The 57,017-nt window shown below is 69.8% G+C and carries 54 protein-coding genes (1 of these 54 running past the window's edge); 33 read left to right on the forward strand and 21 right to left on the reverse strand.

Annotated features, from left to right (window positions below):
- A partial coding sequence (locus tag ASF38_RS14765) for an acyl-CoA thioesterase domain-containing protein (protein ID WP_162237361.1) occupies positions 1-320 on the reverse strand: 320 nt, incomplete at its 3' end.
- 162 nt (positions 321-482) lie between these two features.
- On the opposite strand from ASF38_RS14765, the gene dapA reads away from it, so the two are divergent.
- The 12 genes from dapA to ASF38_RS14825 all read left to right on the forward strand — a co-directional run bounded on the left by dapA (position 483) and on the right by ASF38_RS14825 (position 11,761).
- On the forward strand, positions 483-1,400 hold the full coding sequence (dapA, locus tag ASF38_RS14770) for a 4-hydroxy-tetrahydrodipicolinate synthase (protein ID WP_056576962.1): 918 nt from the start codon (positions 483-485) through the stop codon (positions 1,398-1,400).
- Positions 1,401-1,421: 21 nt separating this feature from the next.
- Positions 1,422-3,101 (forward strand): ribonuclease J, encoded by a 1,680-nt coding sequence (locus tag ASF38_RS14775; RefSeq protein ID WP_055967488.1) that lies wholly within the window; start codon positions 1,422-1,424, stop codon positions 3,099-3,101.
- A gap of 278 nt (positions 3,102-3,379) precedes the next feature.
- Complete coding sequence (locus ASF38_RS14780; protein ID WP_055967492.1) at positions 3,380-4,009, forward strand: sirohydrochlorin chelatase; 630 nt, start codon at positions 3,380-3,382, stop codon at positions 4,007-4,009.
- Between the two features lie 265 nt (positions 4,010-4,274).
- Positions 4,275-6,779, forward strand: a complete 2,505-nt coding sequence (locus ASF38_RS14785) for a DNA translocase FtsK (protein WP_082480783.1) — start codon at positions 4,275-4,277, stop codon at positions 6,777-6,779.
- Positions 6,780-6,787: 8 nt separating this feature from the next.
- Complete coding sequence (locus ASF38_RS14790; protein WP_156366937.1) at positions 6,788-7,267, forward strand: hypothetical protein; 480 nt, start codon at positions 6,788-6,790, stop codon at positions 7,265-7,267.
- A gap of 29 nt (positions 7,268-7,296) precedes the next feature.
- Positions 7,297-7,935, forward strand: a complete 639-nt coding sequence (pgsA, locus tag ASF38_RS14795; protein WP_055967498.1) for a CDP-diacylglycerol--glycerol-3-phosphate 3-phosphatidyltransferase — start codon at positions 7,297-7,299, stop codon at positions 7,933-7,935.
- A 10-nt stretch (positions 7,936-7,945) separates the two neighbouring features.
- Positions 7,946-8,458 (forward strand): CinA family protein, encoded by a 513-nt coding sequence (locus ASF38_RS14800; protein WP_056576967.1) that lies wholly within the window; start codon positions 7,946-7,948, stop codon positions 8,456-8,458.
- A 53-nt stretch (positions 8,459-8,511) separates the two neighbouring features.
- The gene (locus tag ASF38_RS14805; protein ID WP_055967504.1) at positions 8,512-8,808 is read left to right on the forward strand and encodes a helix-turn-helix domain-containing protein; all 297 of its coding nucleotides are present in this window, start codon (positions 8,512-8,514) and stop codon (positions 8,806-8,808) included.
- A gap of 194 nt (positions 8,809-9,002) precedes the next feature.
- Positions 9,003-9,524 carry a GNAT family N-acetyltransferase gene (locus tag ASF38_RS14810; protein ID WP_235497762.1) on the forward strand — a complete coding sequence of 174 codons (522 nt, stop codon included), beginning with the start codon at positions 9,003-9,005 and terminating at the stop codon, positions 9,522-9,524.
- Between the two features lie 81 nt (positions 9,525-9,605).
- The gene (locus tag ASF38_RS14815; protein WP_055968556.1) at positions 9,606-9,800 is read left to right on the forward strand and encodes a DUF3046 domain-containing protein; all 195 of its coding nucleotides are present in this window, start codon (positions 9,606-9,608) and stop codon (positions 9,798-9,800) included.
- Positions 9,801-10,106: 306 nt separating this feature from the next.
- Complete coding sequence (gene recA / locus ASF38_RS14820; protein ID WP_056576972.1) at positions 10,107-11,192, forward strand: recombinase RecA; 1,086 nt, start codon at positions 10,107-10,109, stop codon at positions 11,190-11,192.
- A gap of 38 nt (positions 11,193-11,230) precedes the next feature.
- Positions 11,231-11,761 (forward strand): regulatory protein RecX, encoded by a 531-nt coding sequence (locus ASF38_RS14825; protein ID WP_235492950.1) that lies wholly within the window; start codon positions 11,231-11,233, stop codon positions 11,759-11,761.
- Positions 11,762-11,800: 39 nt separating this feature from the next.
- On the opposite strand, the gene ASF38_RS14830 is transcribed toward ASF38_RS14825, so the two are convergent.
- Positions 11,801-12,358, reverse strand: a complete 558-nt coding sequence (locus ASF38_RS14830) for a PadR family transcriptional regulator (protein WP_156366938.1) — start codon at positions 12,356-12,358, stop codon at positions 11,801-11,803.
- An 82-nt stretch (positions 12,359-12,440) separates the two neighbouring features.
- Here ASF38_RS14830 and ASF38_RS14835 point away from each other — a divergent pair, with 82 nt between their 5' ends.
- The gene (locus tag ASF38_RS14835; protein ID WP_055967522.1) at positions 12,441-12,902 is read left to right on the forward strand and encodes a hotdog fold domain-containing protein; all 462 of its coding nucleotides are present in this window, start codon (positions 12,441-12,443) and stop codon (positions 12,900-12,902) included.
- Between the two features lie 6 nt (positions 12,903-12,908).
- Here ASF38_RS14835 and ASF38_RS14840 read toward each other — a convergent pair whose 3' ends face one another.
- The 5 genes from ASF38_RS14840 to ASF38_RS14860 form a co-directional block, all read right to left on the reverse strand.
- On the reverse strand, positions 12,909-13,784 hold the full coding sequence (locus ASF38_RS14840; RefSeq protein WP_056576978.1) for an amino acid ABC transporter permease: 876 nt from the start codon (positions 13,782-13,784) through the stop codon (positions 12,909-12,911).
- On the reverse strand, positions 13,781-14,425 hold the full coding sequence (locus tag ASF38_RS14845) for an amino acid ABC transporter permease (protein ID WP_055967528.1): 645 nt from the start codon (positions 14,423-14,425) through the stop codon (positions 13,781-13,783). The genes ASF38_RS14840 and ASF38_RS14845 overlap by 4 nt, the downstream gene beginning before the upstream one ends.
- 84 nt (positions 14,426-14,509) lie before the next feature.
- Complete coding sequence (locus ASF38_RS14850; protein WP_235497756.1) at positions 14,510-15,388, reverse strand: glutamate ABC transporter substrate-binding protein; 879 nt, start codon at positions 15,386-15,388, stop codon at positions 14,510-14,512.
- Between the two features lie 58 nt (positions 15,389-15,446).
- Positions 15,447-16,175 (reverse strand): amino acid ABC transporter ATP-binding protein, encoded by a 729-nt coding sequence (locus ASF38_RS14855; RefSeq protein ID WP_156366949.1) that lies wholly within the window; start codon positions 16,173-16,175, stop codon positions 15,447-15,449.
- A gap of 222 nt (positions 16,176-16,397) precedes the next feature.
- The gene (locus tag ASF38_RS14860) at positions 16,398-17,957 is read right to left on the reverse strand and encodes an LVIVD repeat-containing protein (protein WP_056576984.1); all 1,560 of its coding nucleotides are present in this window, start codon (positions 17,955-17,957) and stop codon (positions 16,398-16,400) included.
- Positions 17,958-18,079: 122 nt separating this feature from the next.
- Here ASF38_RS14860 and ASF38_RS14865 point away from each other — a divergent pair, with 122 nt between their 5' ends.
- The gene (locus ASF38_RS14865) at positions 18,080-18,775 is read left to right on the forward strand and encodes a DUF305 domain-containing protein (RefSeq protein WP_056576987.1); all 696 of its coding nucleotides are present in this window, start codon (positions 18,080-18,082) and stop codon (positions 18,773-18,775) included.
- 77 nt (positions 18,776-18,852) lie between these two features.
- Positions 18,853-19,275 carry a VOC family protein gene (locus ASF38_RS14870; RefSeq protein ID WP_056554257.1) on the forward strand — a complete coding sequence of 141 codons (423 nt, stop codon included), beginning with the start codon at positions 18,853-18,855 and terminating at the stop codon, positions 19,273-19,275.
- A gap of 75 nt (positions 19,276-19,350) precedes the next feature.
- Here ASF38_RS14870 and ASF38_RS14875 read toward each other — a convergent pair whose 3' ends face one another.
- Positions 19,351-19,662, reverse strand: coding sequence for a hypothetical protein (locus ASF38_RS14875; RefSeq protein WP_056576990.1), 312 nt, complete (start codon positions 19,660-19,662; stop codon positions 19,351-19,353).
- A 100-nt stretch (positions 19,663-19,762) separates the two neighbouring features.
- Between ASF38_RS14875 and miaB the strand changes: the two genes are divergently transcribed.
- Positions 19,763-21,271, forward strand: coding sequence for a tRNA (N6-isopentenyl adenosine(37)-C2)-methylthiotransferase MiaB (gene miaB / locus ASF38_RS14880; protein ID WP_056576992.1), 1,509 nt, complete (start codon positions 19,763-19,765; stop codon positions 21,269-21,271).
- 126 nt (positions 21,272-21,397) lie between these two features.
- Here the strand turns inward: miaB and ASF38_RS14885 are convergent, their stop codons facing one another.
- Positions 21,398-23,476: a YhgE/Pip domain-containing protein gene (locus ASF38_RS14885; RefSeq protein WP_056554265.1), complete on the reverse strand. Its 2,079-nt coding sequence runs from the start codon at positions 23,474-23,476 to the stop codon at positions 21,398-21,400.
- Positions 23,476-26,376, reverse strand: coding sequence for an MMPL family transporter (locus ASF38_RS14890; protein ID WP_056576996.1), 2,901 nt, complete (start codon positions 26,374-26,376; stop codon positions 23,476-23,478). The genes ASF38_RS14885 and ASF38_RS14890 overlap by 1 nt, the downstream gene beginning before the upstream one ends.
- Positions 26,377-26,427: 51 nt before the next feature.
- Here ASF38_RS14890 and ASF38_RS14895 point away from each other — a divergent pair, with 51 nt between their 5' ends.
- Both ASF38_RS14895 and ASF38_RS14900 read left to right on the forward strand, forming a co-directional pair.
- Complete coding sequence (locus ASF38_RS14895) at positions 26,428-27,066, forward strand: TetR/AcrR family transcriptional regulator (RefSeq protein WP_162237363.1); 639 nt, start codon at positions 26,428-26,430, stop codon at positions 27,064-27,066.
- Between the two features lie 46 nt (positions 27,067-27,112).
- Positions 27,113-27,679, forward strand: a complete 567-nt coding sequence (locus ASF38_RS14900) for an HhH-GPD-type base excision DNA repair protein (protein WP_055967569.1) — start codon at positions 27,113-27,115, stop codon at positions 27,677-27,679.
- A gap of 27 nt (positions 27,680-27,706) precedes the next feature.
- Here the strand turns inward: ASF38_RS14900 and ASF38_RS14905 are convergent, their stop codons facing one another.
- Positions 27,707-28,276, reverse strand: a complete 570-nt coding sequence (locus tag ASF38_RS14905; RefSeq protein ID WP_056577002.1) for a hypothetical protein — start codon at positions 28,274-28,276, stop codon at positions 27,707-27,709.
- A 64-nt stretch (positions 28,277-28,340) separates the two neighbouring features.
- Here ASF38_RS14905 and ASF38_RS14910 point away from each other — a divergent pair, with 64 nt between their 5' ends.
- Entirely contained in the window at positions 28,341-29,021 is a 681-nt protein-coding gene (locus ASF38_RS14910; protein WP_056577004.1) for a hypothetical protein, read from the forward strand.
- Between the two features lie 7 nt (positions 29,022-29,028).
- On the opposite strand, the gene ASF38_RS14915 is transcribed toward ASF38_RS14910, so the two are convergent.
- Complete coding sequence (locus tag ASF38_RS14915) at positions 29,029-29,277, reverse strand: antitoxin (RefSeq protein ID WP_055967578.1); 249 nt, start codon at positions 29,275-29,277, stop codon at positions 29,029-29,031.
- Between the two features lie 66 nt (positions 29,278-29,343).
- Here ASF38_RS14915 and miaA point away from each other — a divergent pair, with 66 nt between their 5' ends.
- The 6 genes from miaA (at position 29,344) to ASF38_RS14945 (ending at position 38,545) form a co-directional block, all read left to right on the forward strand.
- A complete protein-coding gene (gene miaA, locus ASF38_RS14920; protein WP_056577007.1) occupies positions 29,344-30,300 on the forward strand; it encodes a tRNA (adenosine(37)-N6)-dimethylallyltransferase MiaA in 957 nt (318 codons plus the stop codon).
- 9 nt (positions 30,301-30,309) lie between these two features.
- Positions 30,310-31,140, forward strand: a complete 831-nt coding sequence (gene dapF, locus ASF38_RS14925) for a diaminopimelate epimerase (protein ID WP_056577010.1) — start codon at positions 30,310-30,312, stop codon at positions 31,138-31,140.
- Positions 31,137-32,558 carry a GTPase HflX gene (hflX, locus tag ASF38_RS14930; protein WP_055967586.1) on the forward strand — a complete coding sequence of 474 codons (1,422 nt, stop codon included), beginning with the start codon at positions 31,137-31,139 and terminating at the stop codon, positions 32,556-32,558. The genes dapF and hflX overlap by 4 nt, the downstream gene beginning before the upstream one ends.
- A gap of 81 nt (positions 32,559-32,639) precedes the next feature.
- Positions 32,640-34,583 (forward strand): ATP-dependent DNA helicase, encoded by a 1,944-nt coding sequence (locus ASF38_RS14935; RefSeq protein WP_056577012.1) that lies wholly within the window; start codon positions 32,640-32,642, stop codon positions 34,581-34,583.
- Positions 34,584-34,704: 121 nt separating this feature from the next.
- On the forward strand, positions 34,705-36,558 hold the full coding sequence (locus ASF38_RS14940) for a carboxypeptidase-like regulatory domain-containing protein (protein ID WP_162237364.1): 1,854 nt from the start codon (positions 34,705-34,707) through the stop codon (positions 36,556-36,558).
- 73 nt (positions 36,559-36,631) lie between these two features.
- Complete coding sequence (locus ASF38_RS14945; protein WP_056577017.1) at positions 36,632-38,545, forward strand: hypothetical protein; 1,914 nt, start codon at positions 36,632-36,634, stop codon at positions 38,543-38,545.
- A 97-nt stretch (positions 38,546-38,642) separates the two neighbouring features.
- Here ASF38_RS14945 and lexA read toward each other — a convergent pair whose 3' ends face one another.
- Entirely contained in the window at positions 38,643-39,419 is a 777-nt protein-coding gene (gene lexA / locus ASF38_RS14950) for a transcriptional repressor LexA (protein ID WP_055968558.1), read from the reverse strand.
- Positions 39,420-39,798: 379 nt separating this feature from the next.
- On the opposite strand from lexA, the gene ASF38_RS14955 reads away from it, so the two are divergent.
- Together ASF38_RS14955 and ASF38_RS14960 are read left to right on the forward strand one after the other, a co-directional pair.
- The gene (locus tag ASF38_RS14955) at positions 39,799-40,188 is read left to right on the forward strand and encodes a LysM domain-containing protein (RefSeq protein ID WP_082480785.1); all 390 of its coding nucleotides are present in this window, start codon (positions 39,799-39,801) and stop codon (positions 40,186-40,188) included.
- Positions 40,189-40,213: 25 nt separating this feature from the next.
- Positions 40,214-40,960, forward strand: a complete 747-nt coding sequence (locus tag ASF38_RS14960) for a type 1 glutamine amidotransferase (RefSeq protein ID WP_056577020.1) — start codon at positions 40,214-40,216, stop codon at positions 40,958-40,960.
- 30 nt (positions 40,961-40,990) lie between these two features.
- Here ASF38_RS14960 and ASF38_RS14965 read toward each other — a convergent pair whose 3' ends face one another.
- A complete protein-coding gene (locus ASF38_RS14965; RefSeq protein ID WP_056577024.1) occupies positions 40,991-41,404 on the reverse strand; it encodes a VOC family protein in 414 nt (137 codons plus the stop codon).
- Between the two features lie 389 nt (positions 41,405-41,793).
- Here ASF38_RS14965 and nrdR point away from each other — a divergent pair, with 389 nt between their 5' ends.
- Both nrdR and ASF38_RS14975 read left to right on the forward strand, forming a co-directional pair.
- On the forward strand, positions 41,794-42,282 hold the full coding sequence (gene nrdR / locus ASF38_RS14970) for a transcriptional regulator NrdR (protein WP_055967602.1): 489 nt from the start codon (positions 41,794-41,796) through the stop codon (positions 42,280-42,282).
- 101 nt (positions 42,283-42,383) lie between these two features.
- Positions 42,384-45,308 (forward strand): vitamin B12-dependent ribonucleotide reductase, encoded by a 2,925-nt coding sequence (locus tag ASF38_RS14975; protein WP_056577027.1) that lies wholly within the window; start codon positions 42,384-42,386, stop codon positions 45,306-45,308.
- A gap of 108 nt (positions 45,309-45,416) precedes the next feature.
- Here the strand turns inward: ASF38_RS14975 and ASF38_RS14980 are convergent, their stop codons facing one another.
- Positions 45,417-48,503 carry a DUF3427 domain-containing protein gene (locus tag ASF38_RS14980; protein ID WP_056577030.1) on the reverse strand — a complete coding sequence of 1,029 codons (3,087 nt, stop codon included), beginning with the start codon at positions 48,501-48,503 and terminating at the stop codon, positions 45,417-45,419.
- A gap of 50 nt (positions 48,504-48,553) precedes the next feature.
- On the opposite strand from ASF38_RS14980, the gene ASF38_RS14985 reads away from it, so the two are divergent.
- From ASF38_RS14985 to ASF38_RS14995, 3 genes are all read left to right on the forward strand, one after another.
- Positions 48,554-48,973 (forward strand): (deoxy)nucleoside triphosphate pyrophosphohydrolase, encoded by a 420-nt coding sequence (locus ASF38_RS14985; RefSeq protein ID WP_082480810.1) that lies wholly within the window; start codon positions 48,554-48,556, stop codon positions 48,971-48,973.
- A gap of 145 nt (positions 48,974-49,118) precedes the next feature.
- Positions 49,119-49,394, forward strand: coding sequence for an excalibur calcium-binding domain-containing protein (locus tag ASF38_RS14990; protein ID WP_056577033.1), 276 nt, complete (start codon positions 49,119-49,121; stop codon positions 49,392-49,394).
- Between the two features lie 39 nt (positions 49,395-49,433).
- Positions 49,434-50,081, forward strand: a complete 648-nt coding sequence (locus ASF38_RS14995; RefSeq protein WP_056577035.1) for a dihydrofolate reductase family protein — start codon at positions 49,434-49,436, stop codon at positions 50,079-50,081.
- Between the two features lies 1 nt (position 50,082).
- Here the strand turns inward: ASF38_RS14995 and ASF38_RS15000 are convergent, their stop codons facing one another.
- The 6 genes from ASF38_RS15000 to ASF38_RS17665 form a co-directional block, all read right to left on the reverse strand.
- A complete protein-coding gene (locus tag ASF38_RS15000; RefSeq protein WP_056577038.1) occupies positions 50,083-50,622 on the reverse strand; it encodes a hypothetical protein in 540 nt (179 codons plus the stop codon).
- 58 nt (positions 50,623-50,680) lie between these two features.
- Positions 50,681-51,052, reverse strand: coding sequence for a DUF2256 and DUF3253 domain-containing protein (locus ASF38_RS15005; protein WP_056577040.1), 372 nt, complete (start codon positions 51,050-51,052; stop codon positions 50,681-50,683).
- Between the two features lie 95 nt (positions 51,053-51,147).
- Entirely contained in the window at positions 51,148-52,878 is a 1,731-nt protein-coding gene (locus ASF38_RS15010; RefSeq protein ID WP_082480786.1) for a DUF2075 domain-containing protein, read from the reverse strand.
- Positions 52,859-53,185 (reverse strand): MazG-like family protein, encoded by a 327-nt coding sequence (locus tag ASF38_RS15015; RefSeq protein ID WP_056577042.1) that lies wholly within the window; start codon positions 53,183-53,185, stop codon positions 52,859-52,861. Before ASF38_RS15015 ends, ASF38_RS15010 begins: the two co-directional genes overlap by 20 nt.
- Before the next feature lie 72 nt (positions 53,186-53,257).
- A complete protein-coding gene (locus ASF38_RS15020; protein WP_056577045.1) occupies positions 53,258-53,779 on the reverse strand; it encodes a hypothetical protein in 522 nt (173 codons plus the stop codon).
- 203 nt (positions 53,780-53,982) lie between these two features.
- Positions 53,983-54,528 carry a DUF6318 family protein gene (locus tag ASF38_RS17665; protein WP_156366941.1) on the reverse strand — a complete coding sequence of 182 codons (546 nt, stop codon included), beginning with the start codon at positions 54,526-54,528 and terminating at the stop codon, positions 53,983-53,985.
- 250 nt (positions 54,529-54,778) lie between these two features.
- On the opposite strand from ASF38_RS17665, the gene recC reads away from it, so the two are divergent.
- On the forward strand, positions 54,779-57,017 hold the 5' portion of the coding sequence (recC, locus tag ASF38_RS15025) for an exodeoxyribonuclease V subunit gamma (RefSeq protein ID WP_082480787.1). The gene runs 1,136 nt beyond the window's last position; only the first 2,239 of its 3,375 coding nucleotides appear in the window; it begins with the start codon at positions 54,779-54,781; its stop codon lies off the right edge, out of view.

Genomic DNA, 57,017 nt, shown 5'->3' on the forward strand with positions numbered 1-57,017 from the left:
TGCGCGACGGTGGCGCCGTTCTGCAGGAGCACTGCCTGGTGGACCGACACGCGTCGACCGACGCGCAACGTGGTCACCTCCACCGCGGCATCGCCCGGTGTCGGCGGCTTGAAGTAGCTCACCGAGACGGTGAGCAGGTCAGGGTGCGCAGGGGCGGTGGTGGCGGCCTCGTCGAGCGTGGCGCGGGCGAGCACGGCGAGCACGTAGCCGCCGTTGGCCGTCCCGTTGGGGGTGTTCCAGTCCGCGGTGAGGACGAGGTGGCGCAGGCCGTCGTCGCCGGGTGTCGAGGCGATGGCACGGTCGAGCTCGTACGTCGTCATGGGCTGACGGTAGCGACGCGCCTTGCCTGGCCCGCACGCGCGGTGCCGCACGTGGACGTCGCGCGACGAGGCACCTGGACGACCTGATCGACCCGGTCGCATCCTCCTGCGTGCTCAGCGGGCCGGACCGGACGCCGCAGCGTCGAGCGGTAACCTCGGTCCATGACCTCCCCGCTCGCCAGCGACGCCGCGCCGTTCGGGCGCGTCCTGACCGCCATGGTCACGCCGTTCACGCCCGACGGCGACCTCGACCTCGCTGCGGCGCAGAAGGTGGCGAAGCACCTGGTCGACCACGGCAACGACGGCCTCGTCGTCAGCGGCACCACCGGCGAGTCGCCCACCACCACGGTCGAGGAGGACGGACAGCTGCTGGCCGCCGTCGTCGAGGCCGTCGGTGACCGTGCCACCGTGGTGGCCGGTGTCGGCACGAACGACACCCGTCACTCCGTGCAGCTGGCGCAGCAGGCCCGCAAGGCCGGCGCCCACGGCCTGCTGGTCGTCACGCCCTACTACTCCAAGCCGCCGCAGTCGGGCATCGTCGCGCACGTCAACACCGTGGCCGAGGCCGGCGAGGACGTCCCGGTGATGCTCTACGACATCCCCGGACGCAGCGGAGTCATGCTGGCGACCGAGACCTACGTCGAGCTGCGCAAGAACCCGCTCGTGCTGTCGGTCAAGGACGCCGTCGGCGACTTCAACCGCGGTGCGTGGCTCATGCGCGAGACCGGCATCACGATCTACTCCGGCGACGACTCGCTGAACCTCGGCTGGCTCGCGTACGGAGCCAGCGGCATCGTCAGCGTCGTCTCCCACGCCGCGCCCCGTCGTCTCGCCGACCTGGTCGCCGCGGTCGACGCCGGCGACCTCGACGAGGCTCGCGCCATCCAGCGGCAGCTCCTGCCCATCGACCGGGCGATGATGACCGTCACCCAGGGCGTCATCACGGCCAAGGCCGTGCTGCAGATCCTGGGCGTGCTCGACAACCGCACGACCCGCGCGCCCCTGCCCGAGGCCACGGAGGACGAGGTCGCCATGCTGCGCGACGCCCTCGCCGCCTCCCACCTGATCGACCAGACCTGATCGACTGAACGGACGAACTCCTTGAGTCACATGCACACGGAGCTGGGCCCGCCCCCGGCCCTGGGCTCGAACACCCTGCGCGTCACCCCGCTCGGCGGACTCGGCGAGATCGGTCGCAACATGACCGTCTTCGAGTTCGGCGGCAAGCTGCTGATCGTCGACTGCGGCGTGCTGTTCCCCGAGGAGCACCACCCGGGCGTCGACCTGATCCTGCCCGACTTCGGCCCCATCCGGGAACGGCTCGACGACGTGGTCGCCGTCGTGCTGACCCACGGCCACGAGGACCACATCGGCGGTGTGCCGTACCTGCTGCGCGAGCGCGGGAACATCCCCGTGGTCGGCTCGAGGCTGACGTTGGCCCTCGTCGAGCCGAAGCTGCGCGAGCACCGGCTGCGCGACGTGCCGCAGCACGTGGTGGCCGAGAACGAGACGCTGCACCTGGGGCCGTTCGAGCTCGAGTTCGTGGCCGTCAACCACTCGATCCCCGACGCCCTCGCCGTCGCGGTCAAGACGCCCGCGGGCGTCGCGCTGCACACGGGCGACTTCAAGATGGACCAGCTGCCGCTCGACGGCCGCATCACCGACCTGCGCGCCTTCGCGCGGCTCGGCGAGGCCGGTGTCGACCTCTTCCTCACCGACTCCACCAACGCGGACGTGCCCGGGTTCACGGTGGCCGAGCGCAACATCACCCCGGCGATCGACGCGGTGTTCGCGTCCAGCACGCAGCGCGTCATCGTCGCCTCGTTCGCCTCGCACGTGCACCGGGTGCAGCAGGTCCTCGACGCCGCCGCCAAGCACGGCCGCAAGGTCGCCTACGTCGGACGCTCGATGGTGCGCAACATGCAGATCGCCCGCGACCTGGGGTACCTGCACGTGCCCGACGGGGTCGTCGTCGACCGGATCGATGCCGCGCCGCCGGAGAAGATGGTGCTGATGTCCACCGGTTCCCAGGGCGAGCCCATGGCCGCCCTGTCGCGCATCGCCAACCGCAGCCACCCCCAGGTCAGCCTCGAGCCGGGCGACACGGTCCTGCTGGCGTCCTCGCTCATCCCGGGCAACGAGAACGCCGTCTACCGCGTCATCGACGGGCTCACCAAGATCGGCGCGCGCGTGGTCCACAAGGGCAACGCCCTGGTGCACGTGTCCGGGCACGCGTCGGCCGGCGAGCTCCTCTACTGCTACAACATCGTCAAGCCCACCAACGTGCTGCCGGTGCACGGGGAGATCCGCCACCTGCACGCCAACGCCGCGCTGGCCACGCAGACGGGCGTGCCGAACGTGCTGCTGGCCGAGGACGGGTACGTCGTCGACCTGGTCGACGGGCACGCGTCCGTGGTCGGCGCGGTCGAGTGCGGCTACGTCTACGTCGACGGCTCCTCGGTCGGCGAGATCACCGACAGCGAGCTCAAGGACCGTCGGATCCTGCGCGACGAGGGCTTCATCTCCGTCGTCGTGGTGGTCGACTCCACGAACGGCAAGATCGTCACGGGCCCGGAGGTGCACGCGCGCGGTCTCGCCGAGGACGACTCCGTCTTCGACGAGATCACGCCCAAGATCGTCGACGCGGTGGAGCAGGCGCTGCGCGAGGGCACGCACGACACGCAGCAGCTGCAGCAGGTCGTGCGCCGTGTGCTCGGCTCGTTCGCCGGCCGGAAGCTGCGGCGTCGGCCCATGATCATCCCCATCGTGCTCGAGGCCTGAGCCGTCCGACCCGGTCCGATCGAGGACCTTCGGACTGTTACGCAGGTGAAACCTGTGGGCGGTGGTGCCGAAACACGCGCTGACTAACGTCGTCATCAAGAGTTCGGCGCGGGGCCGAACCGTGGTGGGACACCGGTTGCGGCCGGCAGCGTCGTTACGCACGACGGTGCCGGCCGTACGCCGATCTCCCCGCACGAGGGGGTTGGTCAGTGACGTCACGCAGGTCCGACGAGGTGTTGCTCGCCTGCTCATCCGGGCATGCCGATCCGGCCGAACGGGTGGCCCTCCAGGGCCTGGTCAACGCCGTGCGACGCGACGCTCCGTCGGTCGACGTGCGCGACACCCCGGTCGACCTGATGGCCCTCGACGACGCGTGGCCGCCCGTGCGGGTGGCGGTGCCGCTGACGCTGACCGGAGGGACCGCCGTGGCGGGCGCGCTGTCGGCCGCCTCCCGGCACGACCCGTCCCTCGTGGTCGCGCACCCGATCGGCCCGGACTGGACGTTGGCCGAGCTGTGCGTGCAGCGACTGATCGAGGCAGGGGCCCGCAAGGACGACACGATCGTCCTGGGTGTCTCCGGAGCCCATGACGACGCGGCGATCACGGGCTACTCCCGGATGGCGCGGCTGGTCAGCGCCGTGTGGGGCGGGCCGGTGCACATCGGCTCCATCGGTGGGAAGGACACGCCGCTCACCGACGCCGTCGACATCGCGCGGGCCTACGGCCAGCGGGTGGTGGTCTCGTCCTACGTGCTGACCCCGGGTCGCGACGCCGACATGCTGCGCCACTGCGGTGCCGACCTGGTGACGGCACCCGTGCTCGACGGCGGGCTGCCCGACCGACGGGTCGTCGACCTCGTCCTCGCTCGGTTCCACCAGGCCCTCGGTCTCGGCGTCGCAGCGCTCTGAGGTCGGTCGTCCGGCGGCTGCGCTGCCTCCGGTCTCCGCGACGACCTGCAGCTGCGCTGCCCCGGCCTCGAGCGGGGCCGCTCTACCGGGCCGTCCTCGGGCCGTCAGAGGTAGGTGACGCACGTATCCGCGCCGTCCGAGGTAGGTGACGCACCGAATGACGGTCTCGGAAGGTGCGACGCCTACCTCTGACACGCCGGGAATCCCCGCCGGGTCGACGGCGTGGGTGCACGCCGACCCTCGACTTCTGGTTTAGGCTCTCGCCATGGCGACCCGAACGTCTTCCCCGCCGCGCAAGCGGCCGTCCGGCAGCCAGGCCCGCAAGAAGCCTGCCTCCCGCAGCACCGCGAAGCGCAAGCCCGCGGCGCGCAAGCCTGCCCCGCGGGGCACCGGACCCGGTCCCGTGGCCGCGGTGCTCGGCGGGCTCGCCCGTGCCTGCGCAGCCGTCTGGCTGGGCATCGCCGGAGCCGTCGGCGCGGTCGCGCGCAGCATCGGGCACTCCGCGGCCGAGCTGGAGCCCGAGCAGCGCCGTGACGGCGTCGGGTTCGGCATCGTCGCGCTCGCCATCGTCGTGGCCGCCGCCGTCTGGTGGCAGGTCCCCGGTCCGGTGGCCGACGCGGTGCGTGCCGCCACCACGGGCACGGTGGGTCTGCTGGCCTGGGCCGTACCGATCCTGTTCGCCGTCATCGCCTGGCGCACGCTGCGCCACCCCGACCGCAACGGCCCCGTGGGCCGTCAGGTCATCGGCTGGTCGGCCATCTGCGGTGGCGTGCTCGGCCTCGTGCACCTCGCCCACGGCGTGCCGCGCCCGGAGGACATGGTCGAGGTCCGCGACGCCGGGGGAGCGGTCGGTTTCCTGTTCTCCGCCATCCCCATGGACCTGCTGCGCACCGAGTACGTCGTGGCCCCGATCCTCGTGCTCGTCGTCCTCTTCGGCCTGCTCGTCGTCACCGCCACGCCCCTCCACGCCGTGCCCACGCGACTGCAAGAGGCCCGCGACCGTGCCCTCGGACGTCACGTCGAGGACGCCGAGGCGGAGCCGGAGGCGAGCCCGCGCAAGCGTCACCCCCGCACCGTGGCCGACGAGCCGTACGAGAACCCGCTCGTCGACGGTCCCGACGAGGACCGTCAGGTCTCGGCCCGACGTCGCCGCAAGGCCGAGAAGGCCGAGGCCGACGCCGCGGCCGCGGCTGCGAGTGCGGTGGAGGTCGACGCCGCGCCGGAGACAGAGGACACCACCGACGTCGTGCTGCCGCCCATGGAGCCGCTGCCGGCACGCGCCGAGCAGCTCGCACTCTCGGGTGACGTCGTCTACTCCCTGCCCGACTCCACGGTCCTGCGCGAGGGCAGCCCGCACAAGGCGCGCTCCGCGGCCTCCGACGAGGTCGTCGAGCGGCTCACCGAGGTCCTCGAGCAGTTCCAGATCGACGCCCAGGTCACCGGCTACACCCGTGGACCGACGGTCACCCGCTACGAGGTCGAGCTCGGACCGGCCGTCAAGGTCGAGAAGGTCACCGCGCTGAGCAAGAACATCTCCTACGCCGTGGCCTCCAACGAGGTCCGCATCCTCAGCCCGATCCCCGGCAAGTCCGCGATCGGCGTCGAGATCCCGAACGTCGACAAGGAGATGGTCTCCCTCGGCGACGTCCTCCGCTCGGCCAAGGCCCGCGGCGACCACCATCCGATGGTCATCGGCCTCGGCAAGGACGTCGAGGGCGGGTTCGTGGTCGCCAACCTCGCCAAGATGCCGCACCTGCTGGTGGCCGGCGCCACCGGCTCCGGCAAGTCGAGCTTCGTCAACTCCATGATCGCGTCGCTGCTGATGCGCTCGACGCCCGACGAGGTGCGGATGATCATGGTCGACCCCAAGCGGGTCGAGCTGACGGCCTACGAGGGCATCCCGCACCTCATCACGCCGATCATCACGAACCCCAAGAAGGCGGCCGAGGCGCTCCAGTGGGTCGTGCGCGAGATGGACCAGCGCTACGACGACCTCGCCAACTTCGGCTTCCGGCACGTCGACGACTTCAACAAGGCGGTGCGCGCCGGCTCCGTGAAGGTGCCCCCGGGCAGCGAGCGCGTGCTCACCCCGTACCCGTACCTCCTGGTCGTCGTCGACGAGCTCGCCGACCTCATGATGGTCGCCCCGCGCGACGTCGAGGACTCGGTCGTGCGCATCACGCAGCTCGCGCGCGCCGCCGGCATCCACCTGGTGCTCGCCACCCAGCGACCCAGCGTCGACGTGGTCACCGGGCTCATCAAGGCCAACGTGCCCAGCCGTCTGGCCTTCGCCACCAGCTCCCTCGCCGACAGCCGCGTGATCCTCGACCAGCCGGGCGCCGAGAAGCTCGTCGGGCAGGGCGACGGACTGTTCCTGCCCATGGGTGCCAACAAGTCGATGCGCATGCAGGGCGCCTGGATCACCGAGGCGGAGATCGCGGAGGTGGTCAAGCACTGCAAGGAGCAGCTGCAGCCGAGCTACCGCGACGACGTCACGGCACCCGCGCAGGCCAAGCGCGACCTCGACGACGACATCGGCGACGACATGGACCTGGTCATCCAGGCGGTCGAGCTCGTGGTCACCACGCAGTTCGGCTCGACGTCGATGCTGCAGCGCAAGCTGCGCGTCGGGTTCGCCAAGGCCGGCCGACTCATGGACATCATGGAGAGCCGCGGCGTCGTGGGCCCGAGCGAGGGCTCCAAGGCCCGCGACGTGCTGATCAAGCCCGACGACCTCGAGGACGTCCTCGCCTCGATCAGCGTCGGCTGAGCGTGCCCATGGTCGACGAGCGTCCCGACACGCCAGGATCCGGGGAGACCGCCTCCGACGAGCCGTTCGAGATCCGTCGACGGATCGCCCTGTTCGCGCTCCTGGGGCTGGCCGCGCTCGGGGTCGCGGCCGGGTTCGCCTGGCTGGCCTGGGACCGGGACGACGTGCTGCTGTGGGTGCCTGCCGCGGTGCTCGCGCTGCTCTCCCTCGCGGTGCTGCAAGGCGTCCGCGACGCGCGTACCCCGTTGTTCGTGGCGGACGCCCACGGGGTGAGGATGCGCGACGGCGACGGCTGGGTCGGGCTGCTGTGGAGCGAGATGGCCGACATCCGCGTCGAGCCGCGCGAGGGGCTGCTCGACGCGCGGGTCAAGGTCGTGAGCCCCGACGGCCAGAAGATCTACACCGCCCCGCTGGGCCTCGGCACGACCGTCTCGGCCGAGGAGGCCGAGGTCCAGGTGGCCAGGCGCCGGAGCCCTGCTCCATACTGAAACGTCCGCCCCGCCACCGAGAGGCATGCATGCAGCCGGCCGACGCCAGCCACGATCCGACGCCCGAGCACGCTCCCAGCAACCTGAACATCGCGAACGCCCTCACGGTCCTGCGGATCGTCGGCGTGCCGCTCTTCGGCTGGTTGCTGCTCACGCAGGACGGGTCCGACGTCTCGACGCGGGTCTGGGCGTTCGTGGCCTTCTCGCTGCTGATGATCACCGATCGCATCGACGGTGACCTCGCGCGAAGCCGCAACCTCGTCACCAACTTCGGCAAGCTCGCCGACCCCATCGCCGACAAGGCGCTCACCGGCATGGCGTTCGTCGGCCTGTCGATCATCGGCGTGCTCTGGTGGTGGGTCACGATCGTGCTGCTGGTGCGCGAGTGGGGCATCACGCTCATGCGGTTCGTGGTCAAGAAGTACGGCGTGATGCCGGCGAGCCAGGGCGGGCGCATCAAGACCACGCTTCAGGCCCTCGCGATCGGCGGCTACGTGCTCCCCTTCGAGCTGTGGGACAACACCGCCAGCGACGTGCTGCGATGGGCGACGCACGTGATCATGGCGGCCGCCCTGGCCATCACGATCGTCACGGCGGTGCAGTACGTGCGCGACGCGATCGTGCTGCGGCGGGACGCGAAGGCGTCGGCCCCGAGCCCCGAGTCGTGAGCCCGGAGTCGTGACACCGGGCCCCGACGCCGTCGAGGTCGTGCGCCTGCTCCGTGAGCGCGGCGAGACGATCGCCACCGCCGAGTCGCTCACGGGAGGGCTCCTGTGCGCGGCCCTCGTGGACGTGCCAGGGGCGTCGGACGTGGTCGTCGGTGGTCTCGTCGCCTATGCCACGCAGGTCAAGACGGACGTGCTGGGGGTCGACCCCGACCTGGTGGCCGCGCGTGGCACGGTCGATCCCGACGTCGCCGTCGCGATGGCCGCGTCGGTGCACCACCTGCTGGGCTCCGACTGGGGCGTCTCGACCACCGGCGTGGCCGGTCCGGGTCCGAGCGAGGGCAAGCCCGCCGGGACGGTCCACGTCGGCATCGACGGACCGGGAGCCCGGGAGGTGCCGGTGCCGCTCGCGCTGTCGGGCGACCGCGACGAGGTCCGCGCGGCGACGGTCGCTGCGGCGCTGTCGCACCTGGTCGCTAGGCTGGATCCAGAGAGTCGGGAATCACACCCGAGCCCATCGCGTTGACCCTCGCAGGAATGCGTTGATCTCTCACGGAGCACGGCGGACGGAGGTGGACCATGACGGCCATGAGGCAGCTGGTCGGTGAGGTGCTGCGCGCCCGCCGGATGGCCCAGGGGCTCACCCTTCGCGACGTCTCCGCCAAGGCACGGGTCTCCCTCGGGTACATCTCCGAGGTCGAGCGCGGCCAGAAGGAGCCCAGCTCGGAGCTGCTGGCTGCCCTCGCCGCCGCCCTGGAGGTGCCGCTGAGCAAGGTGCTCCTCGACGTCAGTACGCTGCTGGCCATCGAGGAGGCCACCGACCTCGCGAGCGTGTCGTCCATCGCCCCCGGCGAGGTCGAGGTCTCCGCGGCCTGACCCGCCGACCCCACACCGTGGGCCCGGCGAGCCCGGACGCACGGCTTGGGGCCTCACGTCGCGTGGGGGTCGAGCCTGCCAGGCGATCGGCGTCACGGTCCTGGCATGCTGGCCGACGGCAGCGAAGGACCGAGGCACGGCCCGTCCCGCGGTGTCACGGACGTACGACCAGCGACGACGAGGCGGGGGTATTGGTGAATCCCAGTGACTGGGGCTTGCGACCCCTCGTCCTCGACGACGTCGACGCCGTCCACGCCGTCTACTCCGACCCCGGCACCTGGCGGCACCTGCCCGCGGGCGTCTTCACGGACCGCTCGCAGAGCGTGGGTCTGGCGGAGCGTGCGGAGCGCGACTGGCGCGACGTCGGCCTGGGGGAGTGGGCGGTCCTGGTGGCCGGCGAGGTCGTCGGCACCGGAGGCGCCATGCCCCGCGACGGCTGGTGGAACCTCGGCTTCCGCCTCGCGCCTCGCGTGTGGGGCCACGGCCTCGGCACGTGGGTGGCCAGCGTGGGCGTGGGCGCCGCGCACCGCACCCGCGAGGACTGGCCCGTCGTGGCGCGGTCACTGTCGTCGAACCCCGCCTCCGGCCGGGTCAGCGAGCTCGCCGGGCTCGAGCTGGTGCACCGGGCCCCGTTCCCCGACGGCCTCGACCGCCTCGTGCACGCGGACCGGCCGCTCGAGCCCGCCCTGCTCGACGCGATCGTCGCGCTCGGCTGAGGTCGGCGGACGGCCCGAGCGGCTCCGAGGTCGCCCGAGGCCGTCGCCGACGGCTGTGCGCCCCGTGGCATGCTGGCCGCGATGAGGCACAGCGAGTTCTGGGAGCGGATGCGGATCCACCTCGGCCCGGCGTACGCCCGCTCGTGGGCGGAGTCGCAGGTCATGTCCGACCTGGGTGGTCGCACGGCCAGCGAGGCGCTCGACGCCGGGGTCGACCCCAAGACCGTGTGGCGTGCCGTGCACGCCCGCCTGGAGCTTCCTGCCAGCGAGCGCTGACCGCCCGCCCCTTCCCCCATCGGTGGATCCTCAACATCTGGAGCCTCATCGGTGGATCCTCAACCACAGCGGGCGTTCCGCGGTTGAGGATCCACCGATCGTGGCGGAGTCGTGAGCGTGCCGGCATCGACGAGGTCGACACGGCGTGTCGCATCCGATCGAACAGGTGTTCGTACTAGCGTTGTCCACACGGTTGACGCGAAGGTGTGTCGCTGTCCACAGGCGGGGTCGACGAGGCCCCAGATGTCTGAGGCGGCCCCTAGCGTCGCAGATGACCGGCCCCCACCGAGCAGAACGGACCAGCCCATGGCTTCCAAGGCACCACTGACCCCCGTCACCGCCGTCACGAGCGACCAGCGCGAGAAGGCGATCGACAACGCGATCGCCCAGATCGACCGCAACTACGGCAAGGGCGCCGTCATGCGCCTCGGTGAGCGGGGCCGCGTCCCGATCAACGTCATCCCGACGGGCGCCACGGCGCTCGACATCGCGCTCGGCATCGGCGGTCTGCCGCGCGGGCGCATCGTCGAGATCTACGGTCCGGAGTCCTCGGGCAAGACCACGGTCGCGCTGCACGCGGTGGCCAACGCCCAGAAGGCCGGTGGGGTGGCGGCCTTCATCGATGCCGAGCACGCGCTCGACCCCGACTACGCCCGCAAGCTGGGTGTCGACACCGACGCGCTGCTCATCTCCCAGCCCGACTCCGGTGAGCAGGCCCTCGAGATCGCCGACATGCTGATCCGCTCGGGCGCCATCGACGTCATCGTCATCGACTCCGTGGCGGCCCTGGTGCCCCGCGCCGAGATCGACGGCGAGATGGGCGACAGCCACGTCGGTCTGCAGGCTCGCCTCATGAGCCAGGCCCTGCGCAAGATGACGGGCGCCATCCACGGCTCGGGCACCACGGCGATCTTCATCAACCAGCTGCGCGAGAAGATCGGCGTCATGTTCGGCTCGCCCGAGACCACCACCGGCGGCAAGGCGCTCAAGTTCTACGCCTCCGTCCGGCTCGACGTTCGCCGCATCGAGACGCTCAAGGACGGCACCGACATGGTCGGCAACCGCACACGCGTCAAGGTCGTCAAGAACAAGCTCGCCCCGCCGTTCAAGCAGGCCGAGTTCGACATCATGTATGGCCAGGGCATCAGCCGGGAGGGCAGCTTGATCGACGTCGGCGTGGAGACGGGCATGGTCCGCAAGGCCGGCGCCTGGTACACGTACGAGGGCGACCAGCTGGGCCAGGGCAAGGAGAACGCCCGCCAGTTCCTCAAGGACAACCCCGACCTCGCCGAGGAGCTGGAGAAGCGCGTCAAGGAGCACCTGGGAGTCGGCGCCACGATCGACGACGAGGTCGCCGACGACGACATCGACCTGCCCGCGACGGAGTTCTGAGCGTGCCCGGGGGACAGGCGCGAGGGCAGGAGCCGCCCGTGGGCTCGGACGAGCCGGTGCGCGACACCGCGCAGGATCCCGATGCCGACGTCGAGTCGGTGGCTCGCACCATCCTGCTCAACAAGCTCACGGACTCGCCGCGCAGCCGGGCCGAGCTCGCCGAGGCGCTGGCGCGCAAGCACGTGCCCGACGACGTCGCGACGCGGTTGCTCGACCGGTTCGAGGAGGTCGGTCTGATCGACGACGCCGCGTTCGCGCGGGCCTGGGTCGAGTCGCGCTCACGCAGCAAGGGCCTGGCCACCAAGGTGCTGGCGCTCGAGCTGCGGCGCAAGGGCATCGCCGACGAGATCGCGCGGGAGGTCCTGGCCGACGTCGATCCCGACTCCGAGCGTGAGGCGGCCCACCGGCTGGTCCAGAAGAAGCTGCGCTCCATGCGCGGCCTCGACGACACCACCCGGATCCGTCGGCTCACGGGCATGCTGGCGCGCAAGGGCTACTCGCCCCAGGTCGCCTTCGACGTGGTCCGCGAGGAGCTCGAGGCCGACGTGGAGCCGCTCGTCTCCACCTGAGCTGGTGGCAGCAACGGGTGTGGTGTGGGGGAGTGCGGATCAGCCGCGCTCCTCCACGTCGCGTCGGATCCGTTCGACGATGTCCTTCTCGCTGTCGTAGTACGACATGCCCCAGTCGGCGACGCGGGCCGCGTAGCGGAGCTCCTCGACGTCTCCGAGCATCTCGCGCACGGCCTCCAGCTCCTTGCGCTGCACGGCGAGCCGCTCGAGGTAGTCGTCGAGCATCTCCTGCACGTGCTCGGTCGAGGTGAGCCGACCCATCAGCAGACGCAGAGCCACCGGGTGCTTGAGCACCGGGAACGGGTCGTCCACGGGTGCGGAGAGCCACCGTTCCACCTGGGCGCGTCCCTCGTCGCTGATCTTGAAGCGGCGCGTGGTGCGTCGTCCCTCGGTCTGCTCCACGGCGTGCACCAGGTCGCCCTGGAGCAGCTTGTCGAGCTCGGTGTAGATCTGGCTCATCGCCGGCGACGTCCAGTAGAACCGCAGCGTCCGGTCGGCACGCTGCTTCAGCTCGTAGCCCGTGAGGCCCTTGGTCTCGGACTCCCCGTCGAAGGCCAGCAGCCCCAAGATGGCGTACGAGGTCATCGACAGGTTCACGTCGCTCACCCTACTGAGCCGTTCGCCACATCGCCCGCGCCGACGCAGACAGCGTCGCTGTCAGGGTCCTAGACTCACGCGCATGCCCAGCACCCTCGATGTGTACCGGAAGATGTCGGCCCTCCCGCAGGGAAAGCGACTGTTCTCCATCTTCTACGGCCAGAAGGCGCCGTACTTCGCGTCGATCCACCTCGCCGTGCGCGAGATGCGGCCGCACTTCGCCGAGATCACGATCCCGAAGCGGCGCAGCGTGCAGAACCACATCGGCACCGTGCACGCGATCGCGGCCTGCAACGGTCTCGAGGCGGCCATGGGCCTGCTCGCCGAGGCCACCTGTCCGAGCGACTCCCGCTGGCTGCCCAAGGGCATGGACGTGAAGTACCTGGCGAAGTCGGCCGGCGACCTCTACTGCACCGCCGAGTCCAGCCCCGAGGACTGGGCCAACGGTCCCGACGTCCCGATCCGCGTGAAGGCGGCGCTGAAGGACGGCACCGTCACGGTCGAGGGCACCATCCACCTCTGGGTCACCCCCAAGAAGCGCTGAGCCGGCTCAGGCCGGACCCGGTGCGCCGGTGCCGCCCGCACCACCGTCGCGCTGGTCCTGCACGACGCCACCGACCTGGTCGGACGACTTTCGCTGACCGATGTAGCGCCGCTGCACCCACCCACCGAGCCAGGTGAGCAGCAGGTTCATCGCGATGTAGACGACCGCGAGCACGATGGCGGTGGCCAGCCGGTTGTCGAAGGTGTTCCAGACCGAGCGACCTGCCACGGTGAGGCCCGGCGCGAGGATCGCGTACCCCAGGCTGGTGTCCTTCAGCACGACGATGCACTGGCTGATGATCGAGGGGAACATGATCTTCACGGCCTGCGGCAGCAGGATGATGCGCGTGACCGCGCTCTTGCGCAGACCGAGCGCATAGGCCGCCTCCGCCTGTCCCTTCGGCACGGCGTTGATGCCGGCGCGGAAGACCTCGGCGAGCACCGATCCGTTGTAGAGGATCAGGCCGATCACGAGGGGGAACAGCACCCCGTTCGGGTACGACGCGAGCCCCCAGACGAAGATGATGAGCAGCAGCAGCGGCACCGCGCGGAAGAACTCCACGACGGTCCACGACGGCCACCGCACGAGCCGGCTGTCGCTCAGCTTGCCGACCCCCAGCAGGACGCCGAACACGACAGCCCCGACGATGGCGATGCCGGCGGCGCGCAGGGTGTCGATGAGGCCCTGGACGAGGACGTCGACGATCCGCGGGGTGACGAACGGCTCCCACTGCTGGGCGGTGAGCTGGTTCTCGCTGTAGAGCTTCCAGACGACCAGCGCGGCGAGCGCGACGACGCCGACGACCGTGGCGATGCCCAGCAGCCGGTAGCGGCGGGCGGCCTTCGGTCCGGGGACGTCGAAGAGGACGGATGCCTGGCTCATGCGACCCTCCAGGCCTTCTCGAAGCGGGACGCGCCGAAGGAGATCAGCTCGACGATGACGATGTAGCCGAGGGCGATCCCGAGGAAGATGACGATGCGCTCGCTCGCGTAGTCGTTGCTGAGCCCCTTCATGCGGAAGGTGGCCTCGGCGATGCCGAACACCGCGGCGAGCGAGGTGTTCTTGGTCAGGGCGATGAACACGCTCGCCAGCGGCGGGACCGTGAGCCGGAACGCCTGGGGGAGCACGACCTGCGTCATGGTCAGGGAGAAGGGCATCCCGATCGACCGTGCGGCCTCGGCCTGGCCGAGCCCGATGCCGTTGATGCCCGAGCGGATCGCCTCGGTGACGAAGGCCGCCGTGTAGAGGCCCATCGCGAGCGTGATCATGACGAAGAAGCCGAAGTCGATGCCGACCTCGGGCAGCCCGTAGTAGGTGAGCAGGATCAGCACCAGCAACGGGGTGTTGCGGAAGATGGTGACGTAGCCGATCCCGACGCCGCGCAGCACCGGCACCGGCGACACGCGGGCGACGGCCACGAGTGTGCCGACCACCAGCGCGAGCGCGCCGGACGCGACGAGCAGCTTCAGGGTCTCACCGAAACCGGAGAGCACCAGGCCGAAGTTCTCGCTGAGGGCTTCCACGTCACCTCCGTCGTCGAGCGACAGTCGCAGGATGGTCGACCGGTCGCCGGGCGATGAGGCCCGGCGACCGGTCGGTCGGTCGGATCAGGCGCAGGCGTCGAGCGTCGGCTTCTCGGGCACGTCGTTGCCCGACTTGCCGAGCGTCGCGTCGAAGGCCTTCTCGAAGTCGCCGTCGTCGTACGCCTTCTCGATCGTGTCGTTGAGGAACTGGCACAGCTCGGGGGCGTCCTTGCTGTAGCCGACGCCGTAGCGCTCCTCGGAGAAGGGCTCACCGACGACCTTGAGCTCGTCGGGCGCCTGCGCGGCGTAGCCGAGCAGGATCGCGCCGTCGGTGGTGACGGCGTCGACGGAGCCGTTCTTCAGCTGGTCGACGCACTCGGAGTACGTGTCGAAGCCGGCCGGGGTCGCGCCGTACTCCTCCTCGACCGTCTTGATCGACGTGGAGCCGGTGACCGAGCAGACCTTCTTGCCCTCGAGGTCGTCCGGACCGTTGATGGAGTCGTCGTCGGCGGCGACGAGCAGGCTCTGGCCGGTGACGTAGTACGGACCGGCCTGGCCGACGACCTTGCGACGGTCGTCGGTGATCGAGTACGACGCGATGACGAAGTCGACCGTGCCGTTCTGCAGGAACGGCTCGCGGTTGTCGGAGATCGCCTCGACCCACTCGATCTTGTCGGGCTCGATGCCCAGCTGGCCGGCGATGATCTTGCCGAGCTCGGGGTCGATGCCGGTGGGCGCCTCGGAGCCGGCGGCCTTGAAGCCGACGCCGGGCTGGTCGTACTTGACGCCGATCTTGACGCTGCCCGCCTCTGCCAGCTCGGCCATGCGCGAGCCCGCCTCGAAGTCGGGGCTGTCGACGACCTCGTACTCGTTGCCGGACGCCGCCGTGCCGTCGTCCTCGCCTGCGTTGCCGCAGGCCGAGGCGGCCAGGACGACCGCTGCGGCGACTGCCGCGAGCTTCATGCTGCGCACCTTCATGGGAGCTTCCCCTCGATCGGTTGGTTGGGTTCGAACAGGTGGATCAGTGGTTGAGGATCTTGCCCAGGAAGTCCTTCGCGCGGTCCGACGACGGAGCGCTGAAGAACTCGTGGGGGGTGTTCTGCTCGACGATGCGTCCGTCGGCCATGAACACGACGCGGTCGGCGGCGGTGCGAGCGAAGCCCATCTCGTGGGTGACGACGATCATCGTCATGCCGCCCTTGGCGAGGTCGACCATGGTGTCGAGGACCTCCTTGATCATCTCCGGGTCGAGCGCCGACGTCGGCTCGTCGAAGAGCATGACCTTGGGCTCCATCGCGAGCGAGCGGGCGATGGCCACCCGCTGCTGCTGGCCACCGGAGAGCTGGGCGGGGAGCTTGCTGGCCTGCGACTCGACACCGACCCGCTCGAGCAGCTCCATGGCACGCTTCTCGGCATCGACCTTGGCCTGGCCACGGACCTTGATGGGGCCGAGCGTCACGTTCTCGAGCACGGTCTTGTGCGCGAAGAGGTTGAACGACTGGAAGACCATGCCGACGTCGGCGCGCAGCTGCGCGAGGGCCTTGCCCTCGGCGGGGAGCGGCTGGCCGTCCACGTGGATCTGGCCCTCGTCGATCGTCTCGAGCCGGTTGATCGTGCGGCACAGCGTCGACTTGCCCGAGCCCGACGGCCCGATCACGACGACGACCTCGCCCTGGGCGACGTCGAGCTCGATGTCCTGCAGCACATGCAAGGAGCCGAAGTGCTTCTGGACCCCCTGCATGGCCACCATGGGTGTGTCAGCCATGCGGGACAACCTATCGGCGTCCTTGGTCGTCCTTGCAAGTCCGCAACCGAATCGTCACCTGCGCCGGGGACGCGGCAACGCCGTGGACACACCGCCGGAAGACGCACGGGAACACACGTCGGCCGCCGACGCAGGGAGCTGCATCGACGGCCGACGTCTCGGGTCCGCGAGGGTGGGAGTGCCGACTCGCGGTCGTGCGACCGAGCCCTACTCGCGGTACCGCGGCTGGCTCTGCGGGTTCAGCTCGTCGAAGCGCACCCGCTCCGCACCCTTGATCCGACGGTCGTCGACCTTGAACACGTCGAAGCCGCGCTGGATCTCGTTGGAGTAGACGTAGCCGTTGTAGTAGTACGTCGACCACGGACCGCCGACCACGAGACGCTGTGCGTCGTTGGGGCCGCGGTCGTGCCAGGCGATCTCCTTGGGGTTGGCCGAGTCGGTGAAGTCGAACATCGACCAGCCGCCCTGGTACCAGGCCTGGACCATGATGTCCTTGCCCTTCACCGGGACCAGCGAGCCGTTGTGGGCCACGCAGTTCTCGGTGTTCGCCTGGGTGCGGGGGATCTTGTAGTAGCTCTTGAACTCCAGGTCGCCCTTGCGGGTGATGTCGTAGATCCCGTTCGCGCCCTTGGTGTCGCCCACGGTCGGGTTGCAGGTGGGCGCGCCGCCGCCGCCGAGCTCGTCGGTGAAGACGACCTTGGTGCCGTCGTTGTTGAACGTGGCGGAGTGCCAGAACGCGAAGTTCTCGGTGTCGCGCACGTTCTCGGTGACCTTCGGCTTCTCACGGTCACCGATGTCGAGCAGGATGCCGTCGCCCATGCAGGCGCCGGCCATGATGTCCTTGCTCGGGTAGGCCGTGAGGTCGTGGCAGCCGCTGGTCTCGCGCGAGTAGCCGCCGGCCGGGTTGCCTCCGTCGGGGAACAGCACGGGCTGGGCGATCATCGTCGCGGCCGACGGCTTCTTCAGCGGCACCTTGACGATGCTGATGGAGTCCAGCGGAGGCTGGCAGTCGGGGAACGCGGCATCGGGCGCATACGACGACACGTAGACGTAGAGGTCGTTCTTCGAGCCCTTGCCCGGCTTGCCGCCCTTGCCCTTGCCCGGCTTGCCGTTGCCGGGAGCCAGGGTGTGGGTGTGCGAGCCGCACGGTGTCTCGACGGCCGACACGTACGTGGGCTTGCGCGGGTCGGAGATGTCGAAGACCTTGACGCCCTCCCACGAGTCCTTGATGGTGGCCGACTGTGCGGTGCTCTGGCACGAGGCGTCGCTGCGCGAGGAGTCGGTGCTGAGGATCAGCACGTCGTCGTACACGGAGATGTCGTTCTGCGAGCCCGCGCACACGACCTGCGTGACGACCTTCGGCCTCGCGGGCTTCGAGATGTCGTAGACCATGAAGCCGTTGTAGTTGCCGGCGAAGGCGTACTTGCCCTGGAACGCGAGGTCGCTGTTGAGCGCGTCCTCGGTGGCGAACGCGCCCTGCTTGGCGATGGTGGCGATGCGCTCGACGTTCTTGCTGTTCGCCTCCTCACCGGGTGCCAGGTCGGCGCCGCTGGCGTTCATCCGAGCGGTGTCGTTGCCCGGGAGGCAGTTGCCTGCCAGGCGGTCCGCCTCCGACAGCACGACTTCGCCGTCGCACTCGTCGGACGTGGTGTCGCGGGCCTGCACCTCGGCCGTGGCGGCCATGGGTGAGAGCAGTGCCGCGGTGAGCGCGCCGGTGGCGGCGGCTCCGAGCAGGGCCGTGGTGGCCCGTCTGCGCGAGATACGCATAGGTGTGTCCTTCCCCCGAAGTGTGGCTATCCTCGCTGAAAGCCGTCATGACGACAAGGGCGACGCGCGGACTCGTTCGTGACGTTCCCGTGACGGCGACACTTCGGGGGAAGGAACCACGTATGCGTCGTCGGAGTCCCACGTTCGGCCGCGGAGCAGCCGCCGTGCTCGTGGCCGTTGCCGTGCTCGCCACCGGGTGCTCCGGGGACGATCCGTCGCGCAAGGTCGACGGCACGATCATCCAGCCCGGCATGCCGGGGGAGGACTCCGAGGAGCTCGACGAGGCCCCGGAGATCGAGCGGGCGCGGGCCAACGACGCCGACATCGAGTTCGTGCAGATGATGATCCCGCACCACGCCCAGGCGCTCGAGATGGCGCAGCTCGCCCCGAGGGCCGGGGGCAGCAAGGCGGTGCGCACGATGGCGGACCGCATCGACGGCGCCCAGCGTCCCGAGATCGTCTACATGGCGGGCTGGCTGACCGACCAGGGTCTCGACGCGCCCACGAAGGAGCAGATCGAGGGCGGCAACATCCCGATGGGCCGCCACGGTGGGCACGGGTCGCACGGCGGCGACGTGCACGAGATGGCCGGCATGGCCAGCGAGGCACAGATGGCCGCTCTCGCGAGGGCGAAGGGTGCGCAGTTCGACCGCCAGTTCCTCGAGCTGATGGTCATGCACCACCAGGGCGCCATCGAGATGGTCGGCGACGTCGTCCGTCAGGGTGCGGACCTGCAGGTCAACGAGCTGGCCACGAGCATCGCGGCCGACCAGACTGCCGAGATCGACCGGATGCGTCAGCTCCTCGCCGACCTCTGAGCGGGTCGACTCGGCCTGCGAGGGAGCAGGGGACGTGTGAGCGTGGAGGCACACCCCACCGCACCCGAGGAGACCCCGTGCCGATCGCCGCCACCGACTACGCCCACGTCCGCCTGACCGTCCGCGACATCGACGCCTCGCGCCGCTTCTACGACTCCGTCTTCGGCTTCGACGTGGCGTTCGAGCTCCCGGAGAACCCGGACGAGGAGACCCGCGAGCAGCTGGCGTTCCTCTTCGGCGGCGTGATCTACCAGTTCCCCGGCGGTCTCCTCGGCCTGCGTCCCGTGGCTCCGGGGCACGACTCCTTCGACGAGGACCGCACCGGCCTCGACCACCTCAGCTTCGCCGTCGCGGACCGCGCCGCCCTCGATGACGCCGTCGCGGTGCTCGACGACCTCGGCATCGATCACGAGGACGTCAAGGACCTCGGCGGCCAACTGATCCTGGAGTTCCGCGACCCCGACGGCATCGCCCTGGAGATCACTGCCCCTGCAGCCTGACGGCGGCCCCGGCTGATGGGCTGGTTGGGTGCTCTCACGGCATCGACCAGGCCGCGGGTTTGAAACCGCGGACGACTACTCAGGCTTCCGGGCGGCCCACGTGCCGACGATGCCGGCGGTCATGAGGAACGAGAGGCCGACGAGGCCGAACCCGACCAGGGTGACGGCACCAAGGCGTGGCTCGTCGTCGAGTGTGATCTGCAGGCTCGAGGAGTAGGCGGCCGACGTCTCGTCGTTCGTCGTCTCGGTGCCGGAGGGCGGGTAGGCGTACCAGCCGAACGGCTCGGCCTCGTCGGCGTCGGACGAGCTCTGCCCGACCGCCACCACGACGAATCCGGCGACGGCCAGTGCTGCAGCGACGAGCAGCAGACGCTTGAGACGACCCATGGCGCCATGGTGCCGCAGATGCGCCGGTCGTTCCGCCGAACGCACGGGACGGCTCGGTGCGGGACGAGGTGCGGTGCCCGCCGCGTAGACTCGTGCGGTCATGACTGCAGCGACGTCGCCAGGGGCGAAGACCTACGAGGTGCGCACCTACGGGTGCCAGATGAACGTGCACGACAGCGAGCGGCTGTCGGGCCTGCTGGAGACGGCGGGCTACGAGAAGGCCGGTGACGGTGCGGGCATCCCTGACCTCCTGGTCTTCAACACCTGCGCCGTGCGTGAGAACGCCGACAACAAGCTCTACGGCAACCTCGGGCACGCCGCGAGCCTCAAGGCCAAGAACCCCGGCATGCAGGTGGCGGTCGGAGGCTGCCTGGCGCAGAAGGACCGCACCACCATCACCGACAAGGCGCCGTGGGTCGACGTCGTGTTCGGCACCCACAACATCGGGTCGCTCCCGGTGCTGCTCGAGCGCGCACGCGTGCAGGAGGAGTCCCAGGTCGAGATCCTCGAGTCGCTCGAGGTCTTCCCGTCCACGCTGCCGACCAAGCGGGACTCCGTGTTCGCCGCCTGGGTCTCGATCAGCGTCGGGTGCAACAACACGTGCACGTTCTGCATCGTCCCCGCCCTGCGCGGCAAGGAGAAGGACCGTCGGCCCGGCGACATCCTCGCCGAGGTGCAGGCGCTGGTCGACGACGGTGTCGTCGAGGTGACGCTGCTGGGCCAGAACGTGAACGCCTACGGCGTCGAGTTCGGCGACCGCCAGGCCTTCGCCAAGCTGCTGCGCGCGTGCGGCGAGATCGAGGGCCTCGAGCGCGTGCGCTTCACCAGCCCCCACCCGAAGGACTTCACCGACGACGTCATCGCCGCCATGGCCGAGACGCCCAACGTGATGCCGCAGCTGCACATGCCGCTGCAGTCCGGCTCGGACCGCGTCCTCAAGGCGATGCGTCGCTCCTACCGCCAGGAGAAGTACCTCGGCATCCTCGACCGGGTCCGTGAGGCGATGCCCGAGGCCGCGATCACGACCGACATCATCGTCGGCTTCCCCGGCGAGACGGAGGACGACTTCCAGCACACGCTCGACGTCGTCCGTCAGGCCCGGTTCTCCAGCGCCTTCACGTTCCAGTACTCCCAGCGCCCCGGCACGCCCGCGGCGATGCTGCCCGACCAGCTGCCGAAGGAAGTCGTGCAGGAGCGGTACATGCGCCTGGCGGCCCTCGTCGAGGAGACGTCGTGGGCGGAGAACCAACGGCTCGAGGGTCGCACCGTCGAGCTCCTCGTCTCCGACCACAGCGCCGCCGGTGGCCGCAAGGACCACGAGACCAAGCGCCTCACCGGCCGCGCGCGCGACAACCGCCTCGTGCACTTCGTCCCCGGCGACCACGCCGTGCGCCCCGGCGACCTGGTGGAGGTCACGGTCACGCACGCCGCCCCGCACCACCTCGTCAGCGACGCCGAGCCGGTGTCGTACCGGCGCACGCGCGCGGGCGACGCGTGGGAGGCCCGTCAGGGCCGCACCGAGGTGCGCCCCGCCGTCTCCCTCGGCATGCCCGCCGTGGGCGTACCGGCCCCGCTCCCGGTCGCCGACGCACCCGCCTGCGCCCGCTGACCCCTCCGGCACTCCCGCCCCGAGATTCCCAGGTCGACCTGGGAATCTCCCACGGCGCACGAAGACCTCAGCCGCGCACGGGTCGCAACCCGTGCGCGGCTGAGATCACCGTGCCTCGCGGACCGGTCAGACCTGCAGGGTCGGGTGCAGTCTCGTGATCGAGACCCGCTGCCGCCGCCTCGCCGCCAGCGCCGTGGCACCCAGGGCCAGCAGTGCGAAGACCACGAGGACGAACGCGTCGAACGCGACGCCCTGCGTCCCACCGGCGGTGGCCGCCCGGATCCCGTGGACCGCATAGGTCATCGGGAGCAAGGAGTGCAGGAACCCGAAGAACGACGGTGAGGTCTCGATCGGGTACGTGCCGCCCGCGGCCGTGAGCTGCAGGCAGACGAAGACGATCGCGAGGAATCGTCCAGCCCCGCCGAACCAGGCGATGAACGTCTGGTTGATGGCCGTGAAGACCAGACCGGTGAGCACGGCGAGACCGAGCAGGAGCCACGGCTGCGAGGCCCCGACGCCGACGACCCCGAGCAGCACGCCCACCAGCAGCACGGCCTGCACGAGCGACAGCGCGGCGCCGGGCACGAACCCGGCCAGGGCCGTGCGCACGCTGCCGGCGGCCGAGGCGACGGCACGCGCCGAGAGCGGCCGCAGGAGCAGGTAGATCGACATCGCACCGACCCACAGCGCCAGGGCCATGAAGTAGGGCGCGAGTCCCTCGCCGTAGGACGAGACCTTGTTCAGACGGTCAGCTGCGTCGGTCACCGGCGTGGCCGCGGTCTTGGCCAGCTGGTCGCGCTCGTCCTCGGTGTAGTCCGGGACCTGCTCGCTGCCGTCGCTGAGCCCCGACTGCAGCTCCAGTGCACCGTCGCGCAGCGCGCCCGCGCCGTCGGCCAGCTGGTTGGCCCCGTCGGTGAGCTGGCCGGCTCCGTCGGCCAGGCGATCGGCACCGGTGGCGGCATCGTCGGCGCCGTCGGCCAGCTGGGAGGTGCCGGAGCGAAGTCGGTCGGCGCCGTCGGCGGCGTCACCGATCGCCCCGACGAGGGCAGGAACGTTGTCGGCGAGCTCGCGGTTGCCGTCGGCCACCTGGCGAGCGCCCCGGCTCAGTGCCGCCGACTGCTCCCCGATCGTCCCTGCCTGCCCGACGAGTCCGTCGAGCTGGGTGCGCGCCGTGGCGGCGGAGTCGGCCGCGGCGTCGAGGTCCGAGCACTGCGCGGCGGGTGCACCGCTCTCGCGGCACGTGGTGGCCGCGTCGCGCAGGCTCTGCTCCAGCGTCCCGAGGCGCTGGTCGATCTCGTCGGTGCTGCCGGAGATGGCACCCGCCACCTGCTGCACGATCCGGTCGAACCCGGCGACGCCGGTGGCCACCTGCTCGGCACCGTCGGCGAGCCGTTCGGTCTGGCCGGGCAGGGGAGCCGTGCGGTCCTCGAGCTCTCCGAGACCGCCCGCCAGCTGTCCGACGCCGTCGTCCAGCTGGTTCGCCCCGGTGGCGAGCCGACGCGTGCCGTCCGCCAGCGTCGTGGCCCCGTCGGCCAGCTGTGCCGTGCCGTCGCTCAGCTGGTTCGCGCCGTCGGTCAGCTCTCCGGCGCCGTCGGCCAGCTGCCCGGCGCCGTCGGCGGCCTCCTCCAGGGACGCCTTGATGTCGGTGAACCCGAGGTAGAGGTTGCCGAGGTACGTCTCGGTCACCTGGGCGTTGAGCGACGACTTGGCGGCGTCGAGGATGCGGTCGGCGATCTGGCCGTTGACGAAGTTCACGGCGTCGTTGGTCTTGAGGTCGAGCCGACCCTGCACCGCCGCGGACGGGTCCCCGCTCGTGGAGGTGGCCGCCTTCGACAGGTCCTTCGGGATGGTCAGCACGGCCTTGTACGTGCCGTCCGCCAGCCCGGCCCGGGCGTCGGCCGCGTCGGTGAGCAGCCAGTCGTAGTTGTTCCTCGAGTCGTCACCGATGAGGTTCGCGGCCAGCTCGCGGCCGACGGCGACGGGCTGCTTCTCACCGTCCTGACCGGCCACCTCGATCATCTCGTCCTCGTTTACGACGGCGGCCTGGACGTTGTCGAGCCGACCGGTGGGGTCGAGGTTGGCCCAGATGTAGAGGGCGCCGTAGAACAGCGGCACGATCGCCACCGCGAGCACGGCGGCGCGGGTGATCCGGCTGCGGCGGAACCGCGCGAGCTCGAACCAGGGCAGGGACGGGGAGGGGAACATCAGATCATCAGCTCATCGAGGGTGCGACGGGTGTCGAGCTCCAGCAGGTGGAGCCGCGGGGACGGTGTCGAGGAGTTCTGGGCCGGGGCGGACGATGCGGCCTGGACGCCCGCGACGAGCGCGGTCGACCGGTGCTCCAGGAGCTGGGCGAGCGTGGACCACAGCAGGTCGATGTGCTCGGTGGCGCGCAGGTCGTCGGCGTCGTCGACGACCACGACCTGCGGGTCGGCCAGCAGCGCCAGCACGACCCCGAGCGTCTTGCGCTCCAGGCGGGTCAGCTCGGATACCAGCCTCGTGCCGGCCACCTCCTGGAAGGGCAGGCCCGCCTCGTCGTGGGCCGCCTCCAGCGCGCGGTTCATCGAGTTCCGCACGGGTGTCACCTTCGACCGCGAGACCCACAGCCCGAACGTGCGGATGGAGAGCCGCTCGGCGATGTGCTGGTCCACGGTCAGGTTGGGGTCGAGGTCGTTCACGTCGCGGAACTCGGCGAGGGCCACGGCCTCGCGGACGGCCGGCGACTCCTGCGGGAGCAGGTGCCCGGCCACGCGCAGCCGACCCTCGTCGAAGGCCATGCGGCCCGCGATCGTGAGCAGCAGGGCGGTCTTGCCGCTGCCGCTGGGGCCGTGCACGACCAGCCAGTCGCCGGCCGGCACCTCGAGGGTGACGTCGTTGTAGACGAAGCCTTCCGGCGTCTGCAGCGTCAGCCCGGCAGCGGAGACGGCCGCGGTGGAGTCGCGACGAGGCCAGGACTCCAGCTCGACCCTGCGGTGCAGGGCCTCGCCCTCGACGTCGACGTGGGGGAGGACCTTCGCGAGCCGCGCAGGCATCCACCACGCCCGGTCGCCGGCGTAGCGCATGACCGCCGGGGCGAAGAGCATGCGCACGAGGAAGGCGTCGGCGAACACACCGATGGCCAGCGCGAACGCGATCGGCTTGATGTTCACGTCGCCCTCGGGCACGAAGGCGGCGAACACGGCCAGCATGATCACCGCCGCGGCCGTGACCACACGTGAACTGCCCACGAAGCCGTCGATGATCGCGCGGTCGGCGTCGCCGGTGCGCACGTACTCCTCCTTCATGCGCGACATGAGGAAGACCTCGTAGTCCATGGACAGGCCGAACAGCACCGCCATCAGCAGGATCGGCAGGAAGGAGATGAGCGGACCGGTCTGGTCGAGGTGCACCAGGTCGGCGAACCAGCCCCACTGGAACACCGCGACCACGGCCCCGAACGCTGCACCGGTGGACAGGATGAAGCCCAAGGTCGCCTTGACCGGCACGAGGACCGAGCGGAACACCACCATGAGGAGCAGCACCGACAGACCCACCACGAGGACGCCGAAGGGCAGCAGCGCACCCTGCAGGCGCTCGGAGACGTCGATGCCGACGGCGGTCAGACCGGTGACGGCGACGTCGACGCCGTGCTCCTTCTCCCAGCGCGGCGCCTCCGCACGGATGCGGTCCACGAGGTCCGCCGTGGCGGCGTCGGCCGGTCCGGTCGACGGGATCACCTGCACCACGGCGGTGTCGGCGGTCCGGTTGGGCGTGGCCAGGCCGATCTGCTCGACGCCCGGCGTGGCGCGCAGGTCCTTCTCGACGTCGGCCACGACGCCGAGCGGGTCGCGCGAGGTGATGACGTCGAGGGTCACGAGCAGCGGCCCGTTGTACCCCGGCCCGAAGTACTCGTCGACCAGGTCGTAGGAGTCGCGCTGCGGCGTGCCGACCGGCTCGGTGCCGTTGTCGGGCAGGGCCAGCTGCAGGTCCTTCACGGGCAGGGTGGCGATGGCGAGGATGCCGACCACGAGCACCATGGCCACGGCCGGGAACTTGGTGGTCAGCAGGACCCAGCGTCGGGAGAACCCGCCCGGGGGACGCTCGCCCTCCTTCGCCTTGAGGCGGTCGCCGGCGCGGCCGAGCAGCGCGGGGAGCAGGGTGAGCGCCACGGCGACCGCGACGGCCACGGCCAGCGCCCCGCCGATGCCCATGACGGTGAGGAAGGGGATGCGTGCCACGGCGAGGCCCACGAGCGCGATCATGACGGTCACGCCGGCGAAGACCACGGCGGAGCCGGCGGTGGCGACGGACCGGGCGGCCGCCTCCTCCGCGGGCACGCCCTCGCTCATCAGCTCGCGGTGCCGCGACAGGATGAACAGGGCGTAGTCGATGCCGACGGCGAGCCCGATCATGAGCGCCAGGAGGGGAGCGGTCGACGAGACCGACAAGAAGCCCGTGGCCGTCCAGATGAGCTCCATCGACACGATCACGCCCACGAGGGCGGTGATGATCGGCAGGAACGCCGCACGCCACGACCGGAACATCCGGTAGAGCACGAAGAGCGCGACGACGACGCCGATGATCTCGATGATCGAGAGCTTGGGCCCGGTGTTGGAGAAGGCGTCACCGCCGAAGGCCACCGTGTAGCCGGAGTCCTCCAGGCTCGAGCCGGTGTCCTGCAGGTCGGTCTTCAGCTTCTCGGTCACGTTCTCGAAGCCGCCGGAGAGCTGGACCTGCACCTGGGCCGCGCGGTCGTCCTTGGAGATCGAGGCGTCGCGGGCCATCTCGTCGTACGGCGAGGTCACGTCGGTGACGCCGTCCACGCGCTCGAGGTCGGAGACGGTCCGCTCCACGAGGGCACGTGACCGCTCGGAGTCGATGGAGGTGCCGTCGGGCGCCACGACCACGACGTAGGCGGACAGGCCGGCCAGCTCGGGGAAGGTGCGGCCGAGGTCGGCGAAGGCGTCGTTGGCCTCCGAGCCGGGGATGTCGAACTCGTCGCGCGTGCCGTCGCCGAGGGTGAGGGCGGCGCCGGCGCCGATCATCACCACGAGGATCCACGCGAGCAGGACGCGCGTGTGGTGGACGAACGAGCGGCGCCCCAGCTCGTAGAGGTACGTGGACATGAGAGCAACGATACGTTTCTGTATCCGATACAGCAATGTATCCTGAGTGTCGTGTCCACCACGTCTGCCTCGAGCCCGGATCCCGTGTCGCGCCGCCGCGCCGCCACGCGTGAGCGTCTGCTCGACGCCGCGCGCACGCTCCTGGTCCGCGAGGGTCTGCAGGGTGTCTCGGTGGAGCGGCTGTGTGAGGAGGCCGGCTACACCCGCGGCGCGTTCTACTCCAACTTCGACTCGAAGAACGATCTCGTCGTCGCCCTGGTCATGCGCGAGAAGGAGGCCATCCTCCGGACCCTGAAGGAGGCGGCCGACCCCTCCACGCTCGCGGGACTGCAGCCGGAGGAAGCCGCCGGCGCGATCCTCGAGCGCTTCGTGCTGCTGCAGCCGCCGGACCTCGACATGTTCCTGCTCCATCTCGAGCTGCAGACGCGCGGACTGCGCGGCGACGTCGGCGGCGACGTGTTCGTCGGCTGGTGGCACGAGGTCATCGACGGCATCTCCGACGTCCTCACCGTCGCGCTCGAGGCGGTGGGACTGCGCCTCACCCTCGACGTCAAGGACGTCAGCGTGATCCTCATGGGCATGTGGGACGCCATGGTGCTGAGCTCGCTCGTCGACGACCGTCCGGTCGACATCGACACGCTGCGCACGACCCTGCCGCGGATGCTCCTCGCCCTCACCGAGCCGGTCTGACCCGCCACGCCCCGTCGCGGTCCGCTCGACCTGGGATGATGGGTGCATGGTGACGATCGCGCAGGACCCCGCAGCCGACCGCGTGCTCAGCGACGACCCGTTCGCGCTGCTCGTAGGGATGCTGCTCGACCAGCAGTACCCGATGGAGCACGCGTTCCGCGGGCCGGCCAAGATCCTCGAGCGCTTCGGCACGCTCGACCCCGCCGCCATCGCCGACGCCGAGCCCGACGCCTTCGCCGACCTCTGCGCCACCCCGCCGGCGATCCACCGCTACGGCCGGTCCATGGCCGGGCGCGTGCAGGCGCTCGCCAAGGTCGTGGTCGACGAGTACGACGGCGACGCCTCGCGCATCTGGTCCGACGTCGGCAGCGCGCCGGTGCTCATGAAGCGGCTCACCGCGCTCCCGGGCTACGGCGAGCAGAAGGCGAAGATCTTCACGGCCCTGCTGGCCAAGCAACTCGACGTGAAGCCGCGGGGCTGGACGAAGGCCTCGGGCGACTACGCCAAGAAGGGCTACCGCTCGGTCGCCGACGTCGTGGACGCCGACTCGCTGCAGAAGGTCCGGCAGTTCAAGAAGGCCAAGAAGGCCGAGGCCAAGGCCGCTCAGGCCTAGGCGCGGGCACGCTCGAGCGCTGCGGCGTCAGACGTCCTGGTCTCCGGCGGAGAACGGGTCGACCAGCACGTCGGGCACGCGGCAGGTGCCCTCGGCGGCGCGGTCCATCCGCTCGACGACCGGACGGTCGTCGGGTCCGGTGGGCACGCGGAAGGTCGCGTCGAAGCCGGTGCTCACCTGACGGGCGTAGCGGTCACGGGCACGCAGGAGGCTGTCCCAGTCCTCGAGCCACGCGTCCAGGGGGCGGTCGGACCGACGGTCGGACGCGTCGATGCGGCGCACCGTGTCGATCATCCGCTCGACCGCGAGGTTCTGGTCGGCCAGCACGGCGGCCTGTCGTCGCGGCGGCCCACCGACCCGGAGTCCGTCCACGGTCGACGTCATGATCGCGCAGGCGATGGTGACGACGCCGGTCACCTCGGGGTCGTCGAGGTAGCCGCGCTCGTCCTCCTCGAGGGAGTGCAGCAGGGAGAACGTGGCGGCCGCAGCCACGGCGAGCGCCACCAGCGGTGCCAGGAGAGCCATCCACCGCCACCCGGGAGACACCGGCGGCAGGTCGTACCGCCACGCGTCCTCGTCGGGCAGGTAGGCGGGCACCAGGTCATGGTGCCACGGGGGCGCTCGTCCGGCGGGTCGAGCGCGCACCGCCTACGCTCGCCCCGTGCCCAGCGTCGTGTTCTGCCCCTGCTCACCCCTGGTCGCCGCAGGTGCTCTGGTCGGTGACGTCAGCGAGATGGACGCGGTGCGGGTCGAGGCGCTCGCGGCCGTCCGCAGGCTCGTCGACGACGCCCCGGCCCGCGTGCTCGTGGTCGGGTGCGAGGCACCGCCGGCTCCGGCGGACGAGCGAGCCGGTGGCTCGCTGGCGCCGCACGGGATCGACGTGACCGCAGGCGGCCCCGACGGCGGGCTCGGGCTGGCCCACACCGTCGGTGCGTGGCTGCTCGACGAAGCAGGCTGGACGGGCTCGCGCGTGTACGTGCACGAGGTTCACGCGTCCGACCTCGACGACTCCGCCGTGCTCGTCATGGCCGACGGCTCGGCCAGGCGCTCCGAGCGGGCGCCCGGACACCTCGACGACCGGGCCGAGCCGTTCGACGCCACGATCGCCGCGGCACTGGCCGATGGTGACGCCGATGCGCTGGGCGGCATCGACCTCGAGCTCGCGGACTCGTTGCTGTGCGCAGGTGCACCGGCATGGCGAACGGTGGGCGACGCCGTGTCCGCTCGACTGCACGCCACCGAGGGTGCGCCGGTCGACGGCTCAGGGGTCGAGGCTCGCCTGCACCTCGACGACGCGCCGCTCGGCGTCGGCTGGTTCGTCGCCGAGTGGAACGTCTCCTAGCGCAGGCTCAGGCGCGGCCGCGGGGTCCGGCTGGTCCGCCGCCCCGGTCCTCCTCGGCGAGCTTGTCGGCGGCGTCCTTCGCCTTGCCGGCCGCGCCGTCGATCTTTCCGGTGTACTTGCCCTTGGTCGCCTTGTCGGCGAGACCGGCGGCCTTGTCGATGCCCTGGTCGATCTTGTCGTTCTGGGTCTTCGCCAGCTCGGCGGCCTTCGCCTTGAGCTCGGGGGCGTTCTTCTTCAGCTTGTCCAGGAAGCCCATCAGATCTCTCCTCGGTCCAGGGGCGCACTGCCCCGCTTGCCCCGAGGCTACTGAAAGACTCCACGGGTGAGCAGCCTCGATCGCATCGTGGTCGTCGTCGGTCCGACGGCGTCGGGCAAGTCGGCGCTGGCGGTCGACCTGGCGCTCGCCCTCGGTGGCGAGGTGGTGAACGCCGACGCCGTGCAGCTGTTCCGTGGCATGGACATCGGCAGCGCGAAGGTCACCGAGGCCGAGCGGCGCGGCGTCCCGCACCACCTGCTCGACGTGCTCGACGTGCACGAGCCGACGTCGGTGGCGACCTTCCAGCGCGACGCCCGCGCCACGATCGAGGACTGTCTGCGTCGTGGCGTGACGCCGGTGCTCGTCGGCGGGTCGTCGCTGTACGTGAGGGCCGTGATCGACGACTTCGAGTTCCCCGGCACGGACCCCGAGGTGCGCGAGCGCTACCAGCGTCGGCTCGAGACCGAGGGGGCCGAGGCGTTGCACGCCGAGCTGCGGCGGGTGGCTCCCGAGGCTGCCGACCAGGTGCTCCCCTCGAACGGCCGCCGGCTCGTGCGCGCGCTGGAGGTCACCGAGATGACCGGCCGACAGTTCGTCGCGAGTCTTCCGGCTCACCGCTCGATCTACCGACACGTGACCCTGCTCGGCCTCGACGTCCCGCGTCCGGTGCTCGACGAGCGCATCGCGCGTCGGGTCGATGCCATGTGGGAGCAAGGACTCGTCGAGGAGGTGCGCGGCCTGCTCGATGCCGGGATCGACGGCTCGCCCACGGCGTCGCGCTCCATCGGCTACCAGCAGGTGCTCGCGCTGCTGCGTGGGGAGGCGAGCGACGAGGAGGCCCGCGCCGAGACCGTGCGGGGCACCCGTGCGTTCGCCCGGCGACAGGACCGGATGTTCCACCAGGACCCGCGGGTGCACTGGCTGCCCCACGACGAGCCCGACCTGCTGGCCCGCGCGCTGGACCACGTGGCACGGGGTGGGGAGCCCGGCGACGCCGCGGATCCGTCGGGCCCGCGGCCGTAGACTGGTGTCATGACTTTCCCCTGGCTCAAGGGGCACGGCACCGAGAACGACTTCGTCCTGCTCCCCGACCACGACGGCACGGTGCACGGCGACCTCGATCCCGCGTTCGTGGCGGCGCTGTGCGCGCGACGCACCGGCATCGGCGCCGACGGCGTGCTCCGTGTGGTGCGGTCGGCCGCGCTCGACGAGCCCCAGGCCGCCGCCAGCGCAGGGGAGTGGTTCATGGACTACCGCAACGCCGACGGCACCGTCAGCGAGATGTGCGGCAACGGCGTCCGCGTGTTCGCCCGGCACCTGCTCGACGAAGGACTCGTGCCCGGGGGCGAGCCGGTCGTGGTCGGCACCCGCGACGGCGACAAGATCGTCACGCTCGACGGCGACGACTACGTCGTCGACATGGGCGGCGCGACGTTCGTCGAGGGCAGCAAGGTCGTCGTCGACGGGCGCGCCTGGGAGGCCGTCGGCGTCCGCACCGGCAACCCGCACGCCGTCGCCTTCGTCGACCGGCTCGACGACGCGGGCTCCCTGCTCACCGAGCCCGAGTACGACTCGCGGGTGTACCCCGACGGCGTGAACATCGAGTTCGTCGACGTCCGCGGTGACCACCACATCGCGATGCGGGTGCACGAGCGCGGCTCCGGCGAGACGCGATCCTGCGGCACCGGTGCTTGTGCTGCAGCCGTCGCGACCGCCTCGGTGCAGGCCGACACCCTGCCCACGACCTATCGCGTGGACGTGCCCGGCGGCACGGTCCGCGTCACCTGGACCGCGGACGGCCGCGTGCTGCTGGCCGGTCCCGCCGAGATCGTCGCCCGTGGCGACATGGAATGGATGGCATGAGTCGATCTACCCCCACCCCCGGACCCGACGTCGACGCGGAGTCGCAGCGGGCCACCGAGGGCGCCCACGAGGGGCTCGAGCTGGCGGAGCGCCAGTCGCTGCGCCGCGTCGCCGGTCTGCGCACCGAGCTCGAGGACATCACCGAGGTCGAGTACCGGCAGCTGCGGCTCGAGCGCGTCGTCCTCGTGGGTGTGTGGACGGACGGGTCGGCCGAGGACGCCGAGAACTCCCTGGCCGAGCTCAAGCTGCTCGCCGAGACCGCGGGCTCCGAGGTGCTCGACGCGCTGCTCCAGCGTCGTCAGCGACCCGACGCGGCCACCTTCATCGGCAGCGGCAAGGTCGAGGAGCTCACGGCGGCGGTGCAGGCCACCGGCGCCGACACGATCATCTGCGACGGCGAGCTCGCCCCCAGTCAGCTGCGCAACCTCGAGGACCGCACCAAGGTCAAGGTCGTCGACCGCACCGCCCTGATCCTCGACATCTTCGCCCAGCACGCGAAGTCGGCGGAGGGCAAGGCGCAGGTCGAGCTGGCCCAGCTGCAGTACCAGACCCAGCGTCTGCGCGGCTGGGGTGGCAACCTGTCGCGCCAGGCCGGTGGCCGTGCCGCCGGCGGTGAGGGCATCGGTGGCCGTGGCCCCGGTGAGACCAAGCTCGAGACCGACCGCCGCCGCATCCAGGCCAAGATGGCCAAGCTGCGCCGTGAGCTCAAGGCGCTGCGCACCACGCGTGACATCAAGAAGGCCCAGCGTCGGCGCAACGCCGTGCCCGCCGTCGTCATCGCCGGCTACACCAACGCGGGCAAGTCGAGCCTGCTCAACCGGCTCACCGGCGCCGGCGTGCTCGTCGAGGACGCCCTGTTCGCCACCCTCGACCCCACCACCCGCAAGACCCAGGCCAGCGACGGACGTGTGTACACGATGTCCGACACCGTCGGCTTCGTGCGCCACCTGCCGCACCAGCTCGTCGAGGCGTTCCGCTCCACGCTGGAGGAGGTGGCCGAGTCCGACCTGGTGCTCCACGTCGTCGACGCGTCCCATCCCGACCCCGAGGGGCAGATCGCTGCGGTGCGCGAGGTGTTCGCCGAGATCGACGCGACCGGTGTCCCGGAGATCATCGTGCTCAACAAGGCCGACGCCGCCGACCCGATGATGGTCAAGCAGCTGCTCGCCCGCGAGCCGCACGCGGTCCTGGTGAGTGCCCGCACGGGCCAGGGCATCGACGAGCTGCTCGCGGCGGTCGAGGCGGACCTGCCTCGCCCGGTGGCCCGGGTGGACGTCGTGGTGCCCTACGACCGGGGCGACCTGCTCAGCCTCGTGCACCAGACCGGCGAGATCGAGACCCTCGACCACGCGTCCGACGGCACGCACCTCGTCGCCCGCGTCTCCGACGAGCTCGCGCACCAGCTCAACGAGCTCTGAGGCCGGGCGACGCCGGCGCCGGCGCACTCGGCTGTGGACGGGGGCCGGACCGGCGCGGGGCGTCCGTCTAGGCTCGCCACCATGTCCGACAGCCCCTCCGCCGAGCCCAGCGTCCGCGAGGTCCTGCACGCCGCGGTCGGCGCCCTCGGCGGCACGGAACGCCCAGGTCAGGTGGCCATGGCGGAGGCCGTCGCCGAGTCCCTCGGCTCGGGTCGACACCTGCTGGTCCAGGCCGGGACGGGCACCGGCAAGTCGCTCGGCTACCTCGTGCCCAGCCTGCTCCACCAGGACCGCGTGGTGGTCTCCACCGCGACGCTCGGACTGCAGCACCAGCTCGTCCAACGTGACCTCCCGGCCCTGGTCGCGGGTGCACGCGAGGCCATGGGCACCACGCCGTCGTACGCCGTCGTGAAGGGTCGCGCCAACTACGCCTGCCTGCACCGCGTGCGCGAGGGCGTGCCCGACGAGCAGGGTGCTCTCGTCGACCTGCCCGAGGGAAGCCTCGGCGCAGAGGTGCTGGCGCTGCGCGAGTGGGCCGAGGACCTTGCGGGCAAGCCGGGAAGTGGCGACGGTGCGCACGGCGACCGTGAGTCCGCGCCGTCGCACACCGATCGCGCCTGGCGGCAGGTCAGTGTCAACCACCGCGAGTGCGTGGGTGCCACGCGCTGCCCGCACGCCGCGGAGTGCTTCGCGGAGCTGGCCCGCGAGTCCGCCCAGCACGCCGATGTCGTCGTCACCAACCACGCGCTCCTGGCCATCGACGCGATCGACGGCGTGCCGATGCTCCCCGAGTACGACGCCGTGGTGGTCGACGAGGCGCACGAGCTCGCCGCCCGCGTCACGCAGGCCGCCACGTCCGACCTCGACCCGGCGGGCATCGAGCGCGCCGCCCGGCGCGCCCGCCCCCACACCGACGGAGAGACCGACGACCTCAACGAGGCTGCCGACGCCCTGGCGGCCGCCCTGGCCCGCGTCGACGTCGGCCGCATCGACGTGTTCGACGACGAGCTGGCCGAGGCGCTCGCGCGGGTCCGCGACATGGCCCGCGCCTGCCTGTCCGCCTTCCCGCGAGAGAAGTCCGACGGCGAGGCCGACGCCTCCCGCCAGCAGGCGAAGGCCGGGCTCGAGGAGGTGCGTCTCGTCGCCGACCGCATGGCGAGCCTGCGCGAGACGGAGGTGCTGTGGCTCTCCGACACCCGCGGTCCGGTGCTTCACGTCGCTCCGGTCGACGTCTCGGCCAGCCTGCGCGACAAGCTCTTCGAGGAGAAGACGGTGGTGCTCACGAGCGCCACGCTCACCGTCGGCGGTGGATTCGACCCCGTCGCCGCGGCCGTCGGGCTCCGCCCCGGGGACACCGAGGTGTGGACCGGTCTCGACGTCGGCTCACCGTTCGACTACCGACGCCAGGGCATCCTCTACGTCGCCAAGCACCTGCCGCCGCCGGGTCGCGACGGCATCACCGATGCCCAGCTCGACGAGATCGCCGCCCTGCTGGAGTCCGCGGGTGGCCGGACGCTGGGGCTGTTCTCGTCGCGACGTGCGGCGGAGGCCGCAGCCGAGGGGGTGCGCACGCGCCTTACCGACCACGAGATCCTCTGCCAGGGCGACGCACAGCTGTCCGAGCTGACGCGGCGCTTCGCCGAGGAGGAGCGCACCAGCCTGTTCGGCACGCTCAGCCTGTGGCAGGGCATCGACCTGCCGGGCGACACCTGCCGGCTCGTGATCATCGACCGGGTCCCGTTCCCGCGGCCCGACGACCCGCTCATGAGCGCACGGCAGCGTCTGGTCGAGAAGCGCGGCGGCAACGGGTTCATGACCGTGGCGGCCAGCCATGCCGCACTGCTCCTGGCGCAGGGGTCCGGGCGGCTGATCCGACGCACCACCGACCGGGGCGTCGTGGCCGTGCTCGACCCCCGACTCGTCACGGCACGCTACGGGTCGTTCCTCGCCGCCTCGCTGCCTCCGCTGTGGCGCACGACCGACCGCGACGCCGTGCTCGGGGCGCTCCGTCGGCTCGACGACTGACGACGCGTCGGCCGTTCGCCCAGATGGCAACCGCAGACGGTCCGGGCGGGGTACGCTGAGCCGTCATTCCCACGTATGAAGGGCTCGGGGCTCCATGCGCCGTCTTGCCGCGTCTGTCGCGTTGATCGTCAGTTCCACCCTCGTCGTGGCGGTGCCGTCGACGGCCCAGGCCGCCACCGGTCTGGAGGTCCGCTCCAACGTCGTGGCCGTGGAGCGCCCTGACTCCACGGGTCACCACCCCCTCTACCTCTACGCCGTCTGCAAGGGTTCCAAGACCTGCTCGGGCACGGCCACGCTGGTGCAGGACGGTCTGGCCAAGACCACGTCGTACTCGATCAAGGGTGGCAAGAGCGGCTACCTGAAGGCCTACTGGAACAAGGCGGCGGCCCAGCCCACCGAGCTCGGCAAGGTCGACGCGTTCAAGCGGACCTTCACCTGGACCCCCAAGGGTGCGTCCAAGAAGAGCAAGTCGATCTGGCTCGAGCCGCGCATCTACAGCCGTCGGATCCAGGGCCAGGTTCGTGGTCCCGCGTCGTCGCGCATCAAGGACCTGCAGGTCTCCAAGTGGGTCGTCAGCGGCCTGCGCAGCAGCCGGGTCAGCACGGCGCCCGTCGGCTCCGACGGGCGCTTCGACATCGGCTCCTCGGCCCTCGGCCGCAACAACAGTCCCGGTGCGGCCTACCGCCTGAGCGTCTCGGCCGTGGTCGACGGCACCGAGCGCGAGTGGTTCTGGCGGGGGAGCACCACAGGGTCCGGCTTCGCCGACGGCGGTGGCGGCTGGATCCGCGACGCCGCCGTCGTGCGTGTGCAGAAGGCCGGCGACTTCCAGGCGGACTTCGCCTACGGCACGGTCAGCGGGCGCCTCACGGGCACCGGCTCGGCGGGTGCGGACGTCCGCGTGCTCACCCCGCCGCCGTCCTACCCGAGCCGTTCGTCGGACCGGCGCGGTCTCGACGTGCCCTACTGCGCCAACGAGTTCGGGCGCGTGCGCACCGACGACGCCGGCCGCTACTCGGTCACGTTCGTCCCGCGCCCCGACGCGGTGCGGTACCGCTACATGGTCGACTTCGAGCCGGCCGGCGCACTGCGCGGCGCCGTGATCATCTCTGACGGCAACGTCGTCGACAGCTGCCAGGCCGCCATCAAGTACACGCGGGACATGTCCGACCTGCTCGGCTTCCCCTCGGGATCCGAGACGCTCCCGGTGGGCGACGTGAGCACGTCGGCGGACCAGCGCAGCCTCACGATCAACGGCAACACGCTGAAGGGTGGCTCGGTCCACGACCGCTGGACCACGCTGCGCGAGTACTCCGTGGGCCGCAAGATCCTCGAGTCGCCGATCGTGGCCGAGGGCTACGCCAACAGCAGCGGCAACAAGACGTTCGCCGCGCGCCCCGGCAAGTACTGGGTGGAGGTGGGTCGCCGGACCAGCTGCTCGGCCTGGTATCCCAGCATCTACTCCAACAACTACCTGTACCACAAGGGTGGCGAGCGAGGCAGTGAGCGCTGGAAGACCGTGGGTGGCAGCGTGCCGGAGTACTCCACGTCCTACCGCTACGGCTACGTGAAGCGGAACCCCCCGAAGGGCTACAAGGGCTGGATGTACCGCGACGTGTGCAAGGCCGTGGGCGCGGGCAAGTACGTGCTGATCACGGTGGGTGCGGGCGACCGGACGGTCGACGTCACGAACCCCCGCGGCGGCACCATCTCCGGGCGGGTCACCCGTGTGGGCGGCAAGTCCAACAAGGAGATGCTCGTGACCGCGTACTCCACCGACGGCAAGAAGGTGCTGCGCTCGGCCTACAGCAGCCGCAGCGGTGGCTTCGTGATCCGCGGCCTGGCGAGCGGCTCCTACAAGATCGTCGTGAACGCGGACTCCTGGCGCGGCATCAGCCGCTCGTTCTCCGGCAAGAAGTCGGTGAAGGCCAAGGCGGGCAAGAACGTCTCGGCCGGCACGCTGCGCTTCAAGGGCTGACGACGGAACCGGGCTACCAGGCCCGGGCTTGGTACAGTGCAGCGGTCCTGCCATCGAAGTTCTCGGGGAATTGATGTTCCGTCGTACCGCCGTCCTGCTGTCTGCCGTGCTCGTCGCGACGGGCGCCCTCGTCGGGCTGAGCGCCTCCGCCGCCCAGGCCGCGACCGGAATCGAGGCGCGGTCGAACATCGTCGCCGTCGGCTCGCCCAACTCGGCCGGACACCGTCCGGTCAAGATCTACGCGCGCTGCAACGGGTCGAAGACCTGCTCCGGTCGTGCGGCGATCCTGGGCCAGACCCGGTACGTCAACTGGCCGTACAGCATCAAGGGCAACAGTGCGGGCTACATCACGGTCTACTGGCTGGGCGACGAGGGCAACACGGCTCCGACGGGCCTCGGCTCTGCCCCCGGCCAGCAGGGGACCACCTTCGAGCGCACGCTGCGGGTCTACCCCTCGGGTGCCTCGGCGCGTGACAAGACCATCACGCTGGAGCGGACCCAGGCCAGCCGGAACCTCAAGGGCACCGTGTCGGGCCCCGGCCTCGGCAGCCGCGTGACCGACGTGCAGGTGACCAGCTGGAACGTCAGCGGACTCGTCTCGCGTCGTCTCAAGACCGTCGACGTCGCGTCGAACGGCACCTACGACTTCGGTGCCGTCTCGCTCGGCACCAACAACGCCGCGTCCTACGGCTACCGGCTGAGCATCCGGGCGCGGGTCGACGGCACGGTCCGCGAGTGGTTCTGGCGCGGGACCGACGGACGGCCCACCGGCGGCGGCAAGCGCGTCAGCGAGGCGCACGCGGCCTCGGTGACCAAGTACAACGACTTCGTGGCCGACTTCCGGTTCGGCCGGATCGCCGGCACGCTCAGCGGGGCCGGGTCCACCGGCACCGACGTGCGCGTGATCGCCCCGCCCGTCACCCGGCCGACGCGCGCCTCGGACCTGCGCGGTCTCGACGTGCCCTTCTGTGCCAACGAGTACGGCGCCGACACGACGTCGGGGTCCGGCGGCTACGACATCACGTTCCTCCCGGTGAGCCAGAACGGCGACTCGCGCTACCTCGTCTCGCACGAGGGCACCAACCGGGCCGGCGTCATCACGACGGGCGGGCGCCAGTACGCCAGCTGCAACGCCGCCACGAAGTACACCTACTCCGCGAGCGACGACGACCTGATCTCCTACGGCACCGGCGGCCTGTCGGCCACCATCTCCGCCAACCTCGACTCCGGCAAGCACGCGCTCGGCTTCGACACCGACGCGACCTACACGTCGTCGATCAAGCCGCACGACACCTGGACGACGGTCCGCGAGTACGTGCCCGGCACCAAGATCCTGGACCGCCCGATCATCACGGCCGGCCACGCCAACTCCTCGGGCTTCAAGCAGTTCGAGGGTCTGCGCAACGGCAAGTACTGGGTCGAGGTCGGGCGACGGACGGGCTGTTCTGCCTGGTACCCCAGCATCTACAAGGACAACTACCTCTACCACAAGGGTGGCGAGCGCGGCAGCGAGCGCTGGAAGACCGTCAACGGCGCCTACCCCGAGTACGAGACGTCGTACCGCTACGGCTTCAAGGCCAAGAAGCCGCCGAGCGGCTACAAGGGCTGGATGTACCGCGACGCCTGCGTGGCGCAGAGCGCCGGTGACTACAAGCTCGTCACCATCAACAACGGCGACGCCACGTCGAACACCTCCAAGCTGCGCAAGGGCGCCACGATCTCGGGCAAGGTCTCGCGGATCGGCGGCAAGAGCAACAAGGAGATGCTGGTCTCGGTGTACTCCACGCAGGGCGTGCTCGTGATGCGCTCGGCGTACACGAGCTCCTCGGGCCGCTTCGTCATCCGCGGCCTCGAGTCGGGCAACTACCGGGTCCTGGTCAACGGTGACTCCTGGCGCGGGATCGGTCGCACCCACAAGGGCACGCAGACCAAGCGGGTCACGGCCGGCAAGTCCTACAGCGTCGGAACGCTCAACTTCCGCAGCTGAGCACGGCTCGCTCGGCAGCGCCCGAGTCGTGGCACGACGAGGCCCTCTCCCGTGAACGGGAGAGGGCCTCGTGGGTGATGAGCGCCGACGGTGGGTGTCAGAGGCGGCGCAGCACCGTGGTGACCTTGCCCAGGATCGTGGCGTGGTTGCCGTCGATGGGGGAGTAGTCATCGTTGTGCGGCAGCAGCCAGATCTGGCCGTCCTTGCGCTGGAACGTCTTGACCGTGGCCTCGCCGTCGAGCATGGCGGCGACGATCTCGCCGTTCTCGGCGACCGGCTGCTGGCGGACGACCACGTAGTCGCCGTCGCAGATCGCCGCGTCGACCATGGAGTCGCCGCGCACCTCGAGCAGGAACAGCGTGCCGTCGCCGACGAGGGAGCGGGGGAGCGGGAAGATCTCCTCGACCTGCTCCTCGGCCAGGATCGGACCGCCCGCGGCGATGCGACCGAGCATGGGCACGTACGTGGCCTCGGGGCGCTGGTCGCCGAAGCCCGTCTCGTCGACCTCGGAGTCGTCGGCCGAGCTGAGCGTGCGCCGCGCCTTGACCACCTCGGGCAGGAAGATCTCGATCGCGCGCGGGCGGTTCGGGTCGCGCTTGACGTAGCCGAGGCGCTCGAGGACCCGCAGCTGGTGGGCGACCGAGGAGGTGCTGGCCAGGCCGACGGCGCCACCGATCTCGCGCATGCTGGGCGGGTAGCCACGCTGCTCGATCTGGTCGCGCATGAAGTGCAGGATCTTCTGCTGCCGGCCGGTGAGGCCGGTCATCTCGTCGACGGGACCGTCGGGCAGCTCACGCACGGAGTTGCGTGAACCCTTCGGGCGGCCCCGACGCGGCGCGTCGGCGGAGGGGTCGAGGGTGCTGTCGTCGCTCATGGTCCCCACGCTAGACCTCTGCGGGGACGTTTACAAACACATGTTCGACAGCGTGTCGCGTGTTCGAACGGTGCGCTCGAGGGTCCCGCGACGGCGCTCAGGACGCCGTCCGGCGCGTGCGACGCGTCACAGTCGAACACCGTGTCGAAGATTCTTTCGCTGGAACGGCGGGCGATCTGGCGTCCTGTTCGGATTCCTGTTCGAAAGGGGGCTGCTTTTGTCGGCGCCTTCCCCTACTGTCGTACACGTGTTCGATCGAACATCTGTTCGTCGGATCCGCGGAGCACCACCGCCCCCGGAGCATCGACGTTCGAATGACATCGACAGGTGCTCGATCGACACACCAAGACCCCTTCCTCTCCCTTCCCCGGAGGTCACCATGAGCACCATCACCGTCTACGAGACCAGCCGCTTCGCCCCGTCGTTCTCTCGCGGGATCGCCTCGGCGCCGCGCAGCACCACCGAGCCGGCTGCCGTCCGGCTGACCCGTCGGGGCCGCCTCGTGCTCCTGCTCGCCGTGATCGCGGCGCTGGCGGTCACGGTCGTCGCTCTCGGCTCGTCCACCGTCGCCACCTCCGACGCCGGCGCGGTCCCGGCCACCACGGTCGTCACCGTGCAGGAGGGGCAGACGCTCTGGCAGATCGCTGCCGACGCCAACCCCGAGGGCGACGTGCGCGACACGGTCGACGACATCATGCGCATGAACTCGCTGCCGAGCGCCGGTGCGCTGCAGCTCGGCTCCGACCTCGCGGTGCCCGTCTACGAGTGACGGGCACGTCCGGCACCATGGGGGCATGAACGACGCCCCCACCCCGGCGGACCCGACCTCGTCGGACCGCCCTCTGCAGGTGCACGTGCTGGCCGACGACACCGACCGCTCCGGCGGGTACGTCACGGAGCGGTTGCGTGAGCACGGCGCCGAGCTGACCTGGATCGACCGTGACGCGATCGACTCGCCGTGGTCGGCGACCGGCGTCGACCTGGTCCTCAGCCTCGGATCGGAGCGCTCGGCGCACGAGCCCCGCTGGGCCCACGTCGTGGAGGCGGAGTCCGACGTCGTGCGGGTGGCGCTCGGGTCGGGTGTCCCCGTGATGGCCATCTGCTACGGCGCCCAGCTCGTGGCCCGTGCCCTCGGCGGCACGTCGTACCGCGGCGACGGCGCCGAGATCGGTTGGCGCCGCGTCGACACGCTCGACGAGGTCCTCTGCCCCGAGGGGCCGTGGGGCCAGTTCCACCAGGACGTGCTGAGCCCGCCACCCACGGCGCGGGTGATCGGCAGCTCGTGGTTCGGCCCGCAGTGCTTCGTCGACGAGGCCTTCGGTGCCCGCGTGGTCGCCTGGCAGTTCCACCCGGAGGTGACGCCGGAGACGTTCAGCCGCTGGGTCGACGAGAGTGCCGACCTCGTGCGGGTGAGCGGGTCGGAGCCCAGTGAGCTCAAGCGTCAGGCACTCGCGAACGCGACGCGCAGCCGTCTCGCGGCCTTCGCGCTCGTGGACGCCGCTCTCGACCACCTGGGTGTGGCGGTGCCGCGCCCGATGTGAGGGACGCTGCCGTGCGGACGAGGTGGCGACCTACTGGCTCGCGGCGAGGTTGATCAGCCACGCCACACCGAAGCGGTCGTTCAGCAGGCCGAACTCGTCGCCCCACGGCGCACGCTCGAGCGGCGCCACGATCTCGGCGCCCTCGCTGAGTCCGGCCCAGTAGTCGCGGATGCGGGGATCGTCGCCGTTGAGGGTGACGTTGATGGCCGTGCCCATCGACGGCTGGTCGCCACCCGGGGGAGTGTCGGAGGCCATCAGGTCGAAGCCGGCGTCGGTGACGAGGTGCCCGTGCATCATCCGGTCGGCCACGGCAGGGTCGTCGCTCATGCCGGCCTCGCCGAAGGTCATCGCCTCGATCGTCCCGCCGAAGACGGACTGGTAGAACTCGAGCGCCTCGCGGGACTCGTCGCGGAAGTTCAGGTAGGGGTTCAGTCGCATGGTCATCGCGCCATCATCCTCCTGTTTGTTCCAGAGTGGAAGAGGCGAAGGTCGCGCCGTCGGCAGGGTGCGGTGGTGCGCGCAGGGGCTGTTCGCGAGCCCTCCGGAGGGCCGGGACACGCCGTGACACCTGAGGCTCGTGTGACTCGAGAGGCCGCTGACCTGCGCAAACATCGAGCTCTCAGATTTGTCTGAGCAACTCGTCAGACTTGCTTGCATGACCTGGTGTGCAGGCGTACGGTAGCCACTACATCTAGTGATTACACCGATGTAGTTCTCCACATCTAGTCCCACAGGGACGGGGGACTTACCCACAGGAATCCCGGGCCATCCACGTCTGCATCCCCAGGTTGTCCCCAGATCCCGCGAAGAAATCAGCCCGAGAGGAGAGCGTCGTGCACTGTCCGTTCTGCAAGAACCCCGACACCCGCGTGCTCGACTCCCGGGTGGCCGAGGAGGGCGGCGCCATCCGGCGTCGCCGGGTCTGCGGAGCGTGCGAGAAGCGCTTCACGACCATCGAGCAGATGCAGCTGACGGTCCTGAAGCGGTCGGGGGCCACCGAGCCCTTCAACCGCGACAAGGCCATCTCCGGCGTCCGCAAGGCCTGCAAGGGCCGTCCGGTCTCCGACGACGACCTCGCACGCCTCGGCCAGCAGGTCGAGGACGCACTGCGCGAGAGCGGGGCGGCCGAGATCGCGGCCCACGAGGTCGGCCTGGCCATCCTCGACCCGCTCAAGAGCCTCGACGAGGTGGCGTACCTGCGCTTCGCGAGTGTCTACAAGGCGTTCGACTCGGTGGACGACTTCGCCGCCGAGATCGCCGTCCTCATGGCCCGCGCCGCAGACGGCGAGCTGGCCGAGCACACCGCACGACAGCTTCCCTGACCACCCGCCGCCCACGGGCAGCACCCCGAACCACCTCGTCCCGTCCTAGCGGGGCGGGACGCACGACCTTTCACACACCAGCAGCGACACAGGAGCACGACATGACGGAGACGGTCGACGGATCGACGGGCCGGGCACAGTCCGGCAAGACGCGCGGGAGCAAGGCCGGCAAGGGCCTGAGCATCCAGCGCGTGTACACGACCGAGGGCGTGCACCCGTACGACGCCGTGACGTGGGAGCGTCGCGACGTCGTGCAGACCAACTGGAAGACCGGCGAGACGGTCTTCGAGCAGCGCGGTGTGGAGTTCCCCGACTTCTGGAGCGTCAACGCCTCCACGATCGTCACCACCAAGTACTTCCGCGGCGCCGTCGGCTCGCCCGAGCGTGAGCAGAGCCTGCGCCAGCTGCTCGACCGCGTCGTGCTCACGTACACCGCGGCCGGCAAGGAGCACGGCTACTTCGCCACCGACGCCGACGCCGAGGTCTTCGAGCACGAGCTGACGCACATGCTGCTGCACCAGGTGTTCAGCTTCAACAGCCCCGTCTGGTTCAACGTCGGCACGTCGAGCCCGCAGCAGGTCAGCGCCTGCTTCATCCTCGCCGTCGACGACTCGATGGACTCGATCCTCAACTGGTACCGCGAGGAGGGCCTGATCTTCAAGGGCGGCTCCGGTGCCGGCCTCAACCTGTCGCGCATCCGCTCGTCCAAGGAGCTGCTGCGCTCCTCCGGCGGCACCGCGTCGGGCCCCGTCTCCTTCATGCGCGGCGCCGACGCGTCCGCCGGCACCATCAAGTCCGGTGGCGCCACGCGCCGTGCGGCCAAGATGGTCGTGCTCGACATCGACCACCCCGACATCGTCGAGTTCGTCGAGACCAAGGAGCGCGAGGAGGAGAAGATCCGCGTCCTGCGTGACGCCGGCTTCGACATGGACCTCGGTGGCGACGACATCACCAGCGTCCAGTACCAGAACGCCAACAACTCGATCCGTGTCGACGACGCCTTCATGCGCGCCGTCGAGGAGCACACCTCCTACGGCCTGCGTGCCCGCACCAGCGGCGAGGTGATCGAGGAGATCGACGCCAACGAGCTGTGGGGCAAGGTCGCCAAGGCCGCCTGGGCCTGCGCCGACCCGGGCATCCAGTACGACTCGACGATCAACGACTGGCACACCACGCCGGAGACGGGCCGCATCACCGCGTCCAACCCGTGCTCGGAGTACATGCACCTGGACAACTCCAGCTGCAACCTGGCCAGCCTCAACCTGATGAAGTTCCTGTCCGAGGACGGCACCACGTTCGACGTCGAGAAGTTCGTCAAGAGCGTCGAGCTGATCATCACCGCGATGGACATCAGCATCTGCTTCGCCGACTTCCCGACCGAGGCGATCGGCGACACCACGCGCGCCTACCGCCAGCTGGGCATCGGCTACGCCAACCTCGGCGCGATGCTCATGGCCTCGGGCCTGGCGTACGACTCCGAGGGTGGCCGCGCTCTGGCCGCCTCGATCACGTCGCTCATGACGGGCACCTCCTACCGTCGCTCGGCCGAGCTGGCCGGCGTCGTCGGTGCGTACGACGGCTTCAAGCAGAACGCCACGCCGCACACGCGGGTCATGCGCAAGCACCTCGCCGCCAACGACGACATCCGCACGCTGCACTCGATGGACATCGCCGTGCAGCGCGAGGCCACCAAGCAGTGGGCCGACAACCTGAAGATCGGCGAGAAGAACGGCTGGCGCAACGCCCAGGCGTCCGTGCTCGCGCCCACCGGCACCATCGGCTTCATGATGGACTGCGACACCACCGGCATCGAGCCGGACTTCTCGCTGGTCAAGTTCAAGAAGCTGGTCGGCGGCGGCTCGATGCAGGTCGTCAACCAGACGGTCCCGATCGCGCTCAAGAAGCTCGGCTACACCGGCGAGACCATCGAGGCGATCATGGAGTTCATCGCCGAGAAGGGCCACGTCGTCGACGCGCCCGGCCTGAAGCCCGAGCACTACGAGGTCTTCGACTGCGCCGTGGGCGACCGGGCCATCAAGCCCATGGGTCACGTGCGGATGATGGCTGCGGCTCAGCCGTTCCTGTCCGGCGCCATCTCCAAGACGGTCAACATGCCCGAGACCTCCACGGTCGAGGAGATCGCCGACGTCTACTTCCAGGGTTGGAAGCTCGGCCTGAAGGCGCTCGCGGTCTACCGCGACAACTGCAAGGTCGGCCAGCCGCTGTCCTCGCAGAAGAGCCAGGACGACAAGACGTCGGCCAAGGCCGCCGAGGGTGCGGCCGAGGTCAAGACGGTGGTCGTCGAGAAGCCGATCCGTCGTCGTCTTCCGAAGTCGCGCCAGTCGATCACCACGTCGTTCAGCGTCGGCGGTGCCGAGGGCTACATGACCTCCGGTGCGCACGAGAACGGCGAGCTGGGCGAGCTGTTCCTCAAGCTGGGCAAGCAGGGCTCGACCCTGGCCGGCGTGATGGACGCCTTCTCGATCGCGGTGTCGATCGGTCTGCAGTACGGCGTGCCGCTCGAGACGTTCGTGCAGAAGTTCACGAACCTCAAGTTCGAGCCGGCGGGCCTGACCGACGACTCCGACGTCCGCATGGCGCAGTCGATCATGGACTACGTCTTCCGCCGCCTGGCGCTGGACTACATCGACTTCGACACCCGTTCGGCTCTGGGCATCCACTCGGCCGACGAGCGTCAGCGCTACCTCGACACGGGCAGCCACCAGCCGATCAGCAAGGGCTCGACGGCCGCCGAGCTCGTCGAGACCGAGCCGGAGACGCTCAAGGAGGCCGCGACCGCCGAGGCCGCGACCACGCCCGTCGCTGACGACGTGACCGCCGAGCAGGCCCAGGCCGACACGGCCAAGCCCGCCCCCAAGCAGGCACACACGTCGGCCGAGCTCCTCGAGGCCATCACCGGCTCCGCGGTCGACTCGCCCCTGTGCATGACCTGCGGTACCAAGATGCGCCCCGCCGGCTCCTGCCACGTCTGCGAGGGCTGCGGCAGCACCAGCGGCTGCAGCTGATCGCGTAGTTCGTGCGAACGCGCCCCGACTCAGACGAGTCGGGGCGCGTTCGCAATTGATGCCGTTCAGGTCATTTGCGGCGGAGTGACGCAGGGAGACCCGTGCGACTCAGACCGCCACCGCAGATGCCGAGGCGTAGACATTTGCAGGCATTTCGCGTCGCAGTCTCCACGTGAAGGCAATCGGCTTCGAGCCGTTGTGGCTGACGTACTCGACCAAGCCCAAGCACGTGAACGGCGCCCCAGCACCGATCTCGTTGGTCGGGGCATCGCGCGTGAACATGAGAACGTGGGTGCCTCGGCTGCGGTGCTCGATGTAGCGCTTGCCCACTGTCGATTCGGCCGCAGTGTTGCCCTGCGACTCCCAGTGGAAGAGCTGTGGCCCGAGGGCATAGTCGCGGTACATCGTGGTTTCGGAAAAGTGGTCGTCGGTCTTGTGGAGGTTCACGAAAAAGGCATCGGTAGAGCGCTCCTCGCACCACTGCACCCCGGTCACGGCACCCTTGACGCGTCGCTCCAGAGACGCCCAGTCCAGCGCGGCCAGAATCTCCTCGCGTTTGTAGGTTGCGTGAGAGAACAGCGGCACCGCCACGAGGTCGCCGTCGAGTGGCTGAGGTGCCGAGCGGGTTGATTCGACGCCGAGGTTCACCAGTTGCCCCACCTCATTGCAGAACGACGGACTCAACCGCAGTGTCGTCAGCGCCGCCTGGAATGTCGAGTGGCCGCCGAGGTCCGCCCAGACGGTGAAGCACAGCATCCGCGCATACGTTTGCTCACGGGCGGGAAGTTCATCGTAGGGAGGACACTCGGGCGAGAGCAGCCGCACGTAGGTTTTCGCGCGTTCCGGATCGTCGACGTGCACGAAAGCCCGCGCTCGCTTGAGGAGCGTCGCGTCCGTCTGCGGGCTGTACTCGACGCTTAGTCCGGCCGAGTACATCAGGTCCGTCCAGGAGAAGTTCTTGTAGATGTCCACCAGGTCGCGGCCCGACCGTGCCAGATAGGTCGCGAGGTCGGTCTCTGCGTGGGATCGAACATCGGCGACCAGCTGCTTCTTCGTGAACCCCACCTGCGCGCGGATGTTCTCGAGCACAATCCGCTGCGCCACTTGGTCGAGCGTGATGTTGCATCCCGACGGCAGGAAGGGGAAACCTGTCTCGATCTGACGCTCGAGCTCCTTGCGTCCGGATCCAGTGAGTGCGCGGAGCTTCAGGTCGAAGCGGAACTGAGCATGTTGCTGGCCAACGAAATCGAGCACCGTCAGGACGGACTTGCCTTCGCTTCGTCGAAGTCCGCGACCCAGCTGTTGAAGGAAGACGGTCGCGCTCTTCGTCGGGCGAAGGAACAGGACTGTGTCGACCTCAGGAATGTCGACGCCCTCGTTGAAGAGGTCAACCGTGAAGATGCACGAGACGTCGCGGTCGATGAGTCGGCGTCCCGCTTCCTGACGCTCTGCTGCGGGCGTGGCGCCATGAAGGGCGACCGACGGGACGCCTCGTGCGGTGAAGTACTCGGCCATGTAGACGGCGTGCGCCACGGATACGCAGAAGCCGAGTGCTCGTATAGATGCGACGTCGATGACTTTGTCGCGCAGCTCGGTGAGCACGAGCTCCGCTCGTGCGTCATTGCCGGTGTAGAGGTTGTCGAGGCCGGTTGGCTCGTAGCCTCCCCGCTTCCATTCGATCGCCGAGACGTCGACATCGTCATGTACGCCGAAGTAGTGGAAAGGCACCAGTAGGTCTTCGTCCAGTGCATCCCAAAGGCGAAGTTCAGCGGCGATCCGTCCGTCGAAGAACGAACTGACGTTGACTCCGTCTGCGCGTTCGGGAGTGGCCGTCAGGCCGACGAGCTCCCGAGGCTGCGTGTGCGTGAGAACCTTCCGGTAGGAGACGGCCTCGGCGTGGTGGAACTCATCGATGATCACGACGTCGAAGTGCTGGGGATTCAGCTGCTCGATGCCGAATGAGTTCAGGCTCTGGATGCTTGCGAACACGTGCTTCCACTGGTTCGGTTTTTGGCCGCCGACGTAGATCTCGCCGAAGTGAGGATCGCCAAGGATCTCGCGGAAGCTGCGCCGTGCCTGCTCGAGGATCTCCTGGCGGTGTGCCACGAACAGCAATGCCAGATCGCCACCCTGGGTGCGGAGCCGCTTGTAGTCCAGGCCGGCGACGATGGTCTTGCCCGTACCGGTAGCAGCAACCACAAGATTCCGGTGGTGGCCATGAACCTCGCGCTCACTCGCGAGTGCCTCGAGAATGCGCGTCTGGTGTGGCCTCGGAGTCACCTCCAGTCCGCTCAGCAGAGCGCCGCTCGGCGATCCGCCGGAGTTGGCACCCGCGATGCGCAGAGCTTCATCGAGCGTCGCAGCATCGGTGGCGGGGTCATAGGGCAGGAAGACGCCCGACTCCCAGTAGCTGTCGTAGGTCGTCGCGAACTTCTCGATGATGTGCGGGTCCCTGGCGTGTGAAACCCGGACGTTCCACTCCAAGCCATCCAGCATGGCCGCGCGCGAAAGATTAGAGCTGCCGATGTAGGCCGTGCCGAAGCCAGAGTCGCGATGAAACAGCCACGCTTTCGCATGCAGACGCGTCGACTGCGTCTCATAGCTGATCCGCACCTCGGCGCCGAAGTCTTCAACGAGCCGGTCGATCGCTTCGCGCTCGGTGGCGCCCATGTACGTCGTGGTCAGAACGCGGACAGGAACACGCCGGAGTTGGGCCTCGCGAAGCGAGTCGGCGATGGTGCGGAGTCCTGTCCATCGGATGAACGCGCAGACGAGGTCAACTCGGTCCGCTGTGCGGAGTTCCGCGCCGACTTCAGCGCCGATGGAGGCATCGCCTCGGGCGTTGGTGAGCAATGCGGTTTCACTGAGGCGTCCCGTCGGGCGGGGGAGTCCACCTACCCGCTTCGCGTCACGGTGGACCGACCGGAGCTCCCGCGCGCTGGCGTCGATGGTTTCCTCTGTAGCGCCGAGCACGTGCAGCACGTCGTTGGCGATGCCGGTGATCTCTTCTGCGTCGGTTGCCATTCGTAGGCGTTCGCGAAGCTGACGCATCACATGAGCCGCAACGGCAGCTTCCAGCGCGTCGTCGGCAATGGTGACTAGTTCGGCGAAAGCGTCCTGTGCGCCGTCGACACGTCCGGTCAAGGCGGCCGTTTCCACGAGCTCGTAGAGCCCGTTGGCGAGTTCCCCGTTCATGACGGCGAGCTTGTCATGGGACAAGGCCAGTGTCGTGACAATCTGTGTTGGTGACAGACCGCCGTCTTGTTGTTGGTGCCGTGATCGTGGACTCTCTTCAATCTCCCACCCGTGTACTCGCGGCTCGTCGAACATCCCCGCCGGCACTCGCTGGTCTGTGGGAGTTTCCGGGAGGGAAGGTTGAGTCGGGAGAGACGCCAACACAGGCGCTGCTGAGGGAACTTCGCGAAGAGCTCTCCATCGACGTGCGGGTGGGGGGAGAGCTGGAGCATCCGACGCTCGAACTGTGGCCAGCTTCGGGCGGCTACTCGATGCGGTTGTTCTGGGCGGAGCTCGGTCCCGGAGCGAAGGTGCATCTGACTGGATCGCATGACGAGTTCCGCTGGCTCACCGCGCAGGACTTGCCGTCCGTCGCCTGGCTTGAGTCGGACGTGGCTGCTCTGCCTCGTGTCCTGGCCGCTTTGGCCTGACAAATGGTGGACCAGACCCCACTTGGGGTTAGCGCGCACGGACAGTGCGGGAGGGCTCCCTAGTCATTCCGGGTGATCTTTCCGATTTCTGGTCGTAGGGCCTGAAGCTGCCACTTAGCGTGAACAGTCGAGGGAATGGAGACCCATGAAGCAACGCGTGAGCGCAGCTCTATTGGCTGTGGCGCTGGCATTCGGAACGGTCGGCGTCGCTGCCGCTCCGGCCGAGGCGAAGGCGAAGACGTTCAAGAACTGCACGGAGCTGAACAAGACGTACAAGCACGGCGTGGGCAAGCCGGGCGCGAAGGACAAGGTGCGCGGCAAGACCAAGCCGGTCACCAACTTCAAGAAGAGCGCGGCTCTGTACAAGGCGAACAAGAAGTCCGACCGCGATAAGGACGGAATCTCCTGCGAGAAGCGGTGAGCCTTTCCACTGTCGGCGATGTGGAGTAAACCGGACCTCATGACCCGCGTCCGCGTCCACAACCTGTCCATCTCCCTGGACGGGTTCGTCGCTGGGCAGCCACAGTCGCACGAGACGCCGATGGGCCATGCCGGTCAGCAGCTGCACACGTGGATGTTCGGAACGCGATTCGGTGCCGCGATGATGGGCGGCGATTCCGGCAGCACGGGGATCGACGACGCCTTCGCGCAGCAGCACGAGCACGGTTTCGGCGCGGAGATCATGGGGGCCAACAAGTTCGGGCCGCCCGGCTGGCAGGACGACGCGGACTGGCGGGGGTGGTGGGGCGACAACCCGCCCTTCCACACGCCGGTCTACGTGCTCACGCACCGGCCGCGGGCCTCGATCGAGATGGACGGCGGGACCACGTTCCACTTCGTCGATGCGTCCGCTGCCGAGGCGCTCGATCTCGCGAAGGAGGCGGCCGGTGACCTCGACGTCAGGATCGGCGGCGGTGCCGACGTGGTTCGGCAGTTCCTCGCCGCGCGACTCGTCGACCACATGCACGTGGTGCAGGTGCCGATCGTGCTCGGCCGCGGTGCGCACCTGTGGAGCGGTCTCGAGGGACTCGAGGCCGACTACGACGTCGAGGCCGTGGCGTCGCCGAGCGGCGTCACGCACCTGACCTTCGAGAAGAAGACCTTCTGAGCTAGTCGCAGTTGTCGCAGATGCCCGTCGCAGGCAGCGCCATGAAGCAGGTGGGGCAGATCTTCGCGGGCCGGTCCTCCGGCTTCACGGCACGCTTGACGGTGGTGGTAGATCCGGACGCTGCGCGCGTGGTGCGAACGCGCGCCGGTCGGGGAGTGCCGCCGTCCGCGGGCAGGTCGGTGGCGAGCGCCCGGTAGCAGAGCAGGCGGTCCTCGGCGGCGCGCTGCTCGACGTCCTTCACGACATCGCCGGTCGCGGCCAGCACGGCGCGACCGTAGACGTCGCCCACCGTGCCGTCGCGCTGGACGGCGAGCGACGTGAGAGGCGGGTCGCCCGCGCGGGCTGCTGCGAGGGCGGTGATCTCCATGAGGTCACCGAGCCAGGTGCGGCGCGACGTCGGGCTCTCGACGCGGGTGCGCTTGAGCACCTCGTCGGCGAGGTCGGAGACGGTGATCACGGCGCCGTAGCGCGACGCGGTCTCGCGCAGGACGTCGAGTGCTACGGGGGTCCACCGGGCGAACTGGGGGAGGATCTTGGCCACGTCTGCCGACGTTAGACGATCGGTCCTGACGGACCGCCGGCCGGTGCCGACGAGATGACTAGCTGCGTGCCTTCCGTACCCGGATAGGCCCCTTCGCGGTCGACGGATCGACGACGTGACCGCCCTGCGTGATCTCGACCCCGCCCTCATCGACCAGTCGACGCGCAGCGCGTCGGGCCGGTTCCATGAGGTCGCGCCAGCCGTCGGGATCAACCTGCTTCGCGGCCTCGGAGGGGCAGATCGTAGAAGTGGCGGCCCGCTGGTCGAGCAGCTCGAGGATCGCGTCCTGCAGCGCCCGGTCGGTCTTGGTCACCCCGCGCTTGCGGCAGGCGGTGGAGCAGTAGCGCACCTGGTCCCAGTCGCGCTCCCACTTCTTGCGCCACTCGATCGTCCGTCCGCAGGAGGCGCAGGTCTTCGGTTCGGGTGGCACGCTGCAAGTTTGCGACCTTCTAGCACGCCCCGCACGCCATCCGGTGATTCGATCGACGGCGTCGAGGTGAGCAGCTGACCGTGGTGGTCACCGGACTACGCAGGGTGAGGGGGCGGGGGCACGAACGTTCGCAGGTGTTCGCGGAGTTCGGCGTCGCAGACGTATACGTAGGTGCCCTTGATGCCTCGGGTGAGCAGTACGCGGTAGATGTTGATGACGTAGTCGAGGAGGTCGTCGTTCGAGAAGGTCTGGCCGAGGGCTTTGTTGTTCGCGCGGCCGTTCCGGTCGTGGTAGTTCGACCTGACGAAGATCGGGCGTTGGGTCTCTGGGTCCCAGCGCAGCTCGGGGCCGATGATGACGCCGCCGTAGTTGAGGTCGTAGCCCTGGCTGGTGTGGATGCAGCCGACCTCCTCCAGGGCGGTGGGGGAGTTGATCCAGTCCTTGTCTGTGCGGTTCCAGAACATCTGCAGGCCATCGATCTCGATGTCGGGAACGGACTTGCCGCCCTTGCTGACCCACGGCCACGCGAACCCGGCGAGCATGCGCGAGAGGCCGACCTCGGCGTCGCGCTCGACGATGTCCGTTCGCATCTGGTGGATGTCGTCGTAGAGGCGCAGGTCGTAGTCGGGGAACTCGATGCGTGTGGTGGCCACCCCGCTGAGCACGTCGCTGACATGGTCGGCGTACTCCTCGCCCGCCAGCGTGCGCATCTGCGTCCAGAGGCGCAGGTACCGGTGCGCGTCCTGAGCCGTCGCCACAAGTGCCTCGACAGTTTGGGAGGGGAGGTCCGACATGGGCCTGACAGTCTGCTTGGCGTCGAGCAGAAGCACCGGGACGCGACTCTTCGCCGCGAGCCAGTCGAGCTGAGTGTGCTGGGTGCCCTCGACGTCGTCGGGGAAGAGGGTGCGGTTGATCTCGCGGAACCGAGGGCTCAACATCTGCAGCGCGCCGGAGAACTGCTGCAGCCGGTGCGCCTCGTCGACGATGAGGACGTCGAACCGCTCGGGTGAGTCCGCGACGTCGTACGGGGTCAGCACCGGCACGTTGCTCAAGGCAGGGGTGGCACGGAAGACACCCCTGATGGTCTCGCGCAGCGACTGCTGGGGGACGACGAAGCCAATGCGCAGGTCGGCGAGCTCCGCGTGGTCGTCGATCTCCTCCTCGACGAAGGTCTCCATGTCGAGGTGGGCGTCGGCGGGTCGATCGAGGTCGGCGAGGAGCTTGGCGAGGAAGATGCCGACCACGGTCTTCCCGGTGCCGGGATCTCCCTGGACAACGATCGGCGACGACGTGCTGCCGTGTGTCGTGCCGCGGATGAGGCTGACGATCTCCTCGACGGCGCTGGCCTGCGTCTGCGTGAGGGAGACGAACGGCGAGAGCTTGAACAGGTTGCTGTTCTCGATGCGCTCGAGGCTGTTCCGGAAGAGTCCCTCGGCGCGCAGCGCTTCGAAGACGTCGGCGAACCGCTCGCGGTAGTGCGAGCGGTCGTAGTAGTTGCTGTTGCGCGAGTTCGACTGCTTGTTGAGCACGGTGAACGACTGGTCGGCGTTGAACGCACGGATCAGATAGGTCTCGAGGTCGAGGCAGACCGACTTGTTGAACGTCTCGTCGAGGACCACGCGGAACTCGTCGAGCTGCGTCGCCTTGGGGGAGCCGAGGTGCTGCACCATGCGCGTGCCGGCGTTGACGGACTCACCGACGTAGACGTGGTCGGAGCCGTTGATCGCGTACACGACGGGCCAGTCGTCGTGCCGACTGTCGCGGCGGACCCATGCCCGGACGTCAGAGGGATCGAAACGTTCGTGCTCAATCCGGAAGTCGGTCATACTTCGCGCTCCTGCCGCGAGCCTTCTCTACCGGATACTTCGCCCGCGTCTTGGTGAGCTTGGCCCGCACGATCTCGTCGAGGTCGGCGTCGAGCGCATCGGCCAAGAGCAGCGCATAGGTGGCAACGTCGGCGAGCTCGTCGAGCACTTCAGCTCGGTCGAAGTCCTCGTTCCACTGGAAGTGCTCGAGCAGTTCGGCGGACTCGATGACGATGCTCCGCGCCAAGCTGGCTGGGGTGTGGAACTGGGACCAGTCGCGTTCAGCCACGAACTCTCGGACTTCCTGGAGCACCTCTTCGCTCGCCATGCCTGGACCCTACCTACGACGAGTCGCAGTCGTGGCAAGGTCGAGACCGTCACCCCCTAATGGGACGAGCGGTCAGGGCGTCACGAGGACCGGTGCGGCTTCCTCGACCTCGAGCGAGGTTGGTGCGCCCTGAGCGGTGAGCGTCTGGCCGAGCGGAGTCCAAGCGCCGCCGTCGACGCGGTACCGGACCGAGTAGGTGGTGTCGACGCGCGGCCGGACCTCGTCGGCCACACGGCGGTAGGTGTGGGTGACGTCCTTGGCCGGGTGGGGGCGTCCGGGCTTGGTGGTGGTCTTCGAGGTCCCATCACCCGGGTGCCAGGTGTAGCGGGTGGGGGTGGCTTCGACGTCGATGTCGAAGCCCAGGAGCGTCACGCTCTCGCGCAGTGTCCGCGGGGCGGTGTGGAAGATCGTCGGGACGTTCACGAGGGTCCGCTCGCCCGGCTGCACCTGGATCTGCAGCGACGGCATCGGGATCTCGCTGACGGCGCGGCGGATGTCGCCCTCGGTGACTTGAGGGGCGGTGGCGGGTTGGGCGTCGGTGGCGGTGATGCCGCGGGCTCCGCAGCGGTAGGTGCGCTCGTAGCGGTCAGGCATGGCGCACGCCGTGTCCCTTCCACGATCGATCGTCCCGACTCCTCGGGTTCCCTTCGGTGCCCGAACAGAAGCAGGATCCTGTTTGGAAGCACCGAGAACCAGGCTGTTGCGGCGCCCCTTGATCTCGGGGTCCGCAGACGCTGGAAAGGAAAGAAGAGTTGCGCCCAGAAGGAGCACAACCGCTGCCCCGAGACTCCTGGTCCTCACGAGGCTTCCTCCAGTGCCTGATGGCCCATCTTCCAGCCTGCTCCCGCGCGCACCACGGTGTAGACGACCGAGTCGGTGCCGCCCTTCTCGTTCTTGAGGGGCGCCTTCGCGCTCGCCTTGAAAGTGCCGTCCTTGGCCGTGACTTTCGCGTAGACAAACATCTTTCCGCTGCCAGCTCGACGGACGCTGACGTCGGTGAACGTTTGATCTCCGCCCGAGAACGAACCGCCACTTCTGTGCGTCTTTCTGTACAACTCGATGAAGGTCTGGCAAGGCTCGCATTCTTCTGAACTGATCCGACTTAGCTCGGTCGTATCGCCAGTAGACGCCGCGTAGTCCGAGACCGAAACCCAATAGTTCGCGAAGGTCGCTGCGCCAGCTTCGGAGTCCTCGTCGACAGCCTTGGGCTTCGGCGGAGGAGTGATGGCGGCCGAAGGAGTCTCAGAGGCAGTTGGGTCGGGCTCGAGGACTTCCGGCTGGCCTGAGCAGGCGGAGGCGAGGAGAAGGGCCGCGATGGCGGCGGCTCTGGTGATGACTGACAACGTGGATCCCCCGATCTGACGGTCCGAACCTAGCGAAATCGTTCGGGGGCGTGAAGACCGTTGTCCCCAGCTCCGGTGGGACGTCCGAGGTAGGTGACGCGCGCAATTCCTGGACAAGCGGTAGGTCTGCCGCGGATACGGGTCCGCTAAGCGCGGCTCACCTACCTCCGGGGCTCGGGTTCCGCGGGCCACCTACCTCTTGGGGGACGGGTGGGAGCGGGGTGTCCGGGTGGGCGGCTAGGTTCGGGGCGTGGCCTTGACGATCCATCGCGCGGAGCGAGCCGACGTGCTCGCAAGTGGGTTGACGCGGCTGCTCGCGGAGCCGCCCGCGGACCCGTTCGAGCGCGACGTGGTCGTGGTCGCCGCCAACGGGGTGGAGCGGTGGCTCGCGCAGACCATCAGCCACTCGCTCGGGGCCAGTGACGGGCGCGACGACGGGATCTGCGCCGGTGTGGAGTTCGTCCGTCCCGTCCATCTGTTGTCCGAACTCACCGAGAAGGACCGCGACGACCCGTGGGCCAGCGGTCGGCTCGCCTGGACCGTTCTCGACGTCCTCGACGCGCACCTCGACGAGCCGTGGCTCGAGATCGTCGCCCGCCACGTCGGGCGGGGCATGGCGCCCGCCGACGAAGCCTTGCGCCGCAGCCGACGCTACCCGACAGCGCGCCGGGTCGCGTCGTTCCTGCACGGCTACGCCGTCCAACGCCCCTGGATGGTGCAGGCGTGGGGCGTCGGCGAGGACGTCGACGGGCTCGGTGCACCGCTGCGCCCCGAGAGCCGCTGGCAGGCCGAGGTGTGGCGGCGCGTCGCCACCCGGCTCGCCGGTCACCCCTCGCCCGACCGGCGGCTTGCCGACACCGCCGCGCGCCTGCGCAGCGGCGACCTCGACCCCGACCTGCCGCAGCGGCTCTCGTTCTTCGGCCACACCCGCATGCCGCACGCCGAGCTGGACGTCGTCGACGCGCTCGCCCAGGTGCGCGACGTGCACCTCTGGCTGCCACACCCCTCGCGCGCCCGCTGGGATGCCGTTGCCGCCACCGCCGGGAGCTCTCGCGACGGTCACGCGCCCCGGCGCGACGAGGTCGAGACGCTCGAGACCGGCAGCACCTTCCTCACCGCCTGCGCACGCGACGTGAGCGAGCTGCAGCACGCCCTGCTCGCCCTGCCCGGCGACGCGCACGTCGAGCACCTGCCCGCGCCCGAAAGCCCCACCACCCTGCTCGGCGCAGTCCAGCGTGACCTTGCCGCCGACCAGGACGGACCCAACGACGAGCCCACCGACGGGGGAGCGCGCACCCTCGATCCGCTCGACCGCTCCGTCCAGGTGCACGCCTGCCACGGGCCCGCCCGCCAGGTCGACGTGCTGCGCGAGGTCGTCGTCGGCCTGCTCGCCGACGACCCCACCCTCGAGCCGCGCGACGTCCTCGTCATGTGCCCCGACGTCGAGACCTTCGCCCCGCTCGTCGAGGCCGCCTTCGGGCTCGATGACGTGGCCGGCGTCGACCACCCAGGCCACCGCCTGCGTGTGCGGCTCGCCGACCGCGCCACCGGTGCCGTGAACCCCGTGGCCGAGGTGCTCCAGCGCGTCGTCGACATCGCCGCCGCCCGCCGCACCACCGCCACCGAGGTGCGCGACCTGCTCGGCCTCGCACCCGTTCGCCGACGCTTCGGCCTCAGCGACGACGACCTCGAGCAGGTCGACTCCTGGACCGCCCAGACCGCCATCCGCTGGGGCGTCGACGCCGACGCCCGCGGCGCCTGGAACCTCGCCGGCCTCGCGCAGAACACCTGGCGCTCAGGGCTCGACCGACTCGCCCTCGGCGTGGCCACCGACGGCCAGCGGCACGACGGTCAGCCCGGCAACCGGCTCGGCGGCGTGCTTCCGCTCGACGACCTCGGCAGCACCGCCGTCGACCTCGTCGGACGCCTCGACGAGGCCGTCGCCCGGCTCGGCTCCGTCCTCGCCGACGCCGAGCCGCAGCCCATCGCCGACTGGTCCGACCTGCTCGCCCGCGCCGTCCACATGCTCACCGACGTTCCCCCGCGCGACGCCTGGCAGAAGGAGCAGGTGCTGCGCATCCTCGCCGACCTCGCCGCGCCGGCCGTCGGTGCCGTCGAGGCGGGAGGCGAGAACGGAGCAGGTGGCACGCTCACCGTCGTCGAGGTCGGGGCCTTCCTGGCCGACGCGTTCGCGCCCCGCCCCACCCGCACGAGCTTCCGCACCGGGTCGCTGACCGTCTGCACGATGGTGCCGATGCGCTCGGTGCCGCACCGGGTCGTCTGCCTGCTGGGCGTCGACGCCGACGCCTTCCCGCGCACCCCCACGCCGCTCGGCGACGACGTGCTCGCCCGCACCCCGCTCGTCGGTGAGCGCGACGCCGCCGGTGAGGACCGGCAGCTCTTCCTCGACGCCGTGCTCTCGGCCACCGAGCACCTGGTCATCACCTACACCGGCGCCAGCGAGCACACCGGCCGTCCGCTGCCGCCCG

It is taken from the genome of Aeromicrobium sp. Leaf272 (assembly GCF_001422865.1).
Taxonomy (GTDB): domain Bacteria; phylum Actinomycetota; class Actinomycetes; order Propionibacteriales; family Nocardioidaceae; genus Aeromicrobium.

Bases quoted from the DNA above. Each gene is read 5' to 3' on its own strand.
- dapA (WP_056576962.1), top strand. From the start codon at position 483: ATGACCTCCCCGCTCGCCAGCGACGCCGCGCCGTTCGGGCGCGTCCTG.
- ASF38_RS14785 (WP_082480783.1), top strand. From the start codon at position 4,275: ATGGCGACCCGAACGTCTTCCCCGCCGCGCAAGCGGCCGTCCGGCAGC.
- ASF38_RS14790 (WP_156366937.1), top strand. From the start codon at position 6,788: ATGGTCGACGAGCGTCCCGACACGCCAGGATCCGGGGAGACCGCCTCC.
- pgsA (WP_055967498.1), top strand. From the start codon at position 7,297: ATGCAGCCGGCCGACGCCAGCCACGATCCGACGCCCGAGCACGCTCCC.
- ASF38_RS14805 (WP_055967504.1), top strand. From the start codon at position 8,512: ATGACGGCCATGAGGCAGCTGGTCGGTGAGGTGCTGCGCGCCCGCCGG.
- ASF38_RS14815 (WP_055968556.1), top strand. From the start codon at position 9,606: ATGAGGCACAGCGAGTTCTGGGAGCGGATGCGGATCCACCTCGGCCCG.
- recA (WP_056576972.1), top strand. From the start codon at position 10,107: ATGGCTTCCAAGGCACCACTGACCCCCGTCACCGCCGTCACGAGCGAC.
- ASF38_RS14835 (WP_055967522.1), top strand. From the start codon at position 12,441: ATGCCCAGCACCCTCGATGTGTACCGGAAGATGTCGGCCCTCCCGCAG.
- ASF38_RS14840 (WP_056576978.1), bottom strand. From the start codon at position 13,784: ATGAGCCAGGCATCCGTCCTCTTCGACGTCCCCGGACCGAAGGCCGCC.
- ASF38_RS14850 (WP_235497756.1), bottom strand. From the start codon at position 15,388: ATGAAGCTCGCGGCAGTCGCCGCAGCGGTCGTCCTGGCCGCCTCGGCC.
- ASF38_RS14855 (WP_156366949.1), bottom strand. From the start codon at position 16,175: ATGGTGGCCATGCAGGGGGTCCAGAAGCACTTCGGCTCCTTGCATGTG.
- ASF38_RS14860 (WP_056576984.1), bottom strand. From the start codon at position 17,957: ATGCGTATCTCGCGCAGACGGGCCACCACGGCCCTGCTCGGAGCCGCC.
- ASF38_RS14865 (WP_056576987.1), top strand. From the start codon at position 18,080: ATGCGTCGTCGGAGTCCCACGTTCGGCCGCGGAGCAGCCGCCGTGCTC.
- ASF38_RS14875 (WP_056576990.1), bottom strand. From the start codon at position 19,662: ATGGGTCGTCTCAAGCGTCTGCTGCTCGTCGCTGCAGCACTGGCCGTC.
- miaB (WP_056576992.1), top strand. From the start codon at position 19,763: ATGACTGCAGCGACGTCGCCAGGGGCGAAGACCTACGAGGTGCGCACC.
- ASF38_RS14885 (WP_056554265.1), bottom strand. From the start codon at position 23,476: ATGTTCCCCTCCCCGTCCCTGCCCTGGTTCGAGCTCGCGCGGTTCCGC.
- ASF38_RS14890 (WP_056576996.1), bottom strand. From the start codon at position 26,376: ATGTCCACGTACCTCTACGAGCTGGGGCGCCGCTCGTTCGTCCACCAC.
- ASF38_RS14900 (WP_055967569.1), top strand. From the start codon at position 27,113: ATGGTGACGATCGCGCAGGACCCCGCAGCCGACCGCGTGCTCAGCGAC.
- ASF38_RS14915 (WP_055967578.1), bottom strand. From the start codon at position 29,277: ATGGGCTTCCTGGACAAGCTGAAGAAGAACGCCCCCGAGCTCAAGGCG.
- dapF (WP_056577010.1), top strand. From the start codon at position 30,310: ATGACTTTCCCCTGGCTCAAGGGGCACGGCACCGAGAACGACTTCGTC.
- hflX (WP_055967586.1), top strand. From the start codon at position 31,137: ATGAGTCGATCTACCCCCACCCCCGGACCCGACGTCGACGCGGAGTCG.
- ASF38_RS14935 (WP_056577012.1), top strand. From the start codon at position 32,640: ATGTCCGACAGCCCCTCCGCCGAGCCCAGCGTCCGCGAGGTCCTGCAC.
- ASF38_RS14945 (WP_056577017.1), top strand. From the start codon at position 36,632: ATGTTCCGTCGTACCGCCGTCCTGCTGTCTGCCGTGCTCGTCGCGACG.
- lexA (WP_055968558.1), bottom strand. From the start codon at position 39,419: ATGAGCGACGACAGCACCCTCGACCCCTCCGCCGACGCGCCGCGTCGG.
- ASF38_RS14955 (WP_082480785.1), top strand. From the start codon at position 39,799: ATGAGCACCATCACCGTCTACGAGACCAGCCGCTTCGCCCCGTCGTTC.
- ASF38_RS14960 (WP_056577020.1), top strand. From the start codon at position 40,214: ATGAACGACGCCCCCACCCCGGCGGACCCGACCTCGTCGGACCGCCCT.
- ASF38_RS14965 (WP_056577024.1), bottom strand. From the start codon at position 41,404: ATGACCATGCGACTGAACCCCTACCTGAACTTCCGCGACGAGTCCCGC.
- ASF38_RS14975 (WP_056577027.1), top strand. From the start codon at position 42,384: ATGACGGAGACGGTCGACGGATCGACGGGCCGGGCACAGTCCGGCAAG.
- ASF38_RS14980 (WP_056577030.1), bottom strand. From the start codon at position 48,503: ATGAACGGGGAACTCGCCAACGGGCTCTACGAGCTCGTGGAAACGGCC.
- ASF38_RS14990 (WP_056577033.1), top strand. From the start codon at position 49,119: ATGAAGCAACGCGTGAGCGCAGCTCTATTGGCTGTGGCGCTGGCATTC.
- ASF38_RS14995 (WP_056577035.1), top strand. From the start codon at position 49,434: ATGACCCGCGTCCGCGTCCACAACCTGTCCATCTCCCTGGACGGGTTC.
- ASF38_RS15010 (WP_082480786.1), bottom strand. From the start codon at position 52,878: ATGACCGACTTCCGGATTGAGCACGAACGTTTCGATCCCTCTGACGTC.
- ASF38_RS15015 (WP_056577042.1), bottom strand. From the start codon at position 53,185: ATGGCGAGCGAAGAGGTGCTCCAGGAAGTCCGAGAGTTCGTGGCTGAA.
- ASF38_RS15020 (WP_056577045.1), bottom strand. From the start codon at position 53,779: ATGCCTGACCGCTACGAGCGCACCTACCGCTGCGGAGCCCGCGGCATC.